At 47.5% G+C, this 57,671-nt stretch carries 48 protein-coding genes and 1 other RNA gene (2 of these 49 only partly in view); 11 read left to right on the forward strand and 38 right to left on the reverse strand.

Features of this window, described 5'->3' with window-relative positions; genetic code table 11:
* From ACWPAB_RS01030 to ACWPAB_RS01060, 7 genes are all read right to left on the reverse strand, one after another.
* A protein-coding gene (locus ACWPAB_RS01030; protein ID WP_003575122.1) for an aspartate carbamoyltransferase catalytic subunit crosses the window boundary here: on the reverse strand, positions 1-519 show its 5' portion. Its footprint begins 423 nt before the window's first position; 519 of the gene's 942 nt are visible here — the first part of the coding sequence; its start codon is at positions 517-519; its stop codon lies beyond the left edge, outside the window.
* Positions 506-1,813, reverse strand: coding sequence for a uracil-xanthine permease family protein (locus ACWPAB_RS01035; protein ID WP_003565525.1), 1,308 nt, complete (start codon positions 1,811-1,813; stop codon positions 506-508). Before ACWPAB_RS01035 ends, ACWPAB_RS01030 begins: the two co-directional genes overlap by 14 nt.
* Position 1,814: 1 nt before the next feature.
* On the reverse strand, positions 1,815-2,363 hold the full coding sequence (pyrR, locus tag ACWPAB_RS01040) for a bifunctional pyr operon transcriptional regulator/uracil phosphoribosyltransferase PyrR (protein ID WP_003565527.1): 549 nt from the start codon (positions 2,361-2,363) through the stop codon (positions 1,815-1,817).
* Between the two features lie 258 nt (positions 2,364-2,621).
* Positions 2,622-3,542 (reverse strand): RluA family pseudouridine synthase, encoded by a 921-nt coding sequence (locus ACWPAB_RS01045; protein ID WP_003579189.1) that lies wholly within the window; start codon positions 3,540-3,542, stop codon positions 2,622-2,624.
* Complete coding sequence (gene lspA, locus ACWPAB_RS01050) at positions 3,542-4,006, reverse strand: signal peptidase II (RefSeq protein ID WP_003565533.1); 465 nt, start codon at positions 4,004-4,006, stop codon at positions 3,542-3,544. The genes ACWPAB_RS01045 and lspA overlap by 1 nt, the downstream gene beginning before the upstream one ends.
* 110 nt (positions 4,007-4,116) lie before the next feature.
* Positions 4,117-5,790, reverse strand: a complete 1,674-nt coding sequence (locus ACWPAB_RS01055) for a formate--tetrahydrofolate ligase (RefSeq protein ID WP_003584453.1) — start codon at positions 5,788-5,790, stop codon at positions 4,117-4,119.
* Between the two features lie 12 nt (positions 5,791-5,802).
* Positions 5,803-6,207 carry an EbsA family protein gene (locus ACWPAB_RS01060; RefSeq protein WP_003575131.1) on the reverse strand — a complete coding sequence of 135 codons (405 nt, stop codon included), beginning with the start codon at positions 6,205-6,207 and terminating at the stop codon, positions 5,803-5,805.
* A gap of 24 nt (positions 6,208-6,231) precedes the next feature.
* Between ACWPAB_RS01060 and ACWPAB_RS01065 the strand changes: the two genes are divergently transcribed.
* Entirely contained in the window at positions 6,232-6,630 is a 399-nt protein-coding gene (locus tag ACWPAB_RS01065) for a ribonuclease HI family protein (protein ID WP_003575133.1), read from the forward strand.
* A 240-nt stretch (positions 6,631-6,870) separates the two neighbouring features.
* On the opposite strand, the gene ACWPAB_RS01070 is transcribed toward ACWPAB_RS01065, so the two are convergent.
* Positions 6,871-7,473: a nitroreductase family protein gene (locus ACWPAB_RS01070; protein ID WP_003565541.1), complete on the reverse strand. Its 603-nt coding sequence runs from the start codon at positions 7,471-7,473 to the stop codon at positions 6,871-6,873.
* A gap of 309 nt (positions 7,474-7,782) precedes the next feature.
* Here ACWPAB_RS01070 and cls point away from each other — a divergent pair, with 309 nt between their 5' ends.
* Positions 7,783-9,252: a cardiolipin synthase gene (gene cls / locus ACWPAB_RS01075; RefSeq protein WP_003565543.1), complete on the forward strand. Its 1,470-nt coding sequence runs from the start codon at positions 7,783-7,785 to the stop codon at positions 9,250-9,252.
* 68 nt (positions 9,253-9,320) lie between these two features.
* Here the strand turns inward: cls and ACWPAB_RS01080 are convergent, their stop codons facing one another.
* Both ACWPAB_RS01080 and ACWPAB_RS01085 read right to left on the reverse strand, forming a co-directional pair.
* Positions 9,321-9,647, reverse strand: a complete 327-nt coding sequence (locus ACWPAB_RS01080; protein ID WP_016382169.1) for a hypothetical protein — start codon at positions 9,645-9,647, stop codon at positions 9,321-9,323.
* A 151-nt stretch (positions 9,648-9,798) separates the two neighbouring features.
* Complete coding sequence (locus tag ACWPAB_RS01085) at positions 9,799-11,250, reverse strand: helix-turn-helix domain-containing protein (protein WP_003584459.1); 1,452 nt, start codon at positions 11,248-11,250, stop codon at positions 9,799-9,801.
* A gap of 373 nt (positions 11,251-11,623) precedes the next feature.
* Between ACWPAB_RS01085 and nrdH the strand changes: the two genes are divergently transcribed.
* The 3 genes from nrdH to nrdF all read left to right on the forward strand — a co-directional run bounded on the left by nrdH (position 11,624) and on the right by nrdF (position 15,128).
* The gene (nrdH, locus tag ACWPAB_RS01090; protein ID WP_003565549.1) at positions 11,624-11,854 is read left to right on the forward strand and encodes a glutaredoxin-like protein NrdH; all 231 of its coding nucleotides are present in this window, start codon (positions 11,624-11,626) and stop codon (positions 11,852-11,854) included.
* A 69-nt stretch (positions 11,855-11,923) separates the two neighbouring features.
* The gene (gene nrdE / locus ACWPAB_RS01095; RefSeq protein WP_003579197.1) at positions 11,924-14,095 is read left to right on the forward strand and encodes a class 1b ribonucleoside-diphosphate reductase subunit alpha; all 2,172 of its coding nucleotides are present in this window, start codon (positions 11,924-11,926) and stop codon (positions 14,093-14,095) included.
* Between the two features lie 52 nt (positions 14,096-14,147).
* On the forward strand, positions 14,148-15,128 hold the full coding sequence (gene nrdF / locus ACWPAB_RS01100; RefSeq protein ID WP_003565553.1) for a class 1b ribonucleoside-diphosphate reductase subunit beta: 981 nt from the start codon (positions 14,148-14,150) through the stop codon (positions 15,126-15,128).
* A gap of 76 nt (positions 15,129-15,204) precedes the next feature.
* Here the strand turns inward: nrdF and ACWPAB_RS01105 are convergent, their stop codons facing one another.
* Both ACWPAB_RS01105 and ACWPAB_RS01110 read right to left on the reverse strand, forming a co-directional pair.
* Positions 15,205-16,086 carry a LysR family transcriptional regulator gene (locus ACWPAB_RS01105; protein ID WP_003579199.1) on the reverse strand — a complete coding sequence of 294 codons (882 nt, stop codon included), beginning with the start codon at positions 16,084-16,086 and terminating at the stop codon, positions 15,205-15,207.
* A 227-nt stretch (positions 16,087-16,313) separates the two neighbouring features.
* On the reverse strand, positions 16,314-18,218 hold the full coding sequence (locus tag ACWPAB_RS01110; RefSeq protein ID WP_003579201.1) for a M13 family metallopeptidase: 1,905 nt from the start codon (positions 18,216-18,218) through the stop codon (positions 16,314-16,316).
* Positions 18,219-18,457: 239 nt separating this feature from the next.
* On the opposite strand from ACWPAB_RS01110, the gene ACWPAB_RS01115 reads away from it, so the two are divergent.
* Positions 18,458-19,471, forward strand: a complete 1,014-nt coding sequence (locus ACWPAB_RS01115) for a lipoate--protein ligase (protein WP_003565559.1) — start codon at positions 18,458-18,460, stop codon at positions 19,469-19,471.
* Positions 19,472-19,584: 113 nt separating this feature from the next.
* Here ACWPAB_RS01115 and ACWPAB_RS01120 read toward each other — a convergent pair whose 3' ends face one another.
* The 6 genes from ACWPAB_RS01120 to ACWPAB_RS01145 form a co-directional block, all read right to left on the reverse strand.
* Positions 19,585-19,812, reverse strand: coding sequence for a hypothetical protein (locus ACWPAB_RS01120; protein ID WP_003565593.1), 228 nt, complete (start codon positions 19,810-19,812; stop codon positions 19,585-19,587).
* Positions 19,813-19,968: 156 nt separating this feature from the next.
* On the reverse strand, positions 19,969-20,907 hold the full coding sequence (locus ACWPAB_RS01125; RefSeq protein ID WP_003584464.1) for a phosphoglycerate dehydrogenase: 939 nt from the start codon (positions 20,905-20,907) through the stop codon (positions 19,969-19,971).
* Positions 20,908-21,039: 132 nt separating this feature from the next.
* Positions 21,040-22,182, reverse strand: coding sequence for a THUMP domain-containing class I SAM-dependent RNA methyltransferase (locus ACWPAB_RS01130; RefSeq protein WP_003579205.1), 1,143 nt, complete (start codon positions 22,180-22,182; stop codon positions 21,040-21,042).
* 334 nt (positions 22,183-22,516) lie between these two features.
* Positions 22,517-22,882: RNase P RNA component class B (gene rnpB, locus ACWPAB_RS01135), an RNA gene on the reverse strand.
* Positions 22,883-22,894: 12 nt separating this feature from the next.
* Complete coding sequence (gene gpsB / locus ACWPAB_RS01140; protein WP_003565600.1) at positions 22,895-23,290, reverse strand: cell division regulator GpsB; 396 nt, start codon at positions 23,288-23,290, stop codon at positions 22,895-22,897.
* Positions 23,291-23,345: 55 nt separating this feature from the next.
* Entirely contained in the window at positions 23,346-23,921 is a 576-nt protein-coding gene (locus ACWPAB_RS01145; protein ID WP_003565602.1) for a DUF1273 domain-containing protein, read from the reverse strand.
* Positions 23,922-23,987: 66 nt separating this feature from the next.
* On the opposite strand from ACWPAB_RS01145, the gene recU reads away from it, so the two are divergent.
* Both recU and ACWPAB_RS01155 read left to right on the forward strand, forming a co-directional pair.
* Positions 23,988-24,614 (forward strand): Holliday junction resolvase RecU, encoded by a 627-nt coding sequence (gene recU / locus ACWPAB_RS01150; RefSeq protein WP_016380470.1) that lies wholly within the window; start codon positions 23,988-23,990, stop codon positions 24,612-24,614.
* On the forward strand, positions 24,607-26,913 hold the full coding sequence (locus ACWPAB_RS01155; RefSeq protein WP_003579207.1) for a PBP1A family penicillin-binding protein: 2,307 nt from the start codon (positions 24,607-24,609) through the stop codon (positions 26,911-26,913). Before recU ends, ACWPAB_RS01155 begins: the two co-directional genes overlap by 8 nt.
* A gap of 109 nt (positions 26,914-27,022) precedes the next feature.
* Here the strand turns inward: ACWPAB_RS01155 and ACWPAB_RS01160 are convergent, their stop codons facing one another.
* From ACWPAB_RS01160 to ACWPAB_RS01200, 9 genes are all read right to left on the reverse strand, one after another.
* Positions 27,023-27,484, reverse strand: a complete 462-nt coding sequence (locus tag ACWPAB_RS01160; RefSeq protein ID WP_003565609.1) for a deoxycytidylate deaminase — start codon at positions 27,482-27,484, stop codon at positions 27,023-27,025.
* Positions 27,481-28,170: an endonuclease III domain-containing protein gene (locus tag ACWPAB_RS01165; protein ID WP_013245757.1), complete on the reverse strand. Its 690-nt coding sequence runs from the start codon at positions 28,168-28,170 to the stop codon at positions 27,481-27,483. Before ACWPAB_RS01165 ends, ACWPAB_RS01160 begins: the two co-directional genes overlap by 4 nt.
* Before the next feature lie 35 nt (positions 28,171-28,205).
* Positions 28,206-28,829: a DnaD domain protein gene (locus ACWPAB_RS01170; protein WP_003565613.1), complete on the reverse strand. Its 624-nt coding sequence runs from the start codon at positions 28,827-28,829 to the stop codon at positions 28,206-28,208.
* 54 nt (positions 28,830-28,883) lie between these two features.
* Positions 28,884-30,182: an asparagine--tRNA ligase gene (gene asnS, locus ACWPAB_RS01175; protein ID WP_003575160.1), complete on the reverse strand. Its 1,299-nt coding sequence runs from the start codon at positions 30,180-30,182 to the stop codon at positions 28,884-28,886.
* 30 nt (positions 30,183-30,212) lie between these two features.
* Complete coding sequence (locus tag ACWPAB_RS01180) at positions 30,213-31,388, reverse strand: pyridoxal phosphate-dependent aminotransferase (RefSeq protein WP_003565617.1); 1,176 nt, start codon at positions 31,386-31,388, stop codon at positions 30,213-30,215.
* A gap of 54 nt (positions 31,389-31,442) precedes the next feature.
* On the reverse strand, positions 31,443-31,931 hold the full coding sequence (locus ACWPAB_RS01185) for a cell wall elongation regulator TseB-like domain-containing protein (protein WP_003565619.1): 489 nt from the start codon (positions 31,929-31,931) through the stop codon (positions 31,443-31,445).
* Between the two features lie 302 nt (positions 31,932-32,233).
* On the reverse strand, positions 32,234-35,020 hold the full coding sequence (locus tag ACWPAB_RS01190; protein WP_003579214.1) for a helicase C-terminal domain-containing protein: 2,787 nt from the start codon (positions 35,018-35,020) through the stop codon (positions 32,234-32,236).
* Between the two features lie 38 nt (positions 35,021-35,058).
* Positions 35,059-38,763 carry a helicase-exonuclease AddAB subunit AddA gene (gene addA / locus ACWPAB_RS01195; protein WP_003584472.1) on the reverse strand — a complete coding sequence of 1,235 codons (3,705 nt, stop codon included), beginning with the start codon at positions 38,761-38,763 and terminating at the stop codon, positions 35,059-35,061.
* Entirely contained in the window at positions 38,760-42,299 is a 3,540-nt protein-coding gene (locus ACWPAB_RS01200; protein WP_003579219.1) for a PD-(D/E)XK nuclease family protein, read from the reverse strand. The genes addA and ACWPAB_RS01200 overlap by 4 nt, the downstream gene beginning before the upstream one ends.
* Before the next feature lie 452 nt (positions 42,300-42,751).
* On the opposite strand from ACWPAB_RS01200, the gene mvk reads away from it, so the two are divergent.
* From mvk to fni, 3 genes are read left to right on the forward strand one after another with little or no spacing between them, the layout of a single operon-like run.
* Positions 42,752-43,687 carry a mevalonate kinase gene (gene mvk, locus ACWPAB_RS01205; RefSeq protein ID WP_003579221.1) on the forward strand — a complete coding sequence of 312 codons (936 nt, stop codon included), beginning with the start codon at positions 42,752-42,754 and terminating at the stop codon, positions 43,685-43,687.
* Between the two features lie 7 nt (positions 43,688-43,694).
* Complete coding sequence (gene mvaD / locus ACWPAB_RS01210) at positions 43,695-44,699, forward strand: diphosphomevalonate decarboxylase (protein ID WP_016380541.1); 1,005 nt, start codon at positions 43,695-43,697, stop codon at positions 44,697-44,699.
* Entirely contained in the window at positions 44,665-45,699 is a 1,035-nt protein-coding gene (gene fni, locus ACWPAB_RS01215) for a type 2 isopentenyl-diphosphate Delta-isomerase (protein WP_003579225.1), read from the forward strand. The genes mvaD and fni overlap by 35 nt, the downstream gene beginning before the upstream one ends.
* A 488-nt stretch (positions 45,700-46,187) precedes the next feature.
* On the opposite strand, the gene ACWPAB_RS01220 is transcribed toward fni, so the two are convergent.
* From ACWPAB_RS01220 to glyQ, 11 genes are all read right to left on the reverse strand, one after another.
* The gene (locus ACWPAB_RS01220) at positions 46,188-47,519 is read right to left on the reverse strand and encodes an RsmF rRNA methyltransferase first C-terminal domain-containing protein (protein WP_003579227.1); all 1,332 of its coding nucleotides are present in this window, start codon (positions 47,517-47,519) and stop codon (positions 46,188-46,190) included.
* A complete protein-coding gene (locus ACWPAB_RS01225; protein WP_003584476.1) occupies positions 47,506-48,462 on the reverse strand; it encodes an ABC transporter permease in 957 nt (318 codons plus the stop codon). Before ACWPAB_RS01225 ends, ACWPAB_RS01220 begins: the two co-directional genes overlap by 14 nt.
* Positions 48,463-48,514: 52 nt before the next feature.
* A complete protein-coding gene (locus ACWPAB_RS01230; RefSeq protein WP_003565638.1) occupies positions 48,515-49,258 on the reverse strand; it encodes a hypothetical protein in 744 nt (247 codons plus the stop codon).
* 92 nt (positions 49,259-49,350) lie between these two features.
* Positions 49,351-49,701 (reverse strand): metal-sulfur cluster assembly factor, encoded by a 351-nt coding sequence (locus ACWPAB_RS01235; RefSeq protein WP_003565641.1) that lies wholly within the window; start codon positions 49,699-49,701, stop codon positions 49,351-49,353.
* A gap of 51 nt (positions 49,702-49,752) precedes the next feature.
* The gene (locus ACWPAB_RS01240; protein ID WP_003579232.1) at positions 49,753-49,941 is read right to left on the reverse strand and encodes a 2-hydroxymuconate tautomerase; all 189 of its coding nucleotides are present in this window, start codon (positions 49,939-49,941) and stop codon (positions 49,753-49,755) included.
* 142 nt (positions 49,942-50,083) lie between these two features.
* Positions 50,084-50,878, reverse strand: a complete 795-nt coding sequence (locus tag ACWPAB_RS01245) for a Nif3-like dinuclear metal center hexameric protein (protein ID WP_003584479.1) — start codon at positions 50,876-50,878, stop codon at positions 50,084-50,086.
* Positions 50,865-51,575 (reverse strand): tRNA (adenine(22)-N(1))-methyltransferase, encoded by a 711-nt coding sequence (locus ACWPAB_RS01250; protein WP_003565647.1) that lies wholly within the window; start codon positions 51,573-51,575, stop codon positions 50,865-50,867. Before ACWPAB_RS01250 ends, ACWPAB_RS01245 begins: the two co-directional genes overlap by 14 nt.
* A 215-nt stretch (positions 51,576-51,790) precedes the next feature.
* Positions 51,791-53,059 carry an RNA polymerase sigma factor RpoD gene (gene rpoD / locus ACWPAB_RS01255; protein ID WP_003565648.1) on the reverse strand — a complete coding sequence of 423 codons (1,269 nt, stop codon included), beginning with the start codon at positions 53,057-53,059 and terminating at the stop codon, positions 51,791-51,793.
* A 13-nt stretch (positions 53,060-53,072) separates the two neighbouring features.
* Positions 53,073-54,860, reverse strand: coding sequence for a DNA primase (gene dnaG, locus ACWPAB_RS01260; RefSeq protein ID WP_003579239.1), 1,788 nt, complete (start codon positions 54,858-54,860; stop codon positions 53,073-53,075).
* Positions 54,861-55,052: 192 nt separating this feature from the next.
* Complete coding sequence (glyS, locus tag ACWPAB_RS01265; RefSeq protein ID WP_003579241.1) at positions 55,053-57,122, reverse strand: glycine--tRNA ligase subunit beta; 2,070 nt, start codon at positions 57,120-57,122, stop codon at positions 55,053-55,055.
* A 1-nt stretch (position 57,123) separates the two neighbouring features.
* Positions 57,124-57,671, reverse strand: the 3' portion of a protein-coding gene (gene glyQ, locus ACWPAB_RS01270) for a glycine--tRNA ligase subunit alpha (protein WP_003579243.1). It continues 349 nt past the right edge of the window; only the last 548 of its 897 coding nucleotides appear in the window; its start codon lies off the right edge, out of view — the gene reads right to left on this strand; the stop codon is at positions 57,124-57,126.

A 57,671-nucleotide genomic window follows, 5' to 3' on the forward strand; every position in this document is an offset into this window, starting at 1 on the left:
CGCAACCCGGCTGTGACTCAAATCGCCAACAATCCCGATACTCAAGCCGTCAAAATGACCGAATTCTTCGTGAATCGTCATCAGATCCAGCATCATCTGGGAAGGATGCTGGCCGGCACCGTCACCAGCATTGACAATCGCTGTCGTTGGCCATGCACCTAAAAGATCGTTATAGTAGCCATCTTGTGCATGTCGCATCACCGCAATGTTGACTCCGATCGCCCCAATCGTTTTAATGGTGTCTTCAAGGGTTTCCCCTTTTGAAACCGAACTATGTGCCGGATCAAATGGGATGACAGTCAGACCTAATTTGCGTTCAGCCATCTCGAAACTAGTGTGGGTGCGCGTGCTATTTTCAAAAAATAAGTTAGCTGCGTATATCGGCTCTGGAAAATGGACGGTTTGACCAGCTTTAAAATCTTCAGCGCGATTGATCAAAGCCATGGCGCTTTTGTCATCAACTTGTTCAGCGGAAACAAAATCTTGAAAGGATGTATCTGTGAAATTAGATAAGGTCATTTTTTTCTGCCTCTTCTTCATTAGCGGCGTGTTCAGGTAAGACAAAGTTCAGGAAGATCCCGATCACAGTTGCCAGGGCGAGTCCTGAGAATTGATACCCGGAGAACTGTAGGCTGGCATTGCCGATGCCGATCACGAGAATGGTTGAAGCAATCATCAAGTTGCGCTTCTGATCAAAGTTGACTTTGTTGTCAATTAAGACGCGCAGGCCGTTGGAAGCGATCACCCCAAACAACAGAAAGCTGATCCCGCCAATAACTGGACTAGGAATGCTACGGATCAAGGCGCTAAGCTTACCGATGAAGGCAAACAAGATGGCGAAGAACCCGGCACCGCCCAGCACATAGATACTATGGACCTTGGTCATCGCCAAAACTCCGATGTTTTCACCATAACTGGTGACAGGTGGGCCGCCAACCAGACCGGCGATAATGGATGCGGTACCGTCACCGGCTAGGGTGTGGTTTAAACCAGGATCTTTGAAGAAGTCACGTTTAGTCAGCTTGTTGAGCACCATGATGTGCCCCATATGCTCGGTCATAGTGACAAAAGCAATTGGTGCCATGGAGAGAATCGCGCCCCAATAAACTTGCGGCTGATAACTGATAAAAGGAATTTCAAACTTAGGCAGGTCGAACCAAGCAGCCTGCTGAACTGGTGTCAAATCAACAATGCCAAAGAGCAAAGCAACAAGATAGCCAGTGATAATGCCTAGTAGAATTGGCAACAGACTAATGAATTTTTTGAGATACATATTATAAATAATGACAGAGGCTAAAGTGATCATTGCGACTGCGAAGTAACGTAAGTCATAAACGCTCTTGGTGGCGCTGATGGTCCGCATCGTTGCATCAGTGGCAGCAGTGCCGGCAAGAGATAGGCCGATAACCATCACAATCGGGCCAACCACAACTGGCGGCAAAGCCCGGTCAATCCATGCTGACCCGCTGCGCGCTACGATCAAGGCCACAATGAGATACACAACCCCAACCGCGATGGTGCCTTGAGCGATGGCCGGATAGCCAGCACCTTTCATCAAGGCCTGCATGATCGTGATAAAAGAAAAGCTTGATCCCATATAAGCCGGTATTTTGCCGCGCGTGATCAGGATATACATTAACGTCCCAACCCCACTTGAAAAAAGGGCAATGCTAGGATCGAGTCCAACTAAGATCGGCACAAGAACTGTCGAGCCGAACATCGCAAACAGATGTTGAATAGACAGGCCAACCCATTGACCGAATTTTGGCTTGTCGCCGATATCTAAAACGGCTTCGTCGTTGTGAAATGCCATCTTAGCCCTCCATCCTTTCGATGCTGATCCCGTCTTTACCGTCAAGCTCAGAAACTTGAACCTGAATTTGTTCGTCCAATGAGGTCGGAATGTTTTTACCGACAAAATCTGGACGAATTGGTAATTCGCGATGTCCGCGATCAACCAAGACAGCCAAGCTGATCTTGCGAGGCCGGCCTTCGTCCATCAAGGCATCTAAAGCAGCGCGAATGGTGCGGCCGGTGAAGATGACGTCATCGACCAGAATGACATGTTTGCCGGTGATATTAACCGGTAACTGTGCGCCTTCAACATCTGGCTGATGATCATGATCAATCTTATGGACGTCATCGCGGTAAAACTGAATGTCCAATTCGCCAACCGGAACCTGTAACCCTTCAAGTTGTTCGAGACGCTTGGCGATCCGATGGGCTAAATAAATCCCGCGGGTTTTGATGCCGACTAAAACGAGATCGTTGAGTCCCTTGTTTTGCTCGATGATCTCGTAGCTAATGCGTGTTAATGCACGTTTCATGGTTACCTCGTCTACAACTTGTTTTGACTGTGCCATTGATGTGCCACCCTTTCTTATATGTATTGCGGTTTTGATGCTTTGGAAGTGAACAGTGATGCGGGTGTTACGCTCCGATGCTGGCATTTCCTAAACGCGCTCGCAGTCGCAGAAACCTGCTCGCGCTCTACAAAAAAAGTCGCCTTCAATCCAATTTGGGATAGAAGGCGACCGTAGCCTGAATAATCCGCCGCAGCGGAATGGACCTTCTAAGCCTCACTGGACTTAGTTAAAGGTGCTTGTTTGATTGCATTAAGATTACCGAACGTTGCGGGTCTTGTCAATGCCTGCACGTAGATCGGCTAAGGTTTTTTCAAAAATTGGCGGTACTGGTGCTTCGAAGACGAGCAATTGACCGGTTGTCGGATGAACGAATCCCAGTTTAGCCGCGTGCAAAAATTGGCCTTTGCCGGGCAGGGTGCGTTTTGGCCCGTAAAGTGGATCCCCGGCCACAGGGTGATGAATGTATGCCATGTGCACGCGAATTTGATGCGTGCGGCCGGTCTCTAAAATGCATTTAATGAACGTGTAATGTTCAAAACGCTCTAATACTTGGAAATGGGTAACAGCATGGCGACCGGCTGCCACGACAGCTTGACGTTTACGATCGCGGGGATCACGACCCAATGGTGCATCAATTGTGCCCTCATCTTCTTTAAACGTGCCACGGACAAGTGCTAAATACTCGCGAATCGACGTTTTAGCTTTTAATTGTGCGGAAAGACTTAGTTGCGCTTTTTCGGTTTTAGCAACCATCAGTAGTCCGCTGGTGTCCTTGTCGATGCGATGCACGATGCCGGGACGAATGACACCGTTGATGCCCGGCAAATCAGTATGATATAACAAACCGTTGACCAGTGTGCCATCTGGATGACCAGGTGCAGGATGTACCACCATGCCCTGCGGTTTGTCGACGACAATGACTTGGTCGTCTTCATACACAATATCGAGCGGGATCGGCTCCGGAATAGCTTCCAGCGGCTTGGCTTCAGGAATTGAGATAGCAATCACATCGCCGCTAGCAACTTTGTAATTGGCCTTAGTTGGCTGCCCATTGACCGTCACCAAGCCATCTTGCAACCATTTTTGCACCTGACTGCGCGTGTGAGTGGTTTCATGCGCCGTGATAACCTTATCGATGCGCCCCTGCTCGGTCGTGATCGTAAAGGTGCTAGTCATCACGCCACCGCCTTATCATGATCGAACAGGATAAAAATTAGCACTAAAATAACCCCAAATGTGATGCACATGTCTGCAAAGTTGAAAATGGCATTAAAGCGCCACTGATCCAAAAACTCAAGGTGAAACATGTCCGTCACATATTGAAACCGCAATCGGTCAATGAAATTACCGATGGCCCCGGCAGTAATCAAGGTTAGTCCTAGGCGATAGATCGGTTTGTGCAAACTGTCGCGCCACAGCATGGCAACAACCCCGAATGCGAGTAAGGTTGTGATATAGAAAAACCATTGTTTGCCTTCAAACATGGAGAAAGCTGCGCCAGTATTGCGAATATGCGTGAGATCAATCACGCCTGGAATCAGTTGTTGGCTTTCGCCTAATGGAATGTGAGCAGTAACCCACGCCTTAATCAGAAAATCAATTAATACGAGCGCAGCGGCGATGATGAGATAAATAAGCACAGAAGTTCCCCCTGAGTAAAAGCGTTTGTTTCCTAGTGTACCGCGGTCAAAGAAAAACCGCCATCTTAAAAATGGCGGTTACGCATGAGCTGATTAAAAACCACACAAAATTAGAACAGGCCGGAAATCTTGCCATCGTCGGTAACATCCATGTTCAAGGCTGCGGGCACTTTTGGCAAGCCGGGCATGGTAAGCACCGAGCCAGTCATGACGACAAGGAAGCCGGCGCCTAACTTGGGGATGATGTCGCGAACGTGAATCGTGAACCCTTCCGGTGCACCCAACGTTTTGGCGTTATCCGTTAACGAATATTGCGTTTTAGCCATGCAGACTGGCAAATCCTGCCAGCCGTTTTTAACGATCGTGCGCAAGGCACTGTTTGCTTTGCCTTCATAATCGACATCAGCTCCGCCATAAATCTTTTGCACAATCGTCTTGATTTTGGTTTTGACATCGCTTTGCGGATCATATAAGCGAGTAAAATGCGCCGGTTGATCAAGTGCCGCCAAAACAGCATCCGCAACCGCCAATCCGCCGCGTCCGCCGTCAGCCCAAACGGTGGCGGTGACGGCTTTAACGTTTAGTTTCGCACAAGCATCAATTAAAAACTGAATTTCGGCATCGGTATCACTAGTGAATCGGTTAATCGCAACTACAACCGGCACACCGTAACTTTGCATACTGTGGATGTGGCGTTTGAGATTGTCGAAGCCTTGGGCCAAGGCTTCGACATTTTCCGTTTGCAGGTCCTTTAACGCGACCCCGCCGTTATACTTCAAGGCACGCACGGTTGCGACAATGACGACTGCATCAGGCGTCTTGCCGAGCACAGGTGTTTTGATGTCCATAAACTTTTCACCGCCGAGATCCGCACCGAAACCGGCTTCGGTGATTGCGATGTCCCCGAGCTGCAAAGCCGTACGCGTGGCCAAAACCGAGTTACAGCCGTGCGCAATGTTGGCAAATGGACCACCGTGGATGAATGCCGGGGTATGTTCTAATGTCTGAACCAAGTTAGGTTTCAAGGCATCTCGCAATAGCATCGCAATCGCACCGGTGACTTTCAAATCGGCCACAGTCACCGGCTGCCGGTCATAAGTGTATCCAATGACAATTCGGCCGATACGTGCCTTCAGATCGGCAATGTTTTCCGCCAGACACAACACTGCCATTAATTCGCTAGCAACTGTAATATCAAAGCCATCTTCGCGCGGCACACCGCTTGTGGGACCGCCCAAACCGATCGTAACATGACGCAAAGCGCGATCGTTGATATCTAAAGCACGCTTCCATAAAATCCGCCGTGGATCAATATTGAGCGTATTGCCTTGTTGCAAATGATTGTCAATCAAGGCGGCTAGGGTATCCACCGCCGTGGTAAGTGCATGCATATCTCCTGTAAAATGCAGGTTGATGTCTTCCATTGGAACTACTTGCGCATAACCGCCGCCAGTCGCACCGCCTTTCATGCCCATTACCGGGCCTAAAGACGGTTCGCGTAAAGCAATCACAGGATGCTTACCACGTTGTTGCAGCGCATCCCCTAAGCCAACGGTGATGGTCGACTTACCTTCGCCAGCTGGTGTTGGGTTGATGGACGTTACCAGCACAAGTTTGCCAAAAGGTTTATCCTTTAAGGCGTTAAGTGCACTAAAACTAAGCTTGGCTTTGGCTTTGCCATAAAGTTCAAGATCATCTTCTGATAAACCTAAACCAGCTGCAACTTTCGTAATCGGCCACATTGCCGTCGCTTCATTGGCTTGTGCAATTTCAATATCAGACATACAACACACTCCTTATTTGGCGGACTCTTTCAGCCCTTTTTGGATCAACGACACTACTTTTTGTTTTCTTTTTTTACCGAACAAAACAAAAGTCACTTGACCATATCGTTTGGTTTTAAGAATAACTGTCAAATGGCCAAACGTAAACCCCTCAATTTCCGGCCAAGTCATTTCCAAGGTGTTACTCTTAAAAAGACTAACCAGTTTTAGGCCTTGTTCATGGACAACAAGACGATGAAGCAGCACTTGAATGATCGCAACAAGCACTGTCACTATGGCAATGCCAATGGCTAGCAGCGATGGCTTGGTACTTTCTAACTGAACAATCGTGGCAAGGCTGATCCCGATCACGATCATACTCCAAAACATGCTAAAATCGATCCAGGCAGGTTGATAATGAGTTCGGTATTCTGGCACTTTGACACTTCCTTAGGAGAAATTATGCTTAAACTATACACAGATGGCGCGACAAAAGGCAACCCAGGACCCGCTGGGATCGGCATCTTGGTCAGTGGCTTGCCCCATCAAATTCAAAAACATGCTGCACTGCCAGCAATGAGTAATCATGAAGCCGAGTTTGCAGCCGCAATCGCTGGTTTTGAACTGCTGATCCAAGCCGGCTTAAATACAACACCGGTCGCCTTCTACAGTGATTCCAAGCTTGTGATTCAGGCGATTGAAAAGCAATACGCTAAGCACTATCCCGACCTAGCAGGCCGTTTGCTGACCTTAATCGGTCAATTTCCTTTAGTATTGCCAAACTGGCTGCCTGACCGGGCCAATCGTGGCGCCCATATGTTAGCTCAGCAAGGGTTGCGCCAATCTGAAACTAAAATATAAATTTTCGGCAAAATTGCGTCATGACTAGAACAATCGAGGCAAAAAGCAATTTTTCTTGGCAAACGCCACTCTCGTCGGTACTGGCGCCGTGATCATTAAGTTCAACAAAAGCTTGTTTCTGAGAAAAGAAAAGGCAACCATTTCCTTGTAAACGGAAACGGTTGCCTTTATTAATGGTTGTGAATAATATCCCAACCTTGTCGTCTCATCACGACAATTTTAAATTAAGCTGATGGGTGCTTATTTCAAAACCTTAAACTGATCTTTTCGATCCATGTAATCTTTATCTTTTGCTGAACCTTCAATGGAACCAAATGGCATTTGTGCCCGTAAGTTCCAGTTGGTCGGGATATCAAAGGCTTCACGCACTAAATCGTCAATGATTGGATTATAGTGCTGCAGATTCGCGCCGATCCCATTGTTCGCCAAGGTGACCCATGTGTTGAGCTGTGCGGAACCTTGCGCCTGTTCTGCCCAAGTCGCAAAGTTTGCCGCATATAATGGGAAATCATTCTCCAATTGCTTTACAACGTCAGTATCGGTGAAATACATAATGGTACCGTAAGCTGCTTTAAAGCTGGCAATTTTCTGCTTGGTTGCTTCGTAAGCCTGCTCAGTCGGCACTTCACTCTCCAGCCGCTTCACGACAATATCCCACAGCTTGTCATGCTGCTCGCCAAACAGAAAAACCGCGCGCGTCGTTTGTGAATTAAACGCAGTCGGCGTCTCCTGAATGACGGTTTCAATCAAATCCACTAAGTCATCCGGATTCTGTTTAACATCTTTGCCAAGTGCATAAATTGAGCGGCGTTGCTTTAAAAGATTCAGTAAGTCTTGATTCACGAGAAAACCACCTTTTTATAAATTAAAGCGTGCGCTGGCGCAGTTAGAAACCGGCGTGTAAGCAGCCTTGGCGGTGATGGCCAGGTTTTGGTCATTGCCGCCAAGATCCTTACACGCAGGTTTCTGCGCCTGCAGACGCATTTCAGAACAAGTATCATTCTACCAACTGACTAAAAGTAAGTAAACCCCAAATATCAACATTTTCTTTCCTCCTACCCAAATATTTCGCAAATCGTCCTATTTGCCCCTCCAACGTGACAGCCTCGCTTCGCTTGAGTACAATGAACTTATTCTTCTTGGAGGTGCGGTATGTCGCTGATTACCTGGCTTATTCTTATTATTTTGGTTTTAAACACCTTCGGGGCAATCTTCACGGTTCTACGCGAGGTCCGAGATATCTCAACGACTTGGGCGTGGTTGCTAGTGCTTATTTTTTTACCGATCGTCGGGTTTGGTTTTTATTTATTTGCTGGCCGCGGCTTATCAACGAAAAAATTGCAACGGATTCAACACGAATATGAGTCTGGCGTAAAAGCATTTGTCTCACTACAAAAGCACGAAAACGCCCGGAATAAGTTATTGCCACCGACTGATTACACGCCAGCGGCCAAGGCTTTAACTGCCTTTTTTCTGAATACCGCGCAAGCACCGGTCCTTGCCCATAACCAAGTGCAACTTTACACGGATGGCGAGAAAAAGTTTGCGGCGTTATTCCGCGATATTGAGGCCGCTAAAGATTATATCTATGTTGAGTACTACACCATTTACAATGATGAATTAGGCAATCAATTCCAGCAACTGCTGATCAAGAAAGCTAAGGAAGGCGTTGTTGTAAAGGTCCTATATGACGCTTGGGGTTCCATGGGCGCTACAGCAAAGTGGTGGCGCCGGCTGACCGACGTTGGCGGGCAAGCCGAAAGTTACTTTAGTTCCAAGCATCCCATCACTGACTTTCGTTTGAACTATCGTGATCATCGCAAGATCGTTGTCATTGACGACCACGTCGGGTATATCGGCGGGTTTAATGTTGGTGACCAATACGTCTCCCGCAAACCTAAGTTCGGTTATTGGCGCGACACACATTTGCGCATTATCGGCAATACGATTTACGCTTTAAAAATTCGCTTCACCATGGATTGGAATGCAACAGTCAGCAAAAAAGACGAAATTGCTTATAGTGTTGAACAAGATAGTGCCGATAGTGTCACTGCCGACAGTTTGACAGCCGGTGCAACGCCTATCCAGATCGTTGCTTCCGGACCTGACCGCCCAACGCAACAAATTAAGTTGGGATACACCAAGTTAATCACCAGTGCCACCAAATCTGTTTGGATTCAAAGTCCTTATTTGGTGCCAGATGATACTGTGATCGACGCTTTAGTATCCGCTGCCATGTCAGGGATTGATGTTCGCATCATGATTCCTGACATGCCTGATCACCCGTTCATTTTCCGCGCGACACAATACTATGCGAATTATTTGACTCGCGCTGGCGTGAAAATCTACCATTACGAACACGGCTTTATGCATGCGAAAACGGTGGTTGTCGATAATGCCATCGCCAGCGTTGGCTCGGCAAATTTCGATATTCGTAGTTTTAAGCTGAATTTTGAAATTAATGCGTTTATTTATGATCGTAAAGTGGCCAGTAGCTTGGGCCAGATTTTCGAGGCTGATATGGCGCGCAGTTACTTACTGACGCCTGAGCTAATCGCCAAACAAAGCAGTTGGCTTCGGTTTAAACAAGACTTCTCGCGGTTATTATCACCTATTCTTTAAGTAAAAACTGGCGCTTTATTCTGAATGATGTCAGAATAAAGCGCCAGTTTTTACTATATAAAGCTTCATTAACGTTGCCAGTCGTCCAAGACTTTGGTGTGGCCGACTAAGTAATGAATCGCGGCATGAACAAGTTCGTCACGGGCAGCGGTGAGATCGTCACCTTCAAGGTCATATTTATCACGCAAATAGCCGGTGGCAATCGCCTGATATTCTTTACGCGCCTCACCATCATCTTTTAAATAATCGTCAATCGCGTTGATATTATCTTTCGCCCGTTTAGCCAATTCTTCGGCCAAATCGTCGACATGCGGCTTACGTTTATGCGCATAGTCCATGAGCGTGTCATTCATATCCACAACGGCGGCTTCATCGGCTTGCTTGTCTCGTTTCATTTTGTCATCTCCCAATAAAACAAGTATGCGCCTGCTAATCCATTTTTTAAAGCTGATCGTAGTGCCTTTGCTATGTGCTACTAGCTATCAAAAGTAATCAGGCTGGTGCTAGGCATCAAAGCAAACTTGAACATTTCAAAAATTAATTATTTCAGTGGGCTATTAATTTACGGGAACGCGCGAATAATTCCTGATAAAGTTGTGACCAGCTTTCAAACCGATCACTGGCAAGATAAAAGACTGGTGTATCTGGTACAATAGGTTCTTCTCCAGGCGCAAGATTTTGCGCCGAGATAACAAGATCAGGCTGTTGCTCAGTCGTCACTAGCCGAATATACGCAGGCTGAGTCAAGTTGAGACGAACGGTTTCATATAACGGCTGCGGCATTAAAGGATCAAGTGCTACCTTGAGCTTATCAGCAATCGCACTGTCCGTCATAAATGGCCACAGCAGTTGATAGAACCCGTCAATGATCTCTTTTGATGCATTTTCCAATGGCGCTTCGCGAGCGAAAAAAGCCTCCAAGGCAGCTTCTAATCGCGGATAAAAAGCACGCATTGGACTCGCTGTTCGCGTGAGATCAATATAGGCGCCACCGGGGAAAATGCGCTCGCTGATTAAAATCTTCAAGAGATTCCCTGCCAACGCTAGATCTGTTGTTACTGTCGGGGCAATCCCGACAACTGTTCGACTGAACTCGTTGCGGATTTTCTCGACTAACTGCCATGCAGGTGTATTACGCGCTGCGTGATAGCCAACTAGAGTAGCGGCATCAAATTGTTGTTCCGAGTGAAACCGAGGTACGCGCCACTGAGTTAAAAAAAGATGCCATGTTTCATCCTCAGCAGCCTTTCTCGGCAGATTATCAAACGCACTCGGTAGTGCTGCAGTTAGTGTTGGCCGAGGTGCCAATTCGTCAAAATCAAGGGTACCAACGATGGAGTGATTCGCTAACAATCGGTGTAGATGAACATTAGCTGCGAATAGAAGCTGCGCCCGCGAAAAATCTGATTGGATCAGACCAGCTTTGTCGAGTTCGCGCATTAATTGACGCGACTGCGGCAAAATTTCCGAAAACAAGGGATGGGCAAAGTCGACAAACTGCCACAATAATTGCCGGTAAACTTGTCTAACGCGGGCTTCCGGTCCCATAAGCGCTAAAGGATTTAGGCTGATGGTAACGCCGGCTTTCCGCAAATAAAGGCGCAAAGCCGAGATTCGGCGGAAAAAGGCGGCTCGTGAAAACCCGGTTTCATCCAAAAGCATCTGCAGTGTCAATTGAGGCCGCTTCAGCGTCTGAATCAATAGTTGTCCCGGCAAGGACCGCCTATATAGAAAGATACGATAACGATCTAGACTGATTGATGGTGGTGCAATCATATTACCATCGCCGCGTCGCAGTAATGGTGCAGCGTCTGACTGCATCGTGACCAAGTCTGCGGCAATTTTTTCCATCCGGCGTCGGAGTTGGCGGTAACTCTCACCACGGGTTATGGCGGTGGCAGCAATATCCAGCCGGTGCCCCGGGGCCTCCCACAACGTGCTGTAGATATTGATGCGATCTCGCTCTTCCCGATCGAGAAATAATTCATCAAAGACCATAAAGAAGGCCTCCTCGAAAGCGTTTGCTACAGTATAGCAAAGGTAGCAAAAAACCCGATAAGATATGCTCATAGTTTTTTAAGCTTTTTTCAAGGTCTCAACTGATTTTTATCGCAAATATTTTTGGTCGGGTTTTTTCGTCAATACCGTGACGTTGATACAAAGTTGCTCTTCAGCTTCAACAAATAGTTGACGGTTGCGACTGGTTTTCGCCATACGAACTTGGTATACTAAAAGTAAGCAAAAGTGTCAGCCAATACCATACACTTGGGGTATTCAAAAAAATAGCCCCAAGATATGGTATTTTTAATTGACAGACACCCCAATATTGAGTATCCTAAGCTACATAAGATAACGAGAAAGGATGATACCTATGCGTAACATCACATTATTCACACGCAATGGCTGCCCGCAATGCCGGATGACCAAGCGCTACCTTGACACCCATAAAATTCCATTCACGGAGCACAACATCAACGAAGAGCCGCAATACATTGATTACTTAAAACAAAAGGGGTTCCAGCAGGTTCCTGTTCTCGAAGCGGATGGGCTCGATTCATTCTCCGGGTTCCGACCGGACGCCTTGAAGCAACTGGCTGTTTGATCAGCCAGTTTTTTTATCGCATCACAACGCAACCAGCTATTATAAAACGCAGCGAAAGCAGGGTTTAGCATGTCATTAAAAACAATTAGTCCGGATCAAGTCACCTATTATGCGCTCAACAACGAGATCAACATTCCTGTGAATGACCAGATTCCGTTGAACAAAGACAAGGAAGCGTTGCAGGCATTTTTGACCGAAAATGTAGCGCCAAATACGATGCAATTTGATTCGCTGGCTGATCGACTGAAGTATTTAGTTGATAACCACTATTATGAAGCCGACTTTTTGAACAAGTATCAGCCAGCTTTTTTGGAAAAACTGGATCAATTTCTTTCAGCGCAGCATTTTCAGTTCAAATCCTTCATGGCCGCCTACAAATACTATGCACAGTATGCCTTGAAAACCGATGACGGTACCCAGTATTTAGAAGATTTTAAAGATCGGGTTTTTGCTAACGCACTTTTCTTTGCAGACGGTAACGAGGACTTGGCAGTTGACCTTGCTGATGAAATGATTCATCAACGTTATCAACCGGCCACCCCTTCCTTCTTGAATGCTGGCCGGGCCCGCCGTGGCGAACTGGTTTCATGTTTTTTGTTGCAAATCACTGATGACATGAATTCAATTGGCCGGGCGATCAATTCGGCCTTGGAATTATCCCGAATTGGTGGCGGCGTTGGCCTCACCTTGTCCAACCTACGTGAAGCCGGTGCCCCGATTAAGGGCATTGAAGGTGCCGCTAGCGGCGTCTTGCCAGTCATGAAGCTGTTGGAAGACTCTTTTTCCTATAGCAACCAATTGGGCCAGCGACAAGGTGCCGGTGTTGTGTATCTGAACGTTTTCCATCCTGACATCATCAGTTTCTTAGGTGCCAAGAAGGAAAACGCGGACGAAAAGTACCGGGTTAAAACACTCAGTCTTGGCGTTGTCGTTCCGGATAAGTATTATGACCTCATTAAGGCTAATGCCGATATGTACCTCTTCTCCCCTTACTCGGTTGAACGGGTTTACGGGAAGCCGTTCTCTTATGTTGATATCACCAAGGAATATGACAACATGGTTGCCAATCCGGCCATTAAGAAGTACAAGATTAAGGCTCGTGATCTAGAAAACGAAATCTCCAAACTTCAGCAGGAATCTGGTTATCCTTATATTATCAACATTGATACGGCAAATCGCGCCAACCCAATCGAAGGCAAAATCATCATGAGTAATCTGTGCTCGGAAATCATGCAGGTTCAGGTGCCTTCCAAGTTGAACAATAAACAGGAATATGAAGTGCTGGGTACTGATGTATCTTGCAACTTAGGTAGCACGAATATTCCCAACCTGATGCATAGCCGCGACTTTGGCCGCAGTGTCGAAGCAATGGTTCGTGCTTTGACTTATGTCACGGACCACAGCAACATCGACGTTGTACCTTCCGTCCAGCACGGTAATCACCAGGCTCACAGCATTGGCCTTGGTGCGATGGGCTTGCACACTTATTTTGCGAAGAATCATATGTTCTACGGTTCGCCTGAAAGCTTGGACTTCACCAATATTTACTTCCTTTTGCTGAATTACTACACCTTGAAGGCATCCAATAAAATTGCCCAAGAACGCGGCGAAAGCTTCCACAACTTCGAAAACAGCAAGTATGCGGACGGTAGCTACTTCGATAAGTACACCGAGCAAGTATGGGCACCGAAGTATGACAAGGTTCGCGCGCTGTTTGATGGCATTCACATTCCGACGCAGGCTGATTGGGAAGCGCTGAAGATCAGTGTCATGAAGGATGGTCTCTACCATCAGAACCGTATGGCTGTTGCGCCAAATGGGTCGATCAGTTACATCAACGACACCAGTGCATCATTACAGCCGATCGTTAACCGCATTGAAGATCGGCAAGAAAAGAAGATCGGCACGATTTACTACCCTGCTCCAGACCTTTCTAATGACACGATGCCTTACTATCAAAGTGCCTATGATATTGATATGCGTAAAGTGATTGACGTTTACGCTGCTGCTCAGCAGCATGTCGATCAAGGGATGGCCATGACGTTGTTCATGCGCAGTACCATTCCGGCTGGCCTTTATCCTTGGAAAGATGGCCGAACCGATAAAATGACCACCCGTGATTTAAATATTTTGCGTAATTACGCACATCATAAGGGCATCAAGTCGATTTACTACATCCGGACTTACACGGATGATCAAGAAGAAATCGGCAGCAACGCTTGTGAAAGCTGCTCAATCTGATAATCTTTTAACAGGGGGAGTTTCCCCTGTTTTTACATAAGGGAGCGTAAACATGGCAAAACAGTACATTGCGATCAATTGGAACGCGATCGAAGACGAAGTTGATAAAGCAACTTGGGAAAAATTGACGGAACAATTTTGGTTAGACACCCGGATTCCGCTGTCCAACGACTTGGACGACTGGCGATCTCTCAATCATGACGAGCAATGGGTTGTCGGCCACGTGTTCGGTGGCTTGACCTTGTTGGATACCCTGCAGAGTCAGGACGGCATGGCAAGTTTGCGGCAAAATATTCGCACCCAGCAAGAAACGGCTGTGTTGAACAACATTCAGTTTATGGAAAGTGTGCATGCAAAGAGTTACTCTTCGATTTTTTCAACGCTAAACACACCAGCGGAAATCGATGAGATCTTCGATTGGACCAATCATAACGAGCATCTGCAATACAAAGCCAACAAAATTAATGATATTTATCATAACGGTTCAGCGTTGCAGAAAAAGATTGCCAGTGTTTTCTTGGAAACCTTCTTGTTTTATTCAGGTTTCTTTACCCCGTTGTATTACTTGGGCAACAATAAGCTGACTAACGTGGCAGAAATCATTAAGCTGATTATTCGTGATGAAAGTGTTCATGGCACTTATATCGGCTATAAATTCCAGCTCGGATTCAACGAGTTACCGGAAGCTGAACAACAAACATTGAAGGATTGGATGTACGACTTGTTGTTCGATTTGTATGAAAACGAGGAAAAGTACACTAACGATCTTTACGCGAAGACCAACTGGACGGATGAAGTTTTGACTTTCTTGCGTTATAACGCCAACAAAGCCTTGATGAATTTAGGTCAGGAAACGGCTTTTCCTGACACGGCTGATGACGTCAACCCAATCGTAATGAATGGGATTTCAACGTCTACCGCCAACCATGACTTCTTCTCACAAGTTGGTAATGGTTACCGGCTGGGTCAAGTTGAAGCGATGCAAGATGATGATTATCAGTTCTCAACTGAAGATGAAGACCACGACAAATAAAGCCGTCGCGGCAACAAAAAAAGCCACTGCAATGCTTTGCGGTGGCTTTTTTGTTTTGGTCTGATTAGGACGATGATCATTCACTGTCTTTAATGGTTTGCTTCATCATACTAAGAAAACGTTGCGCGATTCTGGACAACTCGCGATCACGTTTCCAGACAAGCGCTACTGGGTCCGCTAATGCTGGTGCTAATGGTCGGAAGGTCAATGATGTGTTAGGACTTTGGGTGGCCAAATATTCAAGACACAAGGCTCGTCCTAAGCCGACAGCAGTCATCCCAAGCGCATCGACGGTCAGGTCATAAGTCCCAACAATGTAAGCCGGATCCATGCCTTGGCCTAACCAGTGTTCAAATGTGTTGCGTGCGTGCGTGGCCCGCGGCAGGATTAATTCACTGTCGCCAATGTCCGTTGGTGTCATCAATAAATTATCAGTTAAAGGATCATCACTGGTCATCAAAATACCCCAAGCATCACGAACTGGCAGTAGCAAACTTTCATACTGCGTCTGCTGCTTGCCAGGTCGCAGTATGAAATCATACATGCCGGCCTCAAGATTGGCCACCAGCCCTTCATCGGAGCCATAGGTAACATGAACATGCAAACCGGGGTATTGATGGCGCAATTCTTGGGCAACATGAAGAACCAACCGTTTGCCGCTGGTTTCGCCTGCACCAATGTAAAGGTCACCACCAAGGGCATGTTTACTTTGCAAATTATTCTTTGTGCGCTCGGCAATTGCGGTGAGTTCACGTGCCCGGTTTAACAAATAGGTACCATCTTCAGTTAGCGTCACACGTCGATTACCACGAACTAGCAATTTAACGCCGAGCTCTTTTTCCAAGTCTTTTAATTGGCGCGATAGTCCGGGTTGTGAAATGCCCAGCGTTCGTGCCGCCGCGGTAATACTGCCGTGGTCAGCAATTTCAATGAAGTTGCGTAACGTCTGCAGTTCCATAAACTCCCCTACTTCCTATCAGCCTTGTTTATCGCAAACAGCTTCCTATAACAATTATACCCTATCCGAAAACAATTGTATTCCCTTTCACACAGTAGGACGCAACTATTTTGTAAGTCACGCTCGCCACGGATAATTTATTTAAATCTAGTCACTCGCATCTCTTGCAAAAGATCCCAGCCTGATTCAAAAAAAGCACCGGCTGCAAATGAGCCGATGCTAAAGGATTACCAAATTTGAACACGTTTTTCGGGTGGCAAATACATCCCATCACCTGGTTGGACATCAAAAGTTGTGTACCAATCATCAAGATTGCGTGGCTGAATGTTCGCCCGCAATTCGTGTGGTGCATGCACATCAACCGCTAGTAGCATTTTTTGCCGTTCGAGGCGAGACTTTGAACGCCAAATTCTTGCCCAGTTGATGAAGAAGGCATGCAGATCAACGTCCGGTTCTCTCTTGGCTGTATCTAAAGCCGCAGCCAAGCCGCCAGCATCAGCGATGTTCTCAGAAACAACGAGTTTGCCATTAACTTTACCGGCTTCAGTTTCAAGACCGTCAAATTCTTGGATCATGGCTTCGGTGAGCTTGTTAAAGTGAGCATAATCAGCTTTTTGCCACCAGTTCACCATATTGCCAAGTTCGTCAAATTGAGCACCGTTATTGTCAAAACCATGGGAAATTTCATGGGCAATGACCGCGCCGATACCGCCCAGATTTTCGGAAGCACTTTGTTTCAGGGAATAGAACGGCGCCTGCAAAATGGCGGCTGGGAAAGTGATGTCGTTCTTGGAAGGATCATAACTGGCATTGACCAAGTGACCTGGCATATTCCAGACGGTGCGATCAACAGGCTTGGTGAGCTTGTCGAAGTTGTACTGAAGCTCAACAAGTTGCATCGCGTTGATATTATCGATCAGTGACTTATCCGGATTAACGTGCAGCAAATCGTAGACGTCCTCAGGTTTATCGGGATAACCCATTTTGAGCACCATCTTGTCGAGCTTAAGAATCGCCTTGTCCTTGGTCGGTTGTGATAGCCAATCAGAGTTGCTGAGTCGCCGTTTGTAAGTGGCAATCATTTTTTGGACAAGTTGTGTTACATCAGCCTTCGCCTTTTCGCCAAAATAAGTGCGGCCGTAGTAAATGCCAATTGGTTCGCTAAAGAAAGCGTTGGCTAATCGGTAGGCGTGTTTGGTTTGATCCGGTGCTTTGGGCGCACCGGATAGCGCACGGCTAAAAGTACCGCCTAATTGGCGCAATGGTTCGCTTAAAAGACTAACAAGACTGTTTAGCCGGGTGACATACAACCAGTCGCGATAATTGCTGAAGTTAGCTTCGTTGAACAACTGCGTAAACTCATCCAAGAACCGCGGATCATTCACAACGACCGTTTCTGGCACCTGTTTAAAGATCTTTTGCAAGAAGTCAGCAAACTTGAATGGCTTGAGTTTTTCAACGACCTCCGCTGTCGGCATCGGGTTGTAGGCCTTAGGGTAATCTGCCCACTCTTCAGAACTCTTAACATGTTTCGCAATTTCTGCATCAAAGGCCAAGGCGCCAGCTAAAGTTGCCTTTTGCGCAGCATCGTCAAGATCTGTGTAAGCTAAAAGCTTAGCCATCATATCTTTGAAAATGGTCATCAATTGTTCGCCGTTTTGATTGCCCTTGGCGTAGTATGTGGTATCCGGCAAAATGGTTCGTGGACCCATCAAATTAATCACATTTTTGCTGGTGTCTTTCATGTCAGCATCTACGTAGAAATTAAATGGCGGGTCAATCAGATGCTCCTGAAGCAGTTCGGCTGCCCGTTGATTGTAATCTGCAAGGTCTTTAATGCCAGCAACCAAATGTAGTTGCGGCAAGGCTGGTGCAAAGCCCGCTGCGTCTCGGGTCTTGAAATCCTTGGCTTGTTTGTACAGCGTCACCGCAGATGCAAAATACTTGTCTGGCGCCGTTTTTTTGGCGTCAGCAATCGCTGAAAAATCAGCCATCATTTTTTCTTCGACTTCATCGGCAAGGTCCTGAAAACCGCCAGTACTGCTTTTGTCATCAGGAATGACTGCCTGATCCGTCCAAGCCCCGTTAACTGCCCGGTACAGATCATCTTGGTAGCGCACTTCACTAGTCATTAAAAAGCCCCTTTCAATATGAACAGATATGTCATAATCTTAACGCACTTCTCATTTGCGTGCACGGTTGAATCGCTTTTCAGCCATATTCCTTTTAGTTGAGAACAATGAAGAACTGATTAAGTCAATTGTTCACAATCGAAATCGCTTTCTTTTTAATGATTAACCCGCTAAAATGGAGCATGAAGTCAAATCGATGGCTAGTCGTCAATGGCAGTCATCATTCAGGAGGATTGAAAATGTATTATGTCATTATGAAGTCTCATGATATTCGTGAGAATCTGGCAACAGAACAATATCTCATGAACTCGAAACAATTTGATGAACCGTTACTGCTGTTCTACTATGAAAAGCCGAGTGTGATTGTGGGCCGAAACCAGAATACGCTTGAAGAGTTGAATCAAAAATACGTGGAAGATCATAACATTGTTGTGACGCGGCGGTTATCCGGTGGCGGCGCAGTTTATCATGATCTCAATAACTTGTGCTTCTCGTTTGTGGTTGACAGTGACTCTGAAGAATTTGGTGACTTCAAGTCCTTCACACAGCCGATTGTTGATGCAATTCATACTTTAGGGGCGACTAGCGCTGAAGTTTCTGGCCGTAATGACATGCTGGTCGACGGTAAAAAGTTCTCTGGCAGTGCTATGTATACACGTAACGGCAAGACGTTCTCCCATGGTACTTTGATGCTGGATGTTGACATGAGTGTGATTCCTAACGTATTGAATGTCCCAGAAGACAAGATCAAGAGTAAGGGCATTAAATCTGTTAAGAGCCGTGTGACGAACTTGCGGCCTTATCTAGATAAAAAGTATCAAAACCTCACTGTTCCTGAATTCCGCGATATTCTTTTGACTCGGTTGTTCGGCGTTGATGACGTCGCTGAAATCAAAGACAAAGAGTATCACGTCACCCCAGAAGACGAAGTCGAAATTAAAAAGATTTACGATGATGTTTACAACAACTGGGATTGGGTATATGGCCATAGCCCGGAATTCACCACCAAGAAGCGGAAGCATTTTGACTATGGGACGATTGATGCTCGTTTCGATGTCAAGGAAGGCAAAATTGCTAACGTCAAATTCTATGGTGATTTCTTTGGTCCTAAGGATGTTGCGGATGTTGCCGGTGCGTTAAAAGGCAAGCCTTACACGTCAGCAGCCATTAAAGACACTTTAGATGCCATCAACACGAATGAGTACTTCACCAATATTCCTAAGGACGATGTGGTTAACCTGCTCGTACCATAATCGCATCAGTTTTTAGAACTTAAGGCAGCACGGCCAAATGCTGTGCCGCCTTTTTTCATGCAAAAAGGACAACCTTTAACAGGCTGTCCTTCGATCGATCAGCGATTGATCGCTCAATTATATTTAATTTGACTAATGGCGTACGCCTGAATCCTTTTCGCTCCCCGACCTGTTGCCACGGTGATCACGCCGCGTTCATTATAAGGTTTAACAGTCGCGGCCTCAATATCGACCACGCGTCCCTTGAACCGATGGCGATCAATCGTATTGATCGCGACCTCATGCTGCGTGTGCAATGCATCTTGAAGCAAGTTGGTAATTTCTTCCGGGCGTTGTGCCATAAGCAATTCCTCCTTCATCCTAAGAGCAGACGAGCGAAAAACCTGTCCGCAGATGTCTCAATGCGCATCGCTGCTAGCCGCGGTGAACATCAGTCAGCGACGATGCAGTGACTGAAATCGGTTACAGCTTCAGTATAACGGTTGTGTCGAAAAATTTCAGTATCCGCGCGTGAGATCAACTTGATGGCTTGCCAATTGGCCGCTTGATATCAAGGTTTTGAGGTTATCATTAAATATTTTAAAAACTTTGTCGCGTAATTGCGGCACCGTGCCCGAAATATGCGGCGTGAGCAAAACGTTCGTCATGCCCCATAATGGTGAGTCTTGCGGCAGTGGTTCCGGATCCACCACATCCAAGGCAGCAGCACTGATTTGCTTGTTTTTCAATGCCTGCGTCAAAGCAGCCATATCAACTGACGGACCACGGCCAATGTTAATGAAAAGCGGTTGTTTGCTAGCGGCTGCAAAGAATGCTTCATCATAAAAGTGTTTTGTATCTGGCGTTAATGGTAACGCGTTGATGACGACATCTGCTCGCCCTGCTGCCTCATGGGTCGCCACATCCGTCATCACTTGGTCAAATCCTGCAGCTGGACGGCCATGTGCACTCACGCCAATTGTGTGCAAGCCCAATGCTTGGAGTTTGGTCGCAATCGTTGATCCAATATGACCGGTGCCAAAAATGACTGCTGTTTTGCCCTTAAGCAATGTCATTGGCGGTCGCTCTTGGCGTAATGTCCACATGTCGCGATCTGCTCGAATGGCTGGCAAAATACCGCGACTGATCGTAAACAAGGCGCCAAGCACATACTCCGCAATGGGTTCGGCGTGAATGCCGCTTGTATTAGCCAGCAAGACATGGTGTTTAGCCAACTCAGCCAATGGTAAATAATCAACGCCAGCGGACATCGCCTGCACAAACTGAAGTCGGTCAAAGTTCACGCGGGTAGCCGCAGCATTCCAACCATAAACCACGTCAATTTGTTGAGCCGTGGCATCATCAAGCTTGTCAGCATCGATGACGGTGTGTCCCGCTGCTTCAAGTGTTTGGCGCTGCTCCGGCTTCAGACTAAAGCTGTTTAGAATCTTCATCATGTCGCACTCCTTTTCAAAAAACGCGTACGTAGGCGCAGAAACCTGCGTGTAAGGACCTTGGCTCCAATGGCCAAAGTTCGGCCATCACAGCCAAGGCCGCTCACTTACACTCCGGTTTCTAACCGCCCCTGGTCACGCTCTATCATGGTGCCAGTTAGGTTTGCCCCAATATTGGAAAAGATCGGTTCGGATAGTCCCATTATACAGCTTGCGGCGCTTGGTTGCCTTGCTGCCATAAGCCTTTTCAAAGCCCATGTCACTTGTCAAAATGTACTTGCTCCAAGTGGTCAAAGGCGCAAATGCTTGGCCCATTTCTGCGTATAATTGTCGAACCATGGCCTGATCGTTGAGCCGTTTCCCATAAGGTGGATTGGCAACAATGACCCCGTTTTCTTTGGTCGTCGAAAAATCTTTAACCGCCAATTGTTTAAACTGAATGCTATGCAGCAAGCCTGCTTGTTGCGCATTCAACTTGGCCATCTCAATCATGTCACCGTTAATATCGCTTGCCTGAATATCTAATTCACGATCAAAGTCAGCTTGATCCATCGCTTCATCTTTGACGGTTTGTAAGACTGGCTGGTCAAAAAAGCCAAAGTTCTCAAAAGTAAATTGGCGTTGCAGACCCGGTGCAATGTTATGGCCAATCAAAGCGGCTTCAATCGCAATTGTGCCGGAACCAGTGGTTGGATCGACAAACGGCATATCCGGATGCCAGTTTGTCAACATGATTAACGCGGCCGCAAAGTTTTCCTTCAATGGCGCCTCACCTTTGGCAATTCGATACCCGCGTTTAAACAGACTTGATCCAGTCGTATCAAGCGTCAATGTTGCAATATCTTTTAAAATCGAAACTTCCAGCGGGTAAGTCGCGCCAGTTTCCGGTAACCGCGTCGTGCGATGATAAACCGCAGACATTTTTTCAACAATCGCTTTTTTGGTGATGGCTTGAACGTCCGGTTCTGAATGTAATTGCGAACGAACCGCTCGGCCCTCAACCGGGAACGCTGCGTCAAGCGGTAGGTAGTGATCCCAAGGTAACGCCTTAACGCCTTCAAAAAGCGCATCAAAAGTCAGCGCCTTGAATTGACCAACAACGATTTTAATTCGATCGGCACTACGCAACCAAACATTGGTTAGCGCGATTGTCTTATCATCGCCTTCAAAATAAACCTTGCCATTTTCTGTTCGGGTTTGAATGCCAAGGGCTTTCAATTCTTTAGTTGTCACAGATTCAAGTCCGGCAGCCATCGTGGCAACAAGTTGATATCTCATATGGGTTTTCCTTTCATTCATGCAGCGTTTTTAGTGGTTAGTTTTAGTTTACAAGTTTTTGAGATGATTTGGGGGAAAATGGTACTTGAGTTGGTGATTAGAAAGTGGTCGTGATGATCACAGGAATTTTTGTGTAAGGAATTTGAAGGTAAAAAATTCGTGGTTCTTTTAAACGCGCAAACAAAAGCAGAAACCTGCACGTAAGGACCTTGACCCTAATGACCAACGTAAGGTCATTAGGGTCAAGGCCACTTACATTCCGGTTTCTAAACGCTTTTGTTTCCGCTCTTAAAAAAACAGCCCGGGTTTCCCCGGGCTGTGCCTGCATGTAGATCCCTATAAGCCATGTTTTGTTCCAGAACTTGTTCAGGCACAAGCTCCTTCAGTCATCATCTATCTCAGCGTTACCGCTGTATTGCCGTCGCTTCAATTTGCTTGGCAAAACGCCCCTACCAAAAGTTTGGGTTACTCGCTCGCGGGGTTTACCCGTTCCACCGCTCAGGTTTCCCTGATCGTTTCGTCACTGTGGCACTTTTCAGACCTACTAGCGCATAGCTGACGCCTTAGCGCGTTTGGCCGCCGTAGCCGTTTACACGGCCCCTAAGCTTATTGGGCTTAGCACGAACACTACAAGCATCTCAGCTTGTGCGGGCATGGACTTTCCTCAGCCTGCAAAAGCAGACCGCGATCACTCAGGACCTACATGTGATCATTAATATTGGTCAACGTCGGAATGGTTGCCGTCATCATGATTGTCAACACTGCTATCAGATAGCTTTGAGCCGAACACATGACGTTCCAGATTACTCAGACGTTTAAGAATATCATAATTTGTCGCAGCCGCATTGGTTTGCGGCGTCTGCGCACTGACATTCTTGGAAACACTCAGCTGTTTGGTCAGCTCGTCGACCCGGCTAAACAGCTTGGTATTTTCTTCCTTCAGTCGATCAATCTCATTGGTGAAAGCTTCGTAATCGCGGATGATACCATCCAAGAATTCGTCAACTTCATCAGGATCATAACCGCGGACCTTGTTTTTGAACTTCTTGTCCAAAATATCCTTAGGCCCGTACTGGATGCTAAACTTTGTCTCTTTGTTACTATCCATTCCGACACACCTCATTGTTTTCATGGAACCAAACTACTAATTAGCTTACCATATCTCAATCATTTTGAAAATGCTCATTTTCAGCTTCTGCCATTGCTTGCGCTGTTTCTTCTAAATCATCCATGGTAATGAGCTGAACTGGATAATCACGACGGTCAGCCATCGCCTCTGCTGCTTGGTAATCCCATTTAGCTTTACCTGGAAATTCTGGATCATAAACCAGCAGCGCTGCATCTGTATGGATGGTCATGAACCGGGTATAGCCCTGCAACTGCGCTGGTTGTTGATACGGTGCTTGCGACACCGCATCAGAAAAGTCCACTTGTCCACGTAGGGCCGCCAGTTGACCTTGGTTATCTTCATTCCACTGCTTGCCAAAATCTGTGAATGGAACCATCATCGCAATTTTAAAATCTGGATACAATGGTTTGAGTCCTAAAGCAACCTCGACTGCCCACTGCTCCACGCCTAATTGCCCGCCAGTAATTAACCATTCCAAGCCTTCATCAAGAAACTGCATGAGCGTATTTTTTAATGAAGTTTTAAGTACCTTAAGTTTTGGGTCATTACTGCCAAAAACGTTGAGCTCATAGGCACGGTACCCCGTGACCCATAATCGTTTTCCAACCATGACTTACCTCCGATTATTAGGCCAAAGCGGCTGATATTGGTATAATAGCGCAAGGAGTGTGATCGCATGACCATTCATTACCCTAATGGTAATCCATACAAAGACGGGACGCAATTTTCATCACAAGCTATTTCGCGTCCAACTATCTATGGTGGACGCGGTATGACGTTGGAAGAAGAATTGAACATCAGTAATCAATATTACCGCAGTATTGATAAAGCGGTCGTCTACAAGAAACCGACCCCAGTTCAGATTGTGAAAGTTGACTACCCTAAGCGAAGTCAGGCTGTGATTCGCGAGGCCTATTTTAAAACTCCGTCAACAACAGATTATAATGGTGTTTATCGTGGATTTTACCTTGACTTTGAAGCCAAGGAAACTAAAAATAAAGCGAGCTTCCCGCTAAAAAACTTTCATCAGCATCAGATTGAGCATTTTCGGTGCTGTTTGAAACAAAGCGGGATCTGTTTTGTGGTCATTCGGTTTGCAACCCTGAAACGTCTCTTTGTTTTCCCTGCTGGTCGACTGATTGACTGTTGGGACCGACAACCAGACGGCGGTCGCAAATCGATTCCATTGAAGGATATTGTCACAAACGGATTCGAGCTTCATCCACAACTACAGCCGGTCATCCCCTTTCTTGATGGGGTTGACTGGTTGATTGAAACGAAAGTAGGTAATGTGCGTGGCTGATAATCAAAATATGTCGCGAATGGCCCGACGCCGCGAAGATAAGTTCACGAAAGGATCTGCCCCTAAACCGCCAAAACGATTATGGCGGCGAATTCTTAAGTGGACGTTGCTCGCGATCCTGGCATTTTTCATTCTCGGCGTTGGCCTGTTTTCTTGGTACGCTAAAGACGCGCCAGAAGTGACTCAGGCAAAATTAGAGTCAGGCGGTTCCAGTACCATTTATGATCGATCTGGCAATGAAATTACGACACTTGGTTTGGAAAGTCGGGATTATGTGAAGGCCTCGGAAATCCCGCAACAATTAAAAGATGCCGTCGTCTCCATTGAGGACCGGCGCTTTTATGATGAGAAATTAGGGGTTGATCCTGTCCGAATCATCGGGGCAGCGTTTAATAATATAACAGGCACTAGCGATGGTTTACAGGGCGGCTCGACTTTAACGCAACAACTGATCAAATTGTCGGTTTTCAGTACCAAGTCCTCCGACCAAACCCTTCGGCGTAAAGCACAAGAAGCTTGGTTGGCCATGCAGGTCCAACAAAAATATAGCAAGGATCAGATTTTAGAGTATTACATTAACAAAGTTTTCATGAACTATGGTCAATATGGCATGAGCACGGGTGCTAAGTTTTACTTTAACAAGTCACTGAAGGATTTAACGCTTGCACAGACTGCGTTTATTGCAGGCCTGCCGCAAAGCCCAGCCGGTTATGATCCCTATGAATATCCGCAAAAAGCAACTCAACGGCGCAATGCCGTCATTGATGCCATGTTGCGTGATAAAAAGATCACCGCGACGGCGGCTAAACAAGCCAAAGCAACACCAATCACTGATGGCTTAAAGCCAAAACAGCAGCAAACTAATACCGCAACCAATGACAAAGTGATTGATTCTTACCTCACTCAAGTGATTGCCGAAGTTAAGAAAAAGACCGGCCTTAATCCATATACCGACAACTTGGATATTTATACTAATATCGATATGGGCGCTCAGCGTCGGCTTTATGACATTGTTAACACTGACGAATACGTTAACTTCCCTGATGATGCCTTCCAGACCGGTGTCACGATGACCGATCCAAACAATGGTCAGGTTCTCGCACAAATCGGTGGTCGAAAAACTGGCGACGTCCGCCTGGCCTATAATCGTGCTGCACAAAATACACGTAGCAATGGGTCTACCATGAAACCGTTGATGGATTATGGACCAGCAATTGAATATCTGAATTACTCCACTTACGAGCAGATGACCGATGAACCGTACACGTATCCGGGCACGAGCATTTCACTTTATGATTGGGACAAGAAGTACCAAGGACGCATCTCTATGCGGACAGCACTTGAACAATCACGAAATATTCCGGCGGTCAAGACCCTTAGTACTGTTGGCATGGCAAATGCGGTTAAATTCCTCAGTGGTTTAGGGATCAATTTGCCAAGTTCGGAACAATATCTCTCAAGTGCGATCGGTGCTTCTGTCAATACCGTTCAAGAAGCTGGTGCTTATGGCGCCTTTGCCAACGGCGGCACGTACTATAAACCGTACTATGTTAGCAAAGTTGTCACCGCTGATGGCAATACCCAAACCTTCAATAGTCAAGGCAGCCGGGCTATGAAGTCCAGTACCGCCTATATGATTACTGACATGTTAAAAGGCGTTCTGACCAAGGGGACCGGGACCTCGGCGGCTATTTCTGGACTGTATCAAGCTGGTAAAACTGGGACGACTGACTATAGTGATGCCGAACTCCAACAAAACCCCGCATTGAACGCAACTGGCATTGCCAAAGATGCCTGGTTCACAGGTTATACACGTAGCCGAGTCATTTCGGTTTGGACCGGTTATGATAAACCGACTTCACACGGGATTAGCTATGCTGAACAGACCATTTCACAAGAAATATACAAAGCACTAATGACTTATACGTCACAGAGTCTGACCAATCGTGATTGGACCAAGCCTGATACAGTTGAGTCTTATAATATTCTCAAGGGAAGTAATCCAGGAACGGCCATTACCGGCGGATCTGGTGATACGACTAAAGAACTCTACGTCCGCGGACACGGCCCAAGCAGCCGCAAAGCGGCAGTCGAGTCCTCTTCCTCGAGCTCAAGCAGTTCTGTTAGCTCCTCTTCACGAGAAAGTATTGAAAGCTCAAGTTCAGTTTCCAGCTCTGAGCCGGTAGTATCAGCCTCTGCCTCCTCTCAACCTTCAAATCAAGAACCAAGTGCCAGTTCAAGCGAACCAAGCACGCCTTCGGGTTCTGGTAGCGGCAGCGGTGGTAGTAACAACCCCTGATAACGACTAAGCTGCTTCAGTAAACCCTAAAAAATAGCCTCATCCGCTTCTTGCACCTGCCTAACGACGGCAATGCAAGAATCGGATGAGGCTTATTTTTGTATGGCAATTATTGTTGGCTGAGTCGCACAACATCCAAATGATGCTGCTTTAGCAAGGCTTCGCCGTATGGATCGTTACGATAATCTTGCGCATAAACCACGCGCTTGATACCGGCCTGAATCAAGGCTTTGGTGCAATTAAGACAGGGAAAAAAGTTTACGTAAACAGTTGCACCATGGGTACTGACACCGTTAGCCGCACACTGGATAATCGCGTTCATTTCGGCATGAATTGTGCGAATGCAATGGCCGTCTCGCATCAAATGGCCAGCCTCATCACAGTGCGGATCGCCACTAATGGCACCATTATAGCCAGTCGCAATGATCCGATGTTCTTGCACCAGAACAGCCCCAACTGTGGCTCGCTCACAGGTTGATCGTTCCGAGACCTTCTCCGCTAACTCCAAAAAATACTGATCCCAACTTTCCCGATGAACGGTTCGTTTGGATGGCACAATGCTATCTGTCATGATTTGCCCCCTAAAGGTAAATAATGTGTTTCTAAAAACGCCCATTGCGTCCCTGCTGGCACTTGCGGATCACGGGCGCGCAAATACTCCCGGCCAAAACGAATTAGGCTGCGATGAAGTTTAATCCATTCTGACGGGGGCATCAAGGCTTCCAGTCGCGCCTGAATCTGAACCGGTGTCGCATTTTGCGGGACGAGTCCCAACCCCTTTACAATTCGACTAACATGCGTATCCACAGCCACACCTGGAATGTTGAATGCATCACTTAAAACAACGGTGGCTGTTTTCTTGCCAACGCCTGGCAAACGGACCAAGTCAGCCGCTTTGTTGGGAACCTTACCTGCATATTCCTTAACCAAAATATCACTCAAAGCTTTCAAATGCGCAGCTTTAGTACGATAAAGGCCTAGCCGGCTAATGATCGCAGCGATCGCCTCAACCGGCGCTGCAGCCATGTCAGCAGGCGTCGGATAAGCCGCAAAAAGCTTTGGCGTGACCGCATTGACGGCCACATCGGTCGTTTGCGCCGATAACATGACGGCTACAAGAATCTGAAATGGATCCTCGGCGTGCAAGGTTGGTTGCGGATCAGGATAAAGTGCCATGATCTGATCAAAAAGTTGTTTGGCTTCAGCATCGGTCACAAATGGTGCCTCCTCTTGGGCTAATGATGGGTGAATTTTCATATAAGATTTTCCTGGCGCTTGTCATTGCGGCTTTGTCACAGCTCCTGATGACGTCTAATATCTGCCTGAACCTGCTGTGGCGTTTTAAGATTGCGGCGTTCCCAGTTCAACAAAATGCGATCCATATATTTTAGCGAATAAGCCGAGTTCAATACAGCCTCTCGTAAAGCTAGTAAAATGACTTCCGGTAGATAATGATCGGTTGTAAGCCAATCACGAATCGTCTCTTGCTCAATTGGCGATAGTGGTCGTCCGAATTCAATCTCAATTTGGTTGAATACATTGGTTTGCGCATCAACATTTGCTTGCGAAGTTGCCGGGGTTGGTGTGCCACCAGCTGAGGTTGGCAGTTTAGCCAATATTGGACTGAGATCATAATGATCACGCATCCGACCATGACCATCCGGGACACTTTCCAAAGCAATGGCTTGTTTTTGAATAAGCGTCTCAATGGCACTATAAATCGCATTTGGGGCAACGTTCATTCGGGCAGCTAACACTTTCAAATCCGGTGCCTGATGATGGCTTGCCTGCCACTGATCAATGAACAAATAAGTCATGAACTCGGTTTGGGTTAACCCCAAGGTGGCGTAGTGATCAAACAGCAGGTTCGACAGACTGAACTGCCCTGCCTCAAGATAAGTTTTGAAATCCGTCATGGTGCTTGCCCTCCAAAAAAAGACGGCGCACAGGCGTCCGACTTTTGATTGTCATCATGGTTTCAAACGGTTGATCATCCGTGGGAATGGAATCGCCTCACGTAAATGATCCAGCTTGCAGACCCACGTAATTGCCCGTTCAAGTCCAAGACCGAAGCCTGAATGTGGCACGCTCCCATACTTGCGCAGATCGAGATACCATTCGTATTCGTCTAAATCAAGTCCAGCATGTTCGATAGCATTCTTCAGTGTGTCATAGTCGGTTTCACGTTCAGACCCACCGATAATTTCCCCATAGCCTTCGGGTGCCAGCATGTCGGCACAAACATATTGCTGATCATCTTCCGGATCTGTCAGCATATAAAACGGTTTGATCGTCTTCGGATAGTTCAAAACAAACACCGGTTGATCAAATTGATCAGACAGGTAGGTTTCTTCCGGTGAACCGAAATCGTCACCATACTTGACGTCCATACCGGCATCTTGCAACATTTTAATGGCCTGCTTATATGTGATCCGCGGATATGGCAATTTGGTGTATTGCTTGAGTACTTCTGGGTCGCGATCAAGCAAGTGCAGCGGATAGGCGCAATTATCCAAAACGGACTGCACGAGGTAGGCAACGTAGCGTTCTTGGACCTTCAAACTCTCTTCTTGGTGACAGAATGCCATTTCCGGTTCAATCATCCAAAATTCGGTTAAATGGCGCCGAGTCTTACTTTTTTCAGCTCGGAAAACTGGACCACAGGTGAAGACTTTGCCATAAGCCATTGCCCCTGCTTCAGCATAAAGCTGACCTGATTGACTCAAGTAAGCTTTTTTGTCAAAATAATCGGTTTCGAAAAGTTCGGTCGTACCTTCTGGTGCGGAATCGGTCAAAATCGGCGGATCCATTTTGATAAACCCTTCGTTATTGAAGAACTCGAACGTTGCTCGGATCATTTCATTGCGAATTTGTTGAATTGCAAATTGGCGCTTAGAACGCAACCATAGATGGCGATGATCAAGCAGAAATTCGATGCCGTGCTCCTTCGGGGAGATTGGATAGTCGTGCGAATCACCAACCAGTTCGATGTTACGAACCTCGATTTCATAGCCAAAGTGGCTGCGGCTGTCTTGATGAATCACACCCGTAATCCACATACTGGACTCTTGGCGCAGTTCTTTAGCTAAGCTGAAAACCTCTTCTGGGACATCAGCTTTTGAAACAACTCCTTGAAAATAAGCTGAACCGTCACGCAACTGTAAAAAGGCAATTTTCCCTGAGCTGCGTTTGTCGGTCAACCAAGCCCCAATTTTAACTTCTTCGTTCACATGTTCTTTGGCATCAATGATGCGAATCTGTTCCGTCATGCGTTAACTCCCTATTTCTAATTTAAATAATTACTTGCCCACAAATTCTCGAATACGTCGTGCGGCCTCGCGTAAGCTGTCTAGATCCTTGCAATAACTGATACGCGCATGGTCGGGCATACCAAATGCGCGGCCTGGCACGATTGCAACGCCGGTTTCCGCAAGCAACGCACTGATAAAGTCATCGACGGTACCATAATGACTCAACTGTGCCGCTCGCTTGATGTTCGGGAATAAATAGAAGGCGCCTTGTGGTTTATCTCCCATGTCAAACCCCGGAATTTCGGCTAATAAATCATAAAAAAGGTTGAGCCGTTCCTCAAATGCTTGCCGCATGGTTTCGACAATCTGCTGATCGCCCGTCAATGCGGCCACTGCAGCATATTCAGACACAGCTGCTGGATTTGAGGTGGTGTGGCTGATAAAGGTCGCCATCGCCTGCATGAGTTTTTCTGGTCCGGCAGCATAACCAATCCGCCACCCAGTCATCGCATACGATTTGGAAACACCAGAGATCAAAACAGTGTTGGCCACAATGTCAGGGTTGATGCTGATCATTGCCGTGAAGGTTGTGCCGTTGTAAATTAAATCGCGGTAAATATCGTCGGTAATGACCAAGATATGATGTTGCAGTGCCCAGTTACCAATCAATGTCAGTTCTGTTCGCGTGTAGACAACCCCGCTTGGATTTTGCGGTGAGTTGATAATTAAGGCACGCGTTTTGTCCGTCCGCGCCGCCTCAAGATCATCAACACTGACTTTGTGGCCTTCCGACGGCATGACCAAATGCGGCGTCCCGCTAGCAAGTTTGATTTGTTCCTCGTAAGAAACCCAGTATGGTACCGGAATCAAAACTTCATCGCCTGGGTTTAAGTAAACTTGGAACAAAGCATATAACGCAAACTTTGCCCCAGTCGTCGCCACAATCTGGCTCGCTGGATAACGCACACCGTCTTGCGCGAAAATGCGGTCGCTAATGGCCTGCTTCAATTCTGGGATCCCAGTCGCGGCAGTATAGAAACTAGCATTACCGGCTTGGATGGCAGCAATGGCCGCTTCATCAATCGTTTTCGGCGTCTGAAAATCAGGTTGACCAATGGACAGATCAATGACATCGGCTCCTTTTGCCTTCAAAGCCTTGGTTTGATTGCTCAATGCAAGCGTCGCTGATGGTGCGACGTTGAGGATTCTTTTTGCTAAATGCACGACTGCGCCTCCTACAGTTCCGGCAGTCGTTTGCGCTGCCGAATCATACTTTATTTATAAGTTTTTGATCGCGTTCAGCTGTTCGCCACTGCGAAAACTGTACGTCACGTAGTTTAGTTTACCAGACTTTGACAGATAGCCAATATCCCAAACGAATTCTGACCCACGTTTTCCTAATGAAGCATTCAAGATTTTCTTTGGCGAAGCACTTTGATTAATTTGCTGCAACGCTTGCTGCCGAGTGATGCCAGATTTCTGGTTTAAAATATTGACTTTGCCCGTTTTTTCTTGAATCACAACGTACACGGCTTGATTTTTCTTGGTATTACCCGCAACAGTCAGATAACTTTTGTCGCGGTTATACCACCAAAAACCGTTAATCGTTTTCAGATTTGCGCGGTTTGTCGCGATTTTCTCAGCTTGCCCACGTAGTTGTTGATAAGGTGAGAGGCTTTTCGCGTAGACGCCAATGGCACCAATAATTAAAACAATCAATCCAGTAATCACAAAGAACTTAACCCAGTCAAATCGACGATGACGCATGGGGTGCCTCCTTTCGAAGTATGGTCAGATGATTTTTGATAGCTGACGAGATACGTGTGGTAATTAAAATTTCTAAAAAAGCACTTGCTGGCACAAAAGCCTGCATATCAGGCTTTGAAAGTAATGACCAAAGTTTTCTCGGCCATCGAGCTCTGGCGCTTACGGATGGCCTGCTCGCAACTTTTGGCTAAAACGCGTTCGCCAGTCCAGAAACCTGCACGTAAGGACCTCAAGCCTAAATGGCCAAAGCCCAGCCATTTAGGCTTGAGGCCGCTTATGCTCCGGTTTCTAAACGCGCCTGCTCACGCTCTGTCTAGCCACATCTTAATGTACCCCGGCATGTCAGTTAGTGGCAACGTCATTGGCTTAATATTTGGTAAGGATTTCTGCATTTTTCGACCGTAGCGTGTGGTGATGAATCGGGGGTCGAGGACAACGAAGATACCACGATCGGTTTCGGTTCGGATCAGGCGCCCAAAACTCTGGCGTAATCGCAAGGTTGCGCGTGGCAAAGCATCCTCAGTAAATGGATCGCGGCCTGCTGCCTGAAGTCGTTCGTATCGAGCTTTGGTGATAGCGGCTTCGGGCGCATCGAACGGCAACCGGGTCAAGATCACCATTTCGAGCAACCGATCCGGATAATCAATCCCCTCAAAGAAGCTTGCGGCACCGAGCAATAAACTTTGATCACCGACCGCAAAACGCTTGGCGATCTTTTCCGCCGAACCAGTCACCCCCTGAGCCAATAACTCTTTATGATCGGCAATCGGTCGATGAGCAAGGCGTTGGTAAACCGCGGCAATGGTCGCCAGTGAATTGAACAATACAATCGTTTGGTGTCGGTTATCAGCCAACAACTCAATCGCCGCGGCAAGATAATCGGCATAGGCTTCTGCACTCACCGCACCAGCCGCAGGAGCGTCCGTGGCGACAAGTACTTTTGCCTGATCACGATAATGAAAAGGACTGCGTAACTTTAGAAAAGCTGTCTCTGGTAAGTCATGGTAACCAAGCTGAGCGGTTAAAAAGTCAAACGAACGGTCAGTGGTTAAAGTCGCCCCGACAAACACCGGTGCCGTAAACCGCTGTAGCAACTGCTGAATGGCTGATCCAACCTGAAAGATGTCCCAACTTAGGCCAAGACTGCTAACATCATGCATTTGCCGCAACGTCAAAGAAGCCACGGCAGTTTGGCCGGCAACCAGTTCTGGCAAGCGCGCTAACAGTAATTTCAAGCGGTCACGTTGATCGATCAGGGTGACTGTCAACGCGGCTAAGGCTTGAAATCGTTGACCGTCACTTTTCAAAAAGAAATGTTGCCGGCCATTGAAATCTGCATCTAGTTTAGTCGCAATGACCTGAATGCGACCAATGACTTTGATCAATGTCTTAATATTGTCTGTTTGGGACGTGACTAACCAATTAATAGCAGCTTGATCCAAGCTCAGACTCACAAACCCTTGATCAGCCGTTGTCTTGCCGTTAAAGAAATGCCGATATATTTGGTGCTGCAGGATTTCAATCGTTTCCTGGGCCGTTGTTGTTAGAGCGTTAAGTTGCGCCAACACAGGCAGCATCTGCCGATCATTTTGATAGACGTTAACCAATGAGCGATCTTCATCGGGATCACTCAATCGCCACAAATGTCGCAACTGCCGCCGAATCTGCGCTAAGTCGATCCGTTGCGCAAAGGCAGCGGCGGTATTATCAGCAAAATGTTGCGCTTCATCAACGACCAGAAATGGCGCCTCAAGGTCCAACAAATCAGCGTGGCGTGACAGAAAAGCGTGATTCGTAACCACGATAGCCGCCCGATCAATGGAAGCACGCAGCCGCCGATAAAAATCAAGTGTGTAATACGGGTTGATAAATGGTGTGCCTGAATCACCAGTATGCCGAATTTGCATGAACAATGGTGCCCGATAAGTTGTTAAGTGCAACTCATCGAGGTCGCCTGTGGCTGTTTGTGTCAACCAAACCAGCAATTTCATTTGCAATAACTGCGTTTGCCGACTTGGTGATTCTTGATGCAAACTAGCCGCGAACTTGTTGAGATCAATATAATGTTGCGGACTTTTAACCTCAACTGCTGGCAAGTCTCTGCCTAAAACAGCGGCTAAAGTCGGAATGGCCGTCTGAATTAGTTGGCTTTGCAAAACAAGCGTTGATGTCGCAACCACTAACTTATGTTCGGCGGTTGCGACATAAGCATAAGGCAGCAAATATCCAAGCGTTTTGCCAAGACCGGTTCCTGCCTCAATGAAAAGTGGCTGGGGGCCACCCTCTTGTGCATGTGCAAAAACCGCATCCATCATCCGCGCCTGTGCCTTGCGGAAGCGATAGCGCGGTTGGAGCAAGTGCCGTTTTTCAAGATCCGTTGCCGGATAAGCTGCTGACGCAAACGTCTCCTGCGTTGCTGTCGGCACTCGGCGCAAGACCAACGGGCCAACTTGAACAAACCCGCGTTTTAACGGTTTCAACGGTTTAGCTATTGCCTTCAAATAATCACCGGTTTCCCGCAATAAGCCACTGCCGCGCGCAACCAACGCCTGTTGCGTCGGACTGGGCAAGGCCTGAAAGCGAGCCGCCAGCTGGCGCAACAACTTAGCCGTGCTAATCGCGTCACTATCGGCTTGATGCGGGTTATCGTGCTCAATTTGTAAGTAACTCGTTAAATCAGGCAAGCGAAAACTGCTAATCTCAGGCAATAAAATTTGCGCCAATTCAACCGTGTCGATCGCAGCTAATTGCAGCTTTGGCAGCCCCACTCGCTCAAATTCCGCATTTAAAAAAGGATAATCGAAATTAACGTTGTGCGCTACAAAAACCGTATCAGTCAACAGCTGATGCAACGTTTTGGCGATTTCTTCAAAATAAGGGGCCGCGACTAATCGATTGGGATCCAAGCCGGTTAGTCGCTGAATTGCCACTGGTACCGACCGATCCGGATTCACCAACTGAGAAATTGTCTGGATAATTTTGCCGTGCTGCATTAAGGCACATCCAAACTGGATCATCCGGTCGCCGTCTTTGACGCTGGTCCCAGTTGTTTCTAAATCGACCACAGCAAAAATGGTCTCAGCATTCATTTTAAACATTCCCGTCTAAACATACTGTTCATATCATACTATTTACCAGCACCTGATGCTACCAGATCGACAACGGTTCCGGTGCGCAAAAAGACCAGATAGCGATGCAGCACCGGTTTGGGTTGTAAATCCTGCAAAGCTTGTGCATATAAGTTTAACTGTCCACGATAACGATCCACTAAAACGGCCGTGTTCGGGTTATGATCAGTTTTGTAGTCAAACAGCGTGACGCCTTGTTCATCACTCACGTAGCCATCAATAATCCCGTGAATCAAGACGTCCTCGCCTGGGTCATCGGCCAATGCTTCAAAAACCTGGTCAGCAGGCAGCAGCATGGAAAATGGAACTTCACGATGAACCTGCTGCGGCTTAGCCAATAACAACCGACCTAAATCAGTTTCAAAGAAGCGAATAAGTGCCGTCAAATCAATGTGCTTTGCCACATCGACCGCAATGACCTGCGTGGTGGCCAATTGATCGCGCAAAGCCCTCAAGCTGGCCATGGTGATCGGCTTGGCGAGATCCACTAGCTGCAGCAATAGATGCGTTGCCGTCCCAATAGCTGCTGGGCTGATGCCACTAGGGGTTTCGGTCAGAAACGCTGGCGCCGTTAAATCCCGCATCGGTGGCTTGGGACCGAGGAAACGATCTGCATTGACCAGATCAATGGTATCTGGATCATCAAATGCGCGTTTAATTTCTGAAACACTTTGAAAACCTGTCGTAGTTGTTGCTGCTTGGAAAGGATAGGCCTTTTTAAACCACGCAGATAAGTCGATCATTGTTCCTGAATCGTCAGAAACTTTTTCCGGAGTTGCAGTCGGTGTGACTTGCGGATTCACGTCAATTTCAATTGAAAACTCCGTTTCATCACCGACGAGCGCAGGTTTGATAGTTGTTTCGGCTAACCCACGGGCCTGCGGATGTCTGATCAAGGCCGGTCCGATCCAGTCGAGATAGCTCGTTGCCCCACTGCGGACTTGCGGGGCCAAAACACGCGCTTCACCTTCCGCCGCCGCAGCCCATTTTTCGACCGTTTTATCAGCAGACGTCAGCTGATTGCCACTCATCGTTGCGCCAACCACGTAAAGTCGCTGTTGCGCACGCGTCAAAGCAACATACAACAACCGCATCTCTTCAGCCAAGGTCTGATTTTGCCGTGCAGCTTTGGCAGCTTGATACTGGGGTAATTCATATTCAACGCGAGTTTCAGGATCTAGCCATTTAATACCGATACCTTGTTTTGTCAAAATGGCAGTGCCGGTTTGATCGCGCATATTAAAATGTTTGTTTGCCTGCATCAAAAAGACAACCGGGAATTCCAAACCCTTGCTTTTGTGAATGGTCATCAACTTCACCGCATCATTATCTGGATCGACTTGGGCAGGCATTGCCAAATCTTGATCCTGCTTCTGCATCAAAGTAATAAAGTGAATAAAGGCAAATAACCCTTTGAAGCCACCCGCTTCATAAGTGCGGGCTCGATCAATCAACGCTTGGAGATTTGCCTGGCGCTGACTGCCCCCTGGGGTGCCGCCAACATAGTCAAGAAATCCGGTATCCTGATAGATAGCCCACAACAAAGTGACCAAGTCATTTTCTCGGGCCAAGTCGCGAAAATGGCTGAGCTGGTTGAAGAAGTGCGTCAGCATGTCATGCGTCCGCTGAGCAAGTGGCGTTTTTGGTTCGGCTTGTAGAAATGCTGTCACGGCATCATAATATGGCACCTGTTTTGCCGCTAAACGAATCAGTGCCAACTGATCAGCTGACAAACCAACAATCGGCGAACGCAACACAGCCACTAACGGAATATCTTGTTTTTGGTTATCAATCACTTTTAAAAGCGCCAGCATAACCATCAATTCAGTTGTTTTGAAAAAATTCTTGGTATCGGCCACAAACAATGGGACGCCTGCTGCAGCAAACTGTGTTTGAATCAGACTGTTTTGACTGGTTTGACGTGTCAGTAATGTGATATCGCGATAGTGGATGCGCCGATACTCCTGCGCCTGACGATCCCATAGTTGCACATCGGGATCGTTGATTAATCGCTGAATTTCGGCCAAGACTAGTTGCGTTTGGCCAGTCGCAATGTCCACTGGCTCGTTATCATCAGCATCTCCCGGTAACTCACTTGCATCAGAAGAATCTTCATCAGATGTTGCTTTGCTATACAACAACACTTTCACTGCCGGATGCGCATCACCGTAATCAAGCGCACCATACTTTAAAGCCGCTGCGTTGTCATAGCTCAAATCGCCAACTTCCGGATCCATGATTTGACTGAAAATCAGATTGGTAAACGCCAACACATTTTTGGTCGAACGAAAATTCTCAGCTAAAATAATCCGTTCTGGCGCGGCGGGATCGGTCGGTGCATCTTGAAATGTTTGGTATTTATGAATAAATAGTTGCGGATCGGCCAGTCGGAAGCCGTAAATACTCTGTTTGACATCCCCGACCATGAATCGATCACCTGGCGTGGTGGTGCTGACAGCGGCAAGTAAAGCCTCCTGCAACGGACTAATGTCCTGATACTCATCCACCATCACTTCATCGAAACTCGCGCGATAGTTATCGGCAATTGGTGCACCGGTTTGTGGATCTTTTTGTTGCAAAATGCGTAAAGCATTATGCGCAATATCACTATAGTCTTGAACATGCCGAGCGGCCTTTTCAGCGGTCAACGCGTCTTCAAACTTTAAGGCCACATTAGCTAATGTGGCTACTAAAGGTTGAGCTTCCCGCAACAAATCGCCAATTTGCTCAGCAGCTAAGGCAAAAGTTGGTGCCAGTTTGTTCTGCCAAGTTTTCTTTGCAGCATCACGTAGATCTTTTGCCGCGTTTTTAGTGTCCTTATCTGCGTCATCCAGTCCTTTACTGATGCGCGACCAAGCAGCAAATTCATGGGAAATCAAGACACTGCGGACTGTATCGTATGTGGGTGCATTTGTTTCTAATAGTGTTTGCAATGGGGCAAGATCAGCCTGAATTTGCTGATACCAAATTGGGTTTGGCAGTTGATTGGCTAACGCTGACGCCTGAGTCAAACTGGTGGCTATTTGCAGCAATTGGCCTTTAACTCGCGGCCAGATTTGTTGGCTAAAGGTCGCTTCCCATTTTTCCGGTGCATACGGCGTTGCCAATCCTTCCAAATAGGCCTTGGGATCAGTTGTCGCACCGGCTTGGCGGATCAACTCAAACATCAAGTCTTGCAAACCGCTATCATCTCGATCCCCGCTAAAATTAGCCGTGAGTTGTTCAAACGCAGGTGCTTCGTCACTGGCATATAATTGTTCACGCAAATCGTCCCAAACGCGCTCTTGCAGCATGTAGCGTTCAGTTTCATCCGTAAGCAACCGAAAACCGGGATCAAGATCAATGACATAGTAGTAAGTTTGGACAATTTGCAAACTAAAGGCATCCAGCGTACTGATTTTAGCCGCATTAACCATGGCAATTTGATTGGCAAGATGACGCCGATCCTCACCACTAAGCTCATGTCGTCGCTCGGTGAGTGCCTTCTTCAAAGCCGTCTGAATCTTGGTTCGCATTTCGGCTGTTGCCGCACGAGTAAATGTCACGATCAACATCCGGGTAATGTCAGCATGCTGTTTGAGAATCTTTTGAATAATTCGCTCAACCAACACGGTGGTTTTCCCGCTACCAGCAGAGGCGGAAACCAGCACGTCATGCCCGTCGTGGGTAATCGCTGCTTGTTGAGAGGTTGTAAATTGGGTCATGCTTGCGAATCCTCCTGACGATGATGCGGAATTTGTGTGGGATCAGTTGTGACGCGGCCAAGCACCTCTTTGCGTTTCAACTTTGGCACATGATTGTAATGATCAAACCCGGTTGCCGGATCGAACAGCATAATACTTTGATAATCGCTGTTGCTGATAACGGTGGATTCCTGTCCATATTGAAACGGCGCCAAAGCGATATCCCCGGCTAAAATCCGACTGGCAGCATCAATAATCAATGCCTGATTGTGCAAAAGATAGGCACTTAGATCTTCTGGTGTCAGAATGTTTGACTGATTATAATTGAAGGCACCGTCTTTTTTAAAACCAAGTGGCACCATCATGCTGCGTCCACCGGTTTCTGCTGAAATGGTTTTGTCTACCGCCGCCAAGTCTGCCCCATCTTTAGCTACCAAGAAACCTAGATATTTAAAAGCTTTTAGTCGATCAATATCGAGGTCAAGATCGGTACTGAATTTGAACTTAGGATCTTGTAAGTGAAAATACAGTGCTCCGGCTGGCACAAATGGCGGATCAGCTGGGACATTTGCCATTGCTTCAACATACGTCAACATCTGTAAGGCAATGCCATAGTACGCGTCACTGTCATCGAACCGATGTTGCGTGCTCTTGTAATCAACAACCATAAATCGCTGCGCATCTGATTCTCGATAGACATCTAGTCGGTCAATTTTGCCGCGTACATTAACGCGACCACCATGCGGCAGCGGCCAAGACAAGCCAGGTAAGCCCCTGGTATCCCCAATTCGGCCAAACTGCAACTCAGTGCGCATCGGACGGAACCCGGTCCGGCGTTGCTGCTGGCGCATGTTCGTCAGCACTTGAATCAATAACCGACTTAAGCGACTCGTCAAATAAGCCATCCGATGGGTACTGCCAAGAATTTCATAACCCGGGCGCTTCGTGATAGCCGCGACTAATGGCGGGACCGCCGCCGCTACATCTGCCGCGGTGACATCGGCCAATGTCTGGCCGGCGTCGCGCAACTGAGTCAGATATTGATCCAGCACCGCATGGAAAAGACTACCAGTATCGGCTGGCGATAACTCAAATTCAGGTCGCGGCTGTAAAAGCAAACCATACTTCAAAAAGTATTCAAACTGATTACGATAATACGTCTCTAATCGCGATACCGAGACATTCATGTCCCGACCGTACAATTGGACTGCTAATGTCGGATCAAGACGTCCAGGGTCATTTTGATAGGTCAAACTGCCTGCTAGCTTCTGAGCTAACGGTGCCAGTGTGGTTTGTTTGAGACTGGCCAAAACGCCTTGCCAACTTCGACTCAAAGGCAATTTCTGATGCTGAGCTTCACCAGCCGCGCGAACAAAATCACTGAGCATGGCCCGCGGACTACCCAGAACTGCTTTTAGAGATGTCCCCAACCCAGCCGGTGCCCATGTAGCAGGCGTTAATTGCAGTGCTTGGGCTAATTGTCTAAAGTACGGCGAGGCTTGATTTTCACTGTTTTCCTGCGTATTTTGCATGGGGTAACTAAGTGTCAGTTTTTCAGAAGCTGCCATAAATCCAAGATAATTGATGAAAGGATCGCCTAAGGTTGTGGTCGGACCTTGTTCAGGTAAAAAACGGTCATCTGGAAGCTGAGCCGCCAACAGTTGCCGCTCTTCGCTATTTAAGACACCACTATCGTTAGGCACATCAGGCATCGCGGTGTTTGTTGCGCCAATCACATAAACGTGTTTTGCCTTGGCCAAACGAACCAAACCCGTTTCGGAAATAACCACCGAGTCCAGCGTCGACGGAATCTGCGTGTAGGTGGCACTAGCAAAGCCGGCCGCCAACAGTTCTCGAAACTGATCACGATTGAAGTCAGCTTCTCCCAAAATGGTCGCATAGTCATTTAACAATTGGATGAAGGTATCCCAAGCCTGTTCGTTGGCTTGACTGCGACTTAAATCACCGTCAGCGTTAGCGGTTTGTCGCCACACATTCAGCTGATCAATCACACCAGTCGTTTGCAGCCATTGATATAAGCTGGCCGCGGCTTCGCGACCAGTTTTGGCAGTCTGCCATTGACGCAGCAATTGCGGAACCGTGTCCGCAACCAAAGTCTTGATTGCATTAATCTGGGCAGTTTTATCTGCCTCGGGATCAAGTTGCGAATCGTCAGCGTTAGGATTGCGCTGAAAATAGCGCCATGGGTCGGTCTGTGTCCACCGTTTTTTGCCGGTAATGCCAGTGCGAACAAGATGGTTATCTGTTGTGTCTAAAGCATCACGAAAAGCCGCGATATCCATATTCTCAGGTAGTAACAACTCGGTATGCAAAAGGCGCATGACATCCTGATATTGATAATCGTGGTCTTGTATGGCAAAAAGACTTTCAATGAGTACGACTAGCGGATGATCCTTCATTGGCCGTTCGAGATCAGTAAATTGAGGGATGTTGAATTCTTCAAAGATGGCCGGAATCACCGCTGCGTATGGATCCAAGCGACGGGCTAAAATCAGAAAATCGCGGTAACGTGCACCTTGCCGGACGGCTTGATAGATTTGGCGGGCAACCGTCCGTAATTCATGATATGGATCAGTCGCCACTGCCAACTCAACTTCTTTGTTCTGTGCTGTCTGTGCAGGCGCCTGTGATTGTAAATTGGTACTCGTTTGCCACCAATCAGCAAGGTGCTTCATGCCTTCGCTTAGCGGACGCGGTTTAGCAAAACGATCTAGCCGGATCGGTACTTTCATCGTTTTGGCTTTTTGATAAAGGCGGTGATACAACCGGCCTGCAGGTAAGAATAAATTAGGTGCCACTGGCGGCGCAGCCGGATATGGCTTGTCCAGCACTAAACTAACGGTCACCTCAGCAGCCGTTTCAATCATTGTTTCGACCAATCCAGTCTCTGAAGCTGAAAAGACGTTGAAGTCATTGAGATAAATGAATGTGTGGCTCAGGTCCTGATTGCGCATCACCTGTTGCAACCCACTTAGTAGGCTGGCATTAGTGGCATAAGGGCCGATTTCCGCTTCATAGTGATCCAGAATGATCCCCAGATCTCGCAATTTAGCACGGTGCCGATCGCCTGGTGTTAAAGCGGCTACTGTCGTATTCAGATCTTCTGCTGTGATACGACCGGTCACTAATTCGCTTAATTGATCCGCCAGTTGTGTCACAAACCCAGTGTTATGCGCTTCGCCAGCATAAATCGTTAGTTCTTCTTTGCTTTCACCTAGTATCTTTGCGACCAACATCGTGTTACTGGCCCGATCAAGTCGTGGCTGTTGATAAAGCGCGGTGTTTTTCAGGAAATACCAGGCAAGTCGTGAGAAAGACAGCACCTGCACTCGATTTTGCGCATATACACCATTGACGGATGCTGCTTGCGCCCGCAACCGTTTCAACAAGTCGACTTCGGCTTCAAATTTGATATGATTAGGGACTAAATAAAAAATTTGGTTTTGTGAATCGGCTTGCAGATTAGCTTGAACCATTGTCGCCATCGTGCCAGCGTGGTCCGTCGTTGCGTCTCCTAAAATGAATTGCAGCCCCATGCGCTACCTACCTCCTTAAACGCGCTCCCCAGCGCAGCAACCTGCATGTAAGCACCTTGGCTGCAATGGCCAAGGTGCTTACACTCGGGTTTCTCACCGGGCCAGCTCACGCTCTGTCTAAACGCGTTCGCTGCCGCAGAAACCTCCACATAAGGACCTCAAGCCTAAATGGCCAAAACCCAGCCATTTAGGCTTGAGGCCGCTTATGCTCCGGTTTCTAAGCGCGGCTGCTCACGCTCTGTCTAAACGCGATCGCTGGCCCAGAAACCTGCGTGTAAGGACCTTGGCTGCAATGGCCAAAGCCCGGCCATCACATCCAAGGCCACTTACACTCCGGTTTCTAACCGGGCCAGCTCACGCTCTGTTACATTATGCTTTAGTCTAGCATATCTAAGTAGTGTCTGACGGGCGTTTGCGCTATCATTAATAAAGAATATTGACGAGGTGTTTATATGGAAATCGGGACGGGAAAAAGTTATGCAAAAATTATTCTGCTTGGCGAACACGCGGTCGTGTATGGGGAACCGGCCATTGCACTGCCAGTGAAGAGTGTCGGCTTGTCAGCTCGCGTCACGCCTCAGCCGGATGGCAGACAAACTGTGACGTCTTCTTTTTTCACAGGAAATTTAAATGCTGGTCAATTGACCAATTTTGCCGGTATTGCCATGCTTATTCGACGTTTATTGATCTTCTTTAACGCCAAGAATCAAGGATTTCATTTAACCATCACGAGTGCTTTGCCTTCCGAGCGCGGTATGGGCTCATCTGCCGCAACCGCTGTGGCAGTTGTTCGCGCTTTTTACGATGCATTTCAAACATCGCTATCACACGACACATTACTGAACTGGGCCGCTGTCTCTGAAAAAGCTTTGCATGGCAATCCAAGCGGTCTTGATGCTGCCACGGCTAGCGCTGAGCGGCCGCAATGGTTCGTCCGTGGTAAGGCGCCGCGCTCGATCATGATGCCACGAAACGGTGTGTTGCTAATTGCCGATACTGGCGTTGCCGGACAAACTAAAATTGCAGTGGGAGCAGTGGCAGATCGTTTAAAGCAGGATCCCAAAATGTACCGGCCGCTCATCAAGGATATCGGTGACACCGTTCGCCAGGCAGCATTGGCGTTGGCGCAAGATGATATTATTACCTTAGGCCAACTGTTCAATCGCGATCAGGCCGATCTGTCTGCACTTGGCGTTAGCAGTCCTGACCTTGACCGTCTCATTAACATGGCGATTGATAACGGTGCTTATGGCGCTAAATTAACAGGCTCAGGGATGGGTGGTTGCATGATTGCTTTAGCAGCCAGTGATCAAGCGGTAGCGATTACCACGGCGCTTAAAGCTGCTAATGCGGCTAAAGTGTGGGAATACCATTTTGAATCGAAATGAGGCTATTATGACGACTTATGCACGCGCGCACACAAACATTGCGCTGATTAAATATTGGGGAAAAGCCAATCGCAAGTTGATGCTGCCAGCCACAAGCAGCATTTCTTTAACTTTAAATGACTTTTATACTGACACAGCAGTTACATTTGATCCTAGTCTGAATGATGATCGCTTCATGCTTAACGGTGAAGAACAAAACCCGGTTGCGGTCAGCCGCTTTTTGGATCGGGTTCGGCACTTAGGAAAAATTAGCACGTACGCTCAAGTCACTTCCTTGAATCACGTGCCGACTGATGCCGGGCTGGCAAGTTCAGCCTCTGCTTTTGCTGCCTTGGCCACTGCTGCCAGCCGCGCGGCAGGTCTAAACCTTTCTCCGACTGAACTTTCAAGATTAGCGCGCCGCGGATCAGGTTCAGCAACGCGCTCTATCTTTGGTGGTGCCGTTATCTGGCATCGCGGCCATGACGACACCTCTTCATTCGCTGAACCACTCGCGATTCAACCTAGTTTGCCATTACGAATGCTTGTGGTCACGGTATCTGCTGAAAAAAAGGCGGTCAGTTCACGAAAAGGCATGGCCAACACAGTGGCCACAAGTCCCTACTATGATGCCTGGGTGGCCTCAAATGAAAGTTTAATTGAACCAATGATTACCGCGTTGGCTGAAGACGACTTAGCGCTGATCGGCAAATTGACAGAATTGTCCAGTATGCGCATGCATGCGGCGATTATGGCCGAGGAACCGCCATTCACCTACTTTCTGCCGGAAACATTACGGGCGTGGCAATTAGTGCAAGAACAACGGGCTTTGGGTATTCCCGCGTTTGCCACGATGGATGCAGGACCAAATGTCAAAATTCTGACTACTGAACCTTACGTGGACATTTTATTAACCGCCTTGCGCCCTGTGTTCGGTGATCGGATTTTGAGCACACGCCTTGGTCCGGATGCCAGCATCATCACAAAGGAGCAATTTGATGACACAAAGTCAGCAATCGCATCGCAAGGATGAACATGTTTTTCTAGCTGAAAAATACTTTCAATCTGTTGCTCATGCGGGTTTCGATCAGGTTCGTCTTTTGCATCGAGCTTTGCCGGAAACAACCATGGCTGCGGTGGATCTAAAACCTGATCTCCCGTTTAATTGGCAATGGCCGATTTATATCAATGCCATGACCGGCGGCTCGCCACAAACCGGCAAGTTAAACGCCCAGCTAGGCCAGCTCGCCCAAGCTTTGGGGGTGGCGATTGCCAGCGGATCGCAATCGGTGGCGTTGCGTGATCCGCAACTAGTCCCGACTTTTGCAACGCTGCGTGATCATGATCCAAACGGGTTTATTTTAGCTAATGTTGGCGCCGGTCATCATGCGACTGCTGCCGAGGCGGCGGTGGCAATGTTAAAAGCGAATGCACTGGAAATTCATCTCAATGCTGCTCAGGAAGTGGTCATGCCTGAGGGCGATCGCGACTTTATGTGGCAGGCTAACATTAAGAGCATCCTTGCGACTAGCCAAGTCCCTATCGTCGTAAAAGAGGTCGGTAATGGCTTTATTCGCGAAGATCTTCAGTCCTTACAACGTCTGGGGGTTCAATTTGTTGACGTTGGCGGTCGCGGCGGAACAAACTTTGCCACGATCGAAAATGCTCGTCGTTCGGGCCACGATTTTGCTTATTTACAAGACTGGGGACAGACAACGGTTGAATCATTGCTTGAAGCGCGCGGACTCGGTCTAACCATGCTTGCAACTGGCGGCGTTCGTTCACCATTAGATGTTGTGAAGGCATTGCGGCTGGGCGCTCATGCAGTCGGCATGAGTGGCCTGGTGCTTCATCACTTGATTCAGACTGGCTATGAAGCGACGCTGGCCTATTTTCAGAACTTTCTGCACCAATTACGCCAACTTTACGCGTTATTGGGCGTCACCAATTGGCAGGAGCTGCAAGAAGCCCCAATCGTGCTAAGTGCTGATTTGGAACATTATCGTCAGGCTCGTGGCTTACCGGGAATTTGACCCTAAAACAATCCAAGTCATGATTGACTTCTGGAACTTTTATTCGAAGGGAATAATGTTGCAACACAATTCTCAGTCGGCAAGTAAAAACGAACGATTTTCCTAATATCGGAAAATCGTTCGTTTTTGCCAATCCATAGATTAGTTGCTGAGATTTTAAAGACCGTAGTGCCAAGGCGGAGCAATCGTAGGCCAGATGAGGCTCAGCCGTGCAAACAACACAGCGACCGGTTTTCGGAGCTGATGTTGTTAGGCGACTTCGAGACAGCGGGCTTTGCGGGCTCGAAGCGCCGTCTCCGCTCTAGCTACGCGTCGCCACCCCATCTGGCCGGAGATTGCGAAGTTTGGCACGGCAAGGGACTATTAGCCTAGCACCTTCCTACGACTATCCGGAATTTAATGATTCACAAGTCCGATGAGCAAATAATGGCTCAGCCTCGTTCACCGGATGTGAGTTATGCCCCGAACCGAGTCTTCTTTACTAAATATCAAACACGCAACCCTTTTGGATAATAATTTTTGATGGTACCATTCACCAATTTACCAATTGCAAATGGCTTATGCTCGAATGTCAGCAGAACAAAACGTTTGCCACTTACCTTGCTTGGCAACGTTTCACCGTGCCGATAACGTGCATAACCGTCCGCATCAACCTCAATCACAGTTTGAAAATCATCCGGATTAAGAGCAGCTGCTAAACTATGACTTGGTTCAAATCGTTTCTTCCGGAAACTTCCGAGTTCCAGACCGGCACGCACCACTTTCACGTGCTCAAACGGGATCATCGTTGTTGGTAAAATTGAAAGAAAATCGCCATGCCGATAAAATAGGCCGCTGGGCTGCTTGGTTAGGCTTGTCGCTACAAACGCATCAACTTCATCCTTCGCCGGCTTGGCTAGCGGTTTAAGCGGCAAACGGGCTGGTTGATGTGATGCTGGTTCCCCTGCTAACTTCAGCTTAGCAACAAAATGCCCTTCGCCACGCAATCGGTGAGGAAACAGTCGGACTGTTTTGGCCAGTTCCGGATTGCCATCGGCCCACGCTGGCCGCCCAGCTTCCATCCCCGGATATTGCTTAATCGGCGTAAGCGTGAACGCGTTATTGGCCAATAGCCAGGCAATGATTTGCTCATCTTCTTCAGGACTAAAGGTGCAAGTCGAGTAAATCAACGTGCCGCCTGGTGCTAGCATCTTCACAGCCGCTTTGAGAATCTGCTTTTGCCGCTCAGCACATTGCGCAGGATAGTCCGCATGCCAATACTGGATTGCATCCGGATCTTTACGAAACATGCCTTCTCCTGAACAAGGTGCATCAACCAAAATTCGATCAAACATTTGTGGCCACGCTTTTGCCAACGTGTCAGGATCATTATTCGTTACTAAAATCTGCCGAGTACCCCACCGTTCCAGATTGCCTGACAAAACTTTTGACCGCGGACCATTGATCTCATTGCTGACCAAAAGCCCAGTGTCGCCTAAATAGCAAGCAAGTTGGGTCGATTTACCGCCTGGCGCTGCACACAAATCTAATACCCGTTCACCCGGCTTTGGGGCTGCAACAGTACCGACAAACTGCGCACTTGGCTCCTGACTATAAACAAGTCCGGCAACGTGATCAATGTCGTTGCCGGCGACCTTGCCATAATAACCCCACGGACTCCAAGGAATTGGTTCAGTTAATGACTCGTCCAATGGCCACGGCTTGGCTGGATCACGCCGAAAGCCACTTTCCGCAGGTGCTTCAAATGTCGCTAAAAAAGCAGCTGCTTCATCGCCCAGCAAACGAGTATATTTTTCCTTAAATGCTTCAGGTAGTTGCACTAGCTTTATCCTTTCTGTGAATCAAGTAACGGAGGAAGAAAATGGCAGCGATGGTCAAAACGACAAGAAAGACCCAAATATTAGTTCGCGTGGTGAAGTAGAACCACCAGTTTGCAAAAAGGCCACCAAGAAAAAGACTGACGCCAATATGACCACCACAGCTAGATAAAACGCCGCGCAAGTAACGCGCCCGCATATTCAAATCCAAACCAGCTGTTTGCAACGGCCCCATTAAGACCACCATGAGCATCGTCAGCAATCCTGCACCCAGCAATAAGAATAAGCTGAACAATGCCGTTTGACCATAAGCATGCCACCAAGTCGAAGCATTACTATCGCTAAAGTGGACCCGATGAATATTTTTTGCTTTGAAAGCGGTTTTTAAGGCCTTGCTATGCTGACTGGCGCCGTCAACATAGATTTTGACCTGCTTTAGTTTCAGCTTACTATTGGTAGTTTGTGCAGAGGCGTTGAGAAAGATAACTTTATTTAGCGGGCTGCCTTTGCGTGTGCCCACCGTTCCCAATACTGGGACATATTGACCATTCACTTGCAAATAACGCTGATTATTACTGCCAGTATACAGTTTATCGGCAAGATCGCGGCCAACCACCGTCACCGGCAGACTGGAGGCAAAATCGCCAGTCGAGAACCACTGACCACTATCGAGTGGCAGGCTCGCAACTGTGCCACGCTGATAAACGTACACGACTTGTTTAGCAACAAACTGGACCTGATAACCTTTGAAATCAGTTTTATCGAGCTCGCTTATCGCAGTGGTGATGCTGCGCGAACTTGTCGTGACATATTCCTGAGCCGTTTCCGACATGCCGAGGTGATCAAGCTGACTGGCATATTCATTTTGATCATGCTGTGACCATACTAAACCGGCTAATATCGCTAAACCGATCCATAAAAGATCAATCAAGAATAATTTTTTCACGTCATCCTCCTCAAGTCCTGCACAAATAAGCCATTTGCCAACAGTACAGAGACTATTGTAATCGGTAAACTCGTTCGTGAATCGCATCAAAATGACCAAACGCACGATTAAGCGCGAATAATCGCCGATCCGGAACGGTTCGGGCTTCTTGCCAAAATAACCGGCTATTGGTTGCACCGTTGCGTTCGCCGATCACGAATAATTGTTTAGTGGGAAAATAGTGTTGCATAATATGCAGGAACCGGACATCATTAGGATCCTTATCTGGGCTCCAAGCCATCACAACAGCATCGACTTGTTGGGCGTAGAGGAACAACGCCGCGTTGGCTGTGGCGGTTTTAACTGGAACAAGCGGCTGACGGCCAGTGACATTTTCTTTCGTCCAAGTGTGCGCATCGGTTGTGATCGTTTTGTCGCCTTGTGCGCGCAAACCAGCACTCACGTAACCATTACCAGCTGCCACTTCCAAGTACCGCTGAGGACCATAAAGTCGATGCCAAGTCGCAAACAGATCTTCATGAACAAATGACCACATGCCATCATGAAAGGCAATGTAGCGGCGGAAATTATGCAATAAATGATCTAGTTGAAGCAGTTCTTGCAGCTGCGCCTGTGGCTGGGTTAAAGCGGCATCAATTTGCGGCGTGCTAAGTCCCAACCAAGGTAACGCATGTGCTGGCAAGACACCAGCCGCAATAGATGCTTGCCAATTCTTCATGGCAGTTAGTTGTGATTTAAGCGGTCCAATGCGCGCATATTGTTTGGCCAGCCGATTTAATGTGCTCCAATAGTCCATGTTCACCCTCGTGATCCATCGCTTTGACTGCCTGAAAGACAGTCAAAAGCCGCCTTAAACGGCGGCTTTTGCATTCCGTGTCTAAACGCCGGTTAATGAATGCCCAGCGCCATTTTGGCATACCGACTGAGGCGTTCTGGCCCCCATGCTGGATACCAAACTAAATGAATTTCAACGCTGGTAATCCCGTCAATCGTTGTCAGTGCCCGTTTAATATCAGCATCCAACATGTCTGTCAAAGGACAGCCCATCGTTGTCAATGTCATTTCAACGGTACATTTGCCGCTTTCATCTAAATCAACCCCATAAATCAAGCCGAGGTTAATTAAGTCGACACCGAGCTCTGGGTCAATGACGGTTTCCAAAGCGTCAAGAATTTGCTGTTTCATTTTATCAAAATAAGCCTGATCTTGTGAGGCTGCCTGATCGCTGGTGTCTGCCATCGTTGAACCCTTCCCTTCTGTGACCCGGTACTGATTGCTCAAAGCCAGCCGTTAATCCTTATCTGATGCAAGTACACCGGCAACTGAATAATGTTCCTTAGCCATTTCGTTAAGAACAATGTGAATATGCTCAGCGGGTGCGCCAGTATCTTTGACAATGGCATCTGTCACGTCTTTCACAAGGGCTTTCAGTTGCTCCGGTGAACGGCCTTCAATCAAATCAATGTGTACTAATGGCATGGTATTCGCTCCTTTGGCGGCAAAAGCCGACAGTTAATTTGCTTTATTTTAGCATGAGTGTAAGATTTTCGCACCTATGCTATGTGTTTTGCTCTTTGTCAATTCTATTTAAAAATCGCATTTACTGGAAAATTTTTCCCAATCACATGAAAGTAAACGGATCAGTCGATAGTTTAGATGGTATGGCTTTGACATCCCATCCTTCTGCATCGGCCCATTCGTTGATCAAAGTCGCAACTTTGCCTTTCATAATCGACTCGATATGGTGGCCGGGATCGATCACGGGCAGGTCGGCTGCTAGCATATCGTGACCGGTATGGTAATACACATCGCCAGTGATAAAGACATCGGCGCCAGCTTGCTTGGCATCGTTGAAGGCATCACCGCCATCACCGCCAAGAATAGCCACTTTTTGAACTAGCCGGTCTAGATCGCGGGCAACCACACGCAACCCTTTAACGTTATAGGCTGCTTTGACTTGTTCAACAAAAGCCTCAAGGCGAATTTTGTCTGGTAACAAGCCAATTCGGCCCATGTTGGCGCCTTCACCTTCATTGATAAAGGGCACAACTTGACTTAATCCCAACGCTTCTGCCAGCCAGTCATTCATCCCGTCTTGGACGCGATCAAGGTTAGTATGCGCTGCATAGACCAGCAAGTCATCCTTTAGAATTTGGGCGTACATGGCATTCTGCGGAACCCGCAAATCCAAGTTATGTACTGGTCGAAACATCGCTGGATGATGAGAAAAGATCATATCAGCATGAATTGCTTCGGCTTCAGTGACCACTTCTGGCCGGACGTCTAATGTTACGAGGACGGTTTTAACTGGTTTATCTGGGTTACCTAATTGCAGCCCGCTTGGATCGCGTTCCCATGCCAAACTCAGGGGGGCAAAGTCTTCAAATCGATTAATAATCTGTTTACCGCTCGTCATGTGCGTCTAATTCCTCCTTGATTAATGATAAAATTTTTTCTTGTTCGCGAATCTTTTCTAGCGGCACCATCTGTGCATCAGCCAAACCTTCAAGCACAGCCTCGGTTTTCTCAGCTTCGCGGTGCATTTTTTTCATAAAAGTTGGACTCTTTTGCCGCCGTAAAATCGGCCCGAAGCGTAAATCAGCTTCCGAATAAGGCACATCCGGGCGCGTTCGACCAGCTGCCATCAGTTCGTAAATATGGCCTTCATCTTCAACGATGTCCTCGCCGATAATGCCATAACCATGCTGATCAAGCCATAAACGGACATCGTATTGGTGTCGATTGGGAGCCAGTACCAAGGTTTCGGTCCCGTCTAGTTGTGGCTGGCCAGCCTCAAGAATATCCGTCATCAGCTGACCGCCCATTCCAGCAATGACAACCGTTGAAATGGCATCGTCAGGCATGATACTTGCCAAACCGTCAGCTTGACGGACGCTGATCTGCGCAGTTAACCCAGCATCCGCAACGTTTTGCTTGGCAATTGCGACCGGTCCGGCGCCAATATCACTGGCAATCGCAAAATTGATGCGTTGCTGCTGCACCAAGTAAATCGGCAAAAAAGCGTGATCTGTGCCGATATCCGCTACCCGTTCGCCTGCCTCAATAAAACTGCTAATGGCCTGAAGCCGTTTTGATAAATGAATATGATCCATGACTATACTTTCTCCTCATCTCGTTAACAGTTTTCATTATAACAAACTACGCCGAACAGTTAGTTAACTTTTCTGAAAAGCGGGTTACGTCCTTAGAAACATCAAAGATTTCCGGTATTTGAATCTGAATGTGGGTCTTCGCCACATGATGACGTACGAAAAAGCCGCCTACCTCACTAATGAGGCAGACGGCTTTATCAGCTAACAAACGTTCATTACTCAAGAAAATCCTTAAGTTGCTTGGAACGGCTTGGGTGGCGGAGCTTCCGCAATGCCTTAGCTTCGATTTGACGAATTCGCTCGCGGGTCACGCCAAAGACTTTGCCGACCTCTTCCAAGGTACGGGTCCGGCCATCATCGAGTCCAAAACGCAACCGCAAAACATTTTCTTCACGATCCGTTAAGGTATCCAGCACACTTTCCAACTGTTCTTTAAGCAGTTCATAGGAAGCATGGTCTTCAGGACTGGTGGCGTCTTGGTCTTCAATGAAGTCGCCAAGATGTGAATCGTCCTCTTCACCAATTGGCGTTTCCAAGGAAACAGGTTCTTGCGCAATCTTCAGGATTTCGCGAACCTTTTCAGTTGGCATGTCCATTTCCGCGCCGATTTCTTCAGGCGTTGGTTCACGACCAAGGTCTTGAAGCAGTTGCCGTTGAATCCGAATCAACTTGTTAATGGTTTCAACCATATGCACTGGAATCCGAATTGTCCGGGCTTGGTCAGCGATGGCACGGGTAATAGCCTGCCGAATCCACCAGGTGGCATACGTTGAGAACTTAAAGCCTTTCCGGTAATCGAATTTCTCGACCGCCTTCATCAGCCCCATGTTCCCTTCCTGAATCAGATCCAGGAATTGCATGCCGCGACCAACATAACGCTTAGCGATGGAAACAACCAATCGCAAGTTAGCTTCAGCCAAACGTTGCTTAGCTTCTTGATCACCTTGTTCAATCTTCAAGGCAAGGGCAACTTCTTCATCAGCTGTCAGCAGGGAAACTCGGCCGATTTCCTTCAGGTACATCCGCACAGGGTCATTGATTTTGACCCCTGAAGGCGCGGACATGTCACTCATTTCCTTCTTGGAAACCTTCTTTTGCTTCTTCAAGCTAATCGCTGCTGGCTCGCCATTTTCATCAACAATAGCAATCCCATTATCCTCGATCTTTTGCATCAGATCGTCAATGGCACCACTCTTGAGCTCAAACGGCTTAACCAACTTGTCGGTCAGGTCATCTTCAGTAATTTGTTTCTTCTTCTTGTAATCTTTAATCACGGCCTTGACAGCATCGTCGAATGCTTTCGTTGTCGTTTTGGTCGTGCGTTTGCTGCTAGCGGTAGTCTTCTTGACCGTAGTTTTCTTCGCGGTGGTCTTTTTTGCCGCCGCCTTGACAGCGGTTGTCTTAGCCGCAGTTTTTGCTGCTGGCTTAGCCGTTGTCTTCTTTGTGGTCTTGTCTACTTCAGTTGCTGTTTTTTTATCAGCCATTAAAGTTCCTCCCCTAGCCTTGTTGTTGTTTCAAAAGTTTCATGAGATTCACATACTGCACCGTTAGCTCGCCTAGTTTCTGCTTATCGCCAAGTCGCTGTGCCTCTGTGATGGCCTGCCTGATAGCCTGCAGCCGTTCGACAGTTGAAGCGGACGTGATCGTCTGAATCAACTCGTCAATCGTTGCCTCAGTCGCCTCAGGCAAAACCTGCATCGCCACCGAAGCCGCCACCCCGCTCAGATCTGGATCGACTCGATCCAGGAATCCAGCTAACTCGCCATCAGGCTGCTCATGGAGAAAATCTAGCCATCCGGTAAAGAGCGTCTGAAAATGTGGCGCTGGAAATGTGAAAGCAGCATTTTTTAAACGCTGCATCACTAAATCATCGTGCCAAACATAATACAGTAATTGTCGTTGGGCTGCAGTGTAACGATCAATTGGCCGAACTGGTTGATTAACCGGCGCAGTTTGATAGCTTACAGGAGCCGACGACTGTTGCGGCACGGCTTGCTGCGGCGCTGGCAGGCTTTGATTCAGAGCGCTCTCAGGCACGCCAGTCGTGTCAGCTAACTGCTTCACATAAATTGCCCGCGCTACCGGATTCGAAATCTTACCGATGGTTTTTAAAGCCGCGTTCAGATACGTCAGTTTAGCCTGATCATTGTTCATGTCAACCCCGCGCGCTAAGAATTGCAGCATAAACGCGGTCGGCGTCAATACGGATTTGACTTGCGCTTGGAAGGCTTCGGCACCACGGGCACGAATGAACTCATCAGGATCCATCCCGTCCGGCAAAACGACCACATCCGTTTGTAATCGCGGATGATCAGCCAACATGGCAACCGCACGTTCAATCGCCTTTTGCCCTGGTTCATCACCATCGTAACACACGGTTAATCGCTTGCTTAAGTGGCTAATGATGTCAACCTGCTCAGTAGTTAAGCTTGTTCCCATGGAAGCAATCCCGGTTTTTACACCGGCTTGGTACGCAGCGATCACATCCATATAGCCTTCAAAAAGAATCGGGCCGCCATCACGGCCAAAATCGGCTTTGGCACGATGAAGATTAAATAGGACATCACGCTTGTTGAAAAGCTTGGTTTCGGGACTGTTCAAGTATTTAGCTTGGGTCTTGTCCTTGCTTAGAATCCGCCCGGAAAAACCAATCACTTGACCATGACTGTCCGTTAGCGGAAACATGACGCGATCGTTAAACCGATCGAACAATTTTCCTTCTTGATCCTCTACGAACAAACCGCTGGCACGCTGATCTTGATAGTCGACTTTGCGATTATTAAGAAACGCTACTAACAGATTACGTTCTTCAGGCGCATACCCCAGTTGAAAAGCTTTAATTGTGTCATCAGTTAAGCCACGTTTGTGCAAATAATCAAGTGCAGTCTGACCTTTCTCCGTATTCATCAAAATATGATGAAATAGATCGGCCGTGTCTTGTAAAATATGCTGTTGCTTGCTGATCTCTGGATCAACCGGTGCTGCATGACCCACCTGAACATCCAGTGGCATGCCAGCAAAATCCGCCACTTTTTTAACTGCCTCCGGGAAGGTGGCGTTATCATAGTCCATCACGAATTTAAAAACATTGCCGCCGCGGCCGCACGAAAAACAGTGAAAAATCTGCTTAGGTTCATTCACAGAAAATGATGGGGTGTGTTCTTCGTGAAAAGGACACAAGCCAAACAGATTCTGCCCGGTCTTGCGTAATTGCACATATTGGCCAATATAATCAGCAATATTGACAGCTTTAAGGACTTTGTCGACAGTAGCCTCAGGAATCATTCCGGCGATGTCAGCTCACTCCCTTTCATGACATGTGCCGCAGAGCTGTTTGCCAGCCTGCAGACGCCCAACACACGTTACCCGAAATAGCGGTAAAAAGTCGCACTTCTGAGTTGAAATGCGACTTTTTGATAGTCTATCGGCATAATAATACAAAATACAGTATAGCCTGTTTAGGCTTGGAATGCAAGGCTACTTAACAATGACTTGACTCACATCGCCAAATTGCTTGATCAATGCGGCAAGTTGAAGCAAAGCTGCCAAGCGATTTTGGCGAATGGCTTGATCGTCGGCCATGACCATTGTGGCATCAAAGTACGCATTAATTGGATCTGCGAGTGCCTTAAGCGCCTGATAATCGGCTTCCGTCGGTTCATCATCAAACTTCTTGGCAGTCGCCACCGTTGCATCATACAACTGACCTTCGCTCGGATTCTCAAACTTCGCTGTATCCACATCGACTTTTACCTGCTGCTTCTTGGTAATCCGCAACACACGTCCAAGTGCTTCCATGACAGGTTTGAAATCAGTATCGTCCGCGTGCGCAGAAAGGATCTTGGCAGCATCCAAGATACCGGCAAGATCGGCATCAGCGCGAACTGTCACTGCATCCACAATGTCATGGCGGATCTTCTGACCTTGCAAGACTTGTTTGGCACGGTCAATCATGAATGCATTCAAATCCTGTTGATGCGCAGCAAAATCAAGATTATTGGTTTTTCCTGCTGCCTTCAAGGCATCAGCAATCGTCGTCTGCAGTTCAGCAACGGCAAATGGCCAATCATGTTTGGCGATCATTCGAACAATCCCGTAAGCTTGACGGCGCAGCGCATAAGGATCGTTTGAGCCACTTGGAATCAGATCAACCGCGAAAAAACTCATTAACGAATCGAATTTGTCCGCAATCGCAAGTACGGTGCCGACTAAGCTTTCTGGCAACGCACCATCCGCAGAAATCGGCTCGTAATGCTCAGCGATAGCTTGGGCAACAGCTGGTTTCTCACCTGCCAATTGCGCATAATGTTCGCCCATAATACCTTGCAATTCTGGAAACTCACCAACCATTGAAGTGACAAGGTCGAATTTGTAAATCGAAGCTGCTCGGTCCAGATCAGCCTTATCAGTCGCAGATAAGCCAAAACGATCCGCCAACAAATCGGCAATAACCCTTGTTCGGGCCATTTTGTCGTACATGGAACTGATTTTATCGTGGAAACTAACAGCTTTCAAACGATCAACATCGTCAGCAATGCTGCGCTTTTGATCTTCCGCATAGAAGAAAGCTGCATCTTCCAATCGCGCGGTCAATACCTTTTCATTGCCCGCAATCACATTGGCTAAATGATCAGCATTACCGTTACGAACACCAATAAACGCATTGACCATCTTTCCTGACGCATCCCGCGCATAGAAGTAACGTTGATTATCTTTCATTGAGGTGATCAGCACAGCTTCAGGAATTTTGAGATACTTTTCATCAAAATTACCAGCAAATGCAGTTGGCCATTCAACAAGATTATTGACCTCTTCCAGCAAGTCTGCATCCAGATCAATCTGCCATTGATGATCAGCGGCAATTTGGTGAATCTGATCGCTAATCAACTGCTTGCGCGCTGCCGGTTCAACAATCACAAATTGTGCTTTTAAGGCCGCAACATAGTCGGCCGCATTGCCGAGAGTCACTGGTCTGCCAAGGAAGCGATGCCCTTGAGTGGTTCTGCCAGCGTCAACATCCAGCAACTTCATCGGGACAATCGCATCATCCAGTAAGCTGACCAGCCAATGAATCGGCCGAATGTACTCGAAGTCATAAGCGCCCCACTTCATTCGGGTTGGGAAGGTCAGGCTTTTAATGACATCCAGCATACCTGGTAAAATAGCTGCTGCTGTTTTGCCCTTGATTGCCTTATGCAGATAAACGTAATCCACACCTTTGATCGTTTTAAAGACAATGTCATCAGGGGTCATGCCTTGGCCGCGAGAAAAGCCGATCGCCGCCTTGGTCCAGTTGCCATCTGCATCTTGCGCAATTTTCTTAGCTGGGCCTTTGACGTCTTCTTCGACGTCCGCTTGCTTGTCAGCGAGGTCGTGAATCAGCAATGCTAGGCGCCGCGGTGTTGCATACTGGTCAATCGCGCCGTGATTGAGATGATTTTCTTTCAAAAAAGCGACGGTTTTATCGTGAAACTGTTGCAAACTCGGCGTCACCACATGCGCCGGCATGTCCTCAAGCCCGATTTCAATCAGATATTGATGCGTCATGTTATTCCACCTCCGTTTGATGTTGCAGTAATGGGAAGCCAAGCTTCTTGCGTTCAGCCACAAATGCCCGAGCAACTTTGTGAGCCATCTTGCGAATGCGGCTCATGTAACCGGCCCGCTCGGTAACCGAGACAGCTCCTCGGGCATCCAAAAGATTAAAGGTATGGCTGCATTTAAGAATGTAATCATAAGCTGGATGAACCAGACCGAGATCCATCAAACGCCAAGCTTCCTTTTCATAGGCGTCGAAGAACTTCAGCAGCATCTCTTGATTGCTGACTTCGAAAGCATACTTGCTGTGTTCGTATTCAGGTTCCTTGAAAATATCCCCATACAAAACACCGTCGCCCCATTCAAGATCAAAGACACTGTTCACATCTTGAATATAGGAGGCAAGTCGTTCGACCCCATAAGTGATTTCGCTGGTAACTGGCGATACTTCAAGTCCACCGACCACTTGGAAGTAGGTAAACTGACTGACTTCCATGCCGTCTAGCCAAACTTCCCAACCAACACCGGCACAGCCCATGGATGGATTTTCCCAGTTAT

Source organism: Lacticaseibacillus sp. 30 (genome assembly GCF_053819265.1).

What these genes read in the sequence shown, in the direction of transcription:
- ACWPAB_RS01130 (WP_003579205.1), bottom strand. Translation starts at nt 22,182, where the DNA reads ATGAGATATCAACTTGTTGCCACGATGGCTGCCGGACTTGAATCTGTG.
- mvaD (WP_016380541.1), top strand. Translation starts at nt 43,695, where the DNA reads ATGACGACTTATGCACGCGCGCACACAAACATTGCGCTGATTAAATAT.
- ACWPAB_RS01235 (WP_003565641.1), bottom strand. Translation starts at nt 49,701, where the DNA reads ATGGCAGACACCAGCGATCAGGCAGCCTCACAAGATCAGGCTTATTTT.
- ACWPAB_RS01160 (WP_003565609.1), bottom strand. Translation starts at nt 27,484, where the DNA reads ATGACAGATAGCATTGTGCCATCCAAACGAACCGTTCATCGGGAAAGT.
- ACWPAB_RS01240 (WP_003579232.1), bottom strand. Translation starts at nt 49,941, where the DNA reads ATGCCATTAGTACACATTGATTTGATTGAAGGCCGTTCACCGGAGCAA.
- ACWPAB_RS01110 (WP_003579201.1), bottom strand. Translation starts at nt 18,218, where the DNA reads ATGACTAGTGAAGTGCGCTACCAAGATGATCTGTACCGGGCAGTTAAC.
- ACWPAB_RS01080 (WP_016382169.1), bottom strand. Translation starts at nt 9,647, where the DNA reads ATGAAACGAGACAAGCAAGCCGATGAAGCCGCCGTTGTGGATATGAAT.
- ACWPAB_RS01115 (WP_003565559.1), top strand. Translation starts at nt 18,458, where the DNA reads ATGTATTATGTCATTATGAAGTCTCATGATATTCGTGAGAATCTGGCA.
- ACWPAB_RS01230 (WP_003565638.1), bottom strand. Translation starts at nt 49,258, where the DNA reads ATGGACTATTGGAGCACATTAAATCGGCTGGCCAAACAATATGCGCGC.
- nrdH (WP_003565549.1), top strand. Translation starts at nt 11,624, where the DNA reads ATGCGTAACATCACATTATTCACACGCAATGGCTGCCCGCAATGCCGG.
- ACWPAB_RS01055 (WP_003584453.1), bottom strand. Translation starts at nt 5,790, where the DNA reads ATGTCTGATATTGAAATTGCACAAGCCAATGAAGCGACGGCAATGTGG.
- dnaG (WP_003579239.1), bottom strand. Translation starts at nt 54,860, where the DNA reads ATGATTCCTGAGGCTACTGTCGACAAAGTCCTTAAAGCTGTCAATATT.
- ACWPAB_RS01245 (WP_003584479.1), bottom strand. Translation starts at nt 50,878, where the DNA reads ATGACGAGCGGTAAACAGATTATTAATCGATTTGAAGACTTTGCCCCC.
- ACWPAB_RS01170 (WP_003565613.1), bottom strand. Translation starts at nt 28,829, where the DNA reads ATGACGGATTTCAAAACTTATCTTGAGGCAGGGCAGTTCAGTCTGTCG.
- ACWPAB_RS01145 (WP_003565602.1), bottom strand. Translation starts at nt 23,921, where the DNA reads ATGGTTGGAAAACGATTATGGGTCACGGGGTACCGTGCCTATGAGCTC.
- ACWPAB_RS01035 (WP_003565525.1), bottom strand. Translation starts at nt 1,813, where the DNA reads ATGGCATTTCACAACGACGAAGCCGTTTTAGATATCGGCGACAAGCCA.
- gpsB (WP_003565600.1), bottom strand. Translation starts at nt 23,290, where the DNA reads ATGGATAGTAACAAAGAGACAAAGTTTAGCATCCAGTACGGGCCTAAG.
- recU (WP_016380470.1), top strand. Translation starts at nt 23,988, where the DNA reads ATGACCATTCATTACCCTAATGGTAATCCATACAAAGACGGGACGCAA.
- glyS (WP_003579241.1), bottom strand. Translation starts at nt 57,122, where the DNA reads ATGACGCATCAATATCTGATTGAAATCGGGCTTGAGGACATGCCGGCG.
- ACWPAB_RS01165 (WP_013245757.1), bottom strand. Translation starts at nt 28,170, where the DNA reads ATGAAAATTCACCCATCATTAGCCCAAGAGGAGGCACCATTTGTGACC.
- nrdF (WP_003565553.1), top strand. Translation starts at nt 14,148, where the DNA reads ATGGCAAAACAGTACATTGCGATCAATTGGAACGCGATCGAAGACGAA.
- fni (WP_003579225.1), top strand. Translation starts at nt 44,665, where the DNA reads ATGACACAAAGTCAGCAATCGCATCGCAAGGATGAACATGTTTTTCTA.
- cls (WP_003565543.1), top strand. Translation starts at nt 7,783, where the DNA reads ATGTCGCTGATTACCTGGCTTATTCTTATTATTTTGGTTTTAAACACC.
- ACWPAB_RS01190 (WP_003579214.1), bottom strand. Translation starts at nt 35,020, where the DNA reads ATGAATGCTGAGACCATTTTTGCTGTGGTCGATTTAGAAACAACTGGG.
- nrdE (WP_003579197.1), top strand. Translation starts at nt 11,924, where the DNA reads ATGTCATTAAAAACAATTAGTCCGGATCAAGTCACCTATTATGCGCTC.
- ACWPAB_RS01250 (WP_003565647.1), bottom strand. Translation starts at nt 51,575, where the DNA reads ATGGATCATATTCATTTATCAAAACGGCTTCAGGCCATTAGCAGTTTT.
- addA (WP_003584472.1), bottom strand. Translation starts at nt 38,763, where the DNA reads ATGACCCAATTTACAACCTCTCAACAAGCAGCGATTACCCACGACGGG.
- ACWPAB_RS01105 (WP_003579199.1), bottom strand. Translation starts at nt 16,086, where the DNA reads ATGGAACTGCAGACGTTACGCAACTTCATTGAAATTGCTGACCACGGC.
- asnS (WP_003575160.1), bottom strand. Translation starts at nt 30,182, where the DNA reads ATGACGGAACAGATTCGCATCATTGATGCCAAAGAACATGTGAACGAA.
- pyrR (WP_003565527.1), bottom strand. Translation starts at nt 2,363, where the DNA reads ATGGCACAGTCAAAACAAGTTGTAGACGAGGTAACCATGAAACGTGCA.
- rpoD (WP_003565648.1), bottom strand. Translation starts at nt 53,059, where the DNA reads ATGGCTGATAAAAAAACAGCAACTGAAGTAGACAAGACCACAAAGAAG.
- ACWPAB_RS01185 (WP_003565619.1), bottom strand. Translation starts at nt 31,931, where the DNA reads ATGCGTCATCGTCGATTTGACTGGGTTAAGTTCTTTGTGATTACTGGA.
- ACWPAB_RS01200 (WP_003579219.1), bottom strand. Translation starts at nt 42,299, where the DNA reads ATGGGGCTGCAATTCATTTTAGGAGACGCAACGACGGACCACGCTGGC.
- ACWPAB_RS01065 (WP_003575133.1), top strand. Translation starts at nt 6,232, where the DNA reads ATGCTTAAACTATACACAGATGGCGCGACAAAAGGCAACCCAGGACCC.
- ACWPAB_RS01120 (WP_003565593.1), bottom strand. Translation starts at nt 19,812, where the DNA reads ATGGCACAACGCCCGGAAGAAATTACCAACTTGCTTCAAGATGCATTG.
- mvk (WP_003579221.1), top strand. Translation starts at nt 42,752, where the DNA reads ATGGAAATCGGGACGGGAAAAAGTTATGCAAAAATTATTCTGCTTGGC.
- ACWPAB_RS01045 (WP_003579189.1), bottom strand. Translation starts at nt 3,542, where the DNA reads ATGACTAGCACCTTTACGATCACGACCGAGCAGGGGCGCATCGATAAG.
- ACWPAB_RS01125 (WP_003584464.1), bottom strand. Translation starts at nt 20,907, where the DNA reads ATGATGAAGATTCTAAACAGCTTTAGTCTGAAGCCGGAGCAGCGCCAA.
- ACWPAB_RS01085 (WP_003584459.1), bottom strand. Translation starts at nt 11,250, where the DNA reads ATGGTCTTTGATGAATTATTTCTCGATCGGGAAGAGCGAGATCGCATC.